This window comes from Staphylococcus sp. 11511212 (genome assembly GCF_011394755.1).
Taxonomy (GTDB): Bacteria; Bacillota; Bacilli; order Staphylococcales; family Staphylococcaceae; genus Staphylococcus; species Staphylococcus chromogenes.
Map to the genome: position 1 here is coordinate 634,383 of NZ_JAANBQ010000003.1, position 57,671 is coordinate 692,053.

The 57,671-nt window shown below is 35.8% G+C and carries 54 protein-coding genes, 1 tRNA gene and 1 pseudogene (2 of these 56 cut by a window edge); 12 read left to right on the forward strand and 44 right to left on the reverse strand.

The annotated features are described in order from the left end of the window. From G8Y84_RS04470 to bshC, 12 genes are all read right to left on the reverse strand, one after another. Nucleotides 1-197: the start of a YggS family pyridoxal phosphate-dependent enzyme gene (locus G8Y84_RS04470; RefSeq protein WP_105965231.1), read on the reverse strand. Its footprint begins 478 nt before the window's first position; only the first 197 of its 675 coding nucleotides appear in the window; it begins with the start codon at nt 195-197; its stop codon lies off the left edge, out of view. A 25-nt stretch (nt 198-222) separates the two neighbouring features. Further along, a complete protein-coding gene (gene pgeF / locus G8Y84_RS04475) occupies nt 223-1,014 on the reverse strand; it encodes a peptidoglycan editing factor PgeF (protein WP_037573175.1) in 792 nt (263 codons plus the stop codon). A gap of 160 nt (nt 1,015-1,174) precedes the next feature. Continuing rightward, entirely contained in the window at nt 1,175-2,350 is a 1,176-nt protein-coding gene (gene ftsZ / locus G8Y84_RS04480; RefSeq protein WP_037573172.1) for a cell division protein FtsZ, read from the reverse strand. Between the two features lie 29 nt (nt 2,351-2,379). Beyond that, complete coding sequence (gene ftsA, locus G8Y84_RS04485) at nt 2,380-3,819, reverse strand: cell division protein FtsA (protein WP_165806141.1); 1,440 nt, start codon at nt 3,817-3,819, stop codon at nt 2,380-2,382. A 106-nt stretch (nt 3,820-3,925) separates the two neighbouring features. Beyond that, nucleotides 3,926-4,813, reverse strand: a complete 888-nt coding sequence (locus G8Y84_RS04490; protein ID WP_037573166.1) for a cell division protein FtsQ/DivIB — start codon at nt 4,811-4,813, stop codon at nt 3,926-3,928. Between the two features lie 14 nt (nt 4,814-4,827). Further along, complete coding sequence (murD, locus tag G8Y84_RS04495; protein WP_037573164.1) at nt 4,828-6,177, reverse strand: UDP-N-acetylmuramoyl-L-alanine--D-glutamate ligase; 1,350 nt, start codon at nt 6,175-6,177, stop codon at nt 4,828-4,830. Further along, nucleotides 6,178-7,143 carry a phospho-N-acetylmuramoyl-pentapeptide-transferase gene (gene mraY / locus G8Y84_RS04500; protein ID WP_105962741.1) on the reverse strand — a complete coding sequence of 322 codons (966 nt, stop codon included), beginning with the start codon at nt 7,141-7,143 and terminating at the stop codon, nt 6,178-6,180. It lies immediately after the preceding gene. 168 nt (nt 7,144-7,311) lie between these two features. Then, a complete protein-coding gene (locus G8Y84_RS04505) occupies nt 7,312-9,453 on the reverse strand; it encodes a penicillin-binding protein (protein WP_105965229.1) in 2,142 nt (713 codons plus the stop codon). Further along, complete coding sequence (ftsL, locus tag G8Y84_RS04510) at nt 9,434-9,853, reverse strand: cell division protein FtsL (protein WP_105962739.1); 420 nt, start codon at nt 9,851-9,853, stop codon at nt 9,434-9,436. The genes G8Y84_RS04505 and ftsL overlap by 20 nt, the downstream gene beginning before the upstream one ends. 17 nt (nt 9,854-9,870) lie before the next feature. Further along, the gene (rsmH, locus tag G8Y84_RS04515) at nt 9,871-10,806 is read right to left on the reverse strand and encodes a 16S rRNA (cytosine(1402)-N(4))-methyltransferase RsmH (RefSeq protein ID WP_105965342.1); all 936 of its coding nucleotides are present in this window, start codon (nt 10,804-10,806) and stop codon (nt 9,871-9,873) included. A gap of 31 nt (nt 10,807-10,837) precedes the next feature. Continuing rightward, nucleotides 10,838-11,269 (reverse strand): division/cell wall cluster transcriptional repressor MraZ, encoded by a 432-nt coding sequence (mraZ, locus tag G8Y84_RS04520; RefSeq protein ID WP_037573151.1) that lies wholly within the window; start codon nt 11,267-11,269, stop codon nt 10,838-10,840. A gap of 144 nt (nt 11,270-11,413) precedes the next feature. Further along, on the reverse strand, nt 11,414-13,027 hold the full coding sequence (gene bshC, locus G8Y84_RS04525) for a bacillithiol biosynthesis cysteine-adding enzyme BshC (RefSeq protein WP_105962738.1): 1,614 nt from the start codon (nt 13,025-13,027) through the stop codon (nt 11,414-11,416). A gap of 423 nt (nt 13,028-13,450) precedes the next feature. On the opposite strand from bshC, the gene G8Y84_RS04530 reads away from it, so the two are divergent. Next, nucleotides 13,451-13,906, forward strand: coding sequence for an N-acetyltransferase (locus tag G8Y84_RS04530; RefSeq protein ID WP_165806142.1), 456 nt, complete (start codon nt 13,451-13,453; stop codon nt 13,904-13,906). Nucleotides 13,907-14,150: 244 nt separating this feature from the next. Here the strand turns inward: G8Y84_RS04530 and G8Y84_RS04535 are convergent, their stop codons facing one another. The 3 genes from G8Y84_RS04535 to G8Y84_RS04545 all read right to left on the reverse strand — a co-directional run bounded on the left by G8Y84_RS04535 (nt 14,151) and on the right by G8Y84_RS04545 (nt 14,674). Continuing rightward, a complete protein-coding gene (locus tag G8Y84_RS04535; protein ID WP_069191677.1) occupies nt 14,151-14,282 on the reverse strand; it encodes a beta-class phenol-soluble modulin in 132 nt (43 codons plus the stop codon). 64 nt (nt 14,283-14,346) lie between these two features. Beyond that, the gene (locus G8Y84_RS04540) at nt 14,347-14,478 is read right to left on the reverse strand and encodes a beta-class phenol-soluble modulin (RefSeq protein WP_107363446.1); all 132 of its coding nucleotides are present in this window, start codon (nt 14,476-14,478) and stop codon (nt 14,347-14,349) included. A gap of 64 nt (nt 14,479-14,542) precedes the next feature. Continuing rightward, complete coding sequence (locus G8Y84_RS04545) at nt 14,543-14,674, reverse strand: beta-class phenol-soluble modulin (protein WP_069191677.1); 132 nt, start codon at nt 14,672-14,674, stop codon at nt 14,543-14,545. 464 nt (nt 14,675-15,138) lie between these two features. Between G8Y84_RS04545 and G8Y84_RS11560 the strand changes: the two genes are divergently transcribed. Next, entirely contained in the window at nt 15,139-15,213 is a 75-nt protein-coding gene (locus G8Y84_RS11560; RefSeq protein WP_107359458.1) for an alpha-1/alpha-2 family phenol-soluble modulin, read from the forward strand. Between the two features lie 203 nt (nt 15,214-15,416). Next, complete coding sequence (locus G8Y84_RS04555) at nt 15,417-16,721, forward strand: TrkH family potassium uptake protein (protein ID WP_037573144.1); 1,305 nt, start codon at nt 15,417-15,419, stop codon at nt 16,719-16,721. Nucleotides 16,722-16,769: 48 nt separating this feature from the next. Here the strand turns inward: G8Y84_RS04555 and G8Y84_RS04560 are convergent, their stop codons facing one another. Then, nucleotides 16,770-17,216 (reverse strand): VOC family protein, encoded by a 447-nt coding sequence (locus tag G8Y84_RS04560; protein WP_165806143.1) that lies wholly within the window; start codon nt 17,214-17,216, stop codon nt 16,770-16,772. 186 nt (nt 17,217-17,402) lie between these two features. On the opposite strand from G8Y84_RS04560, the gene G8Y84_RS04565 reads away from it, so the two are divergent. Beyond that, entirely contained in the window at nt 17,403-17,849 is a 447-nt protein-coding gene (locus G8Y84_RS04565) for a hypothetical protein (RefSeq protein ID WP_103159263.1), read from the forward strand. Between the two features lie 1,800 nt (nt 17,850-19,649). On the opposite strand, the gene G8Y84_RS04570 is transcribed toward G8Y84_RS04565, so the two are convergent. Further along, a tRNA-Arg gene (locus G8Y84_RS04570) sits at nt 19,650-19,723 on the reverse strand. A 361-nt stretch (nt 19,724-20,084) separates the two neighbouring features. On the opposite strand from G8Y84_RS04570, the pseudogene G8Y84_RS04575 reads away from it, so the two are divergent. Next, nucleotides 20,085-21,321, forward strand: a pseudogene (locus tag G8Y84_RS04575) (peptidoglycan bridge formation glycyltransferase FemA/FemB family protein). Between the two features lie 153 nt (nt 21,322-21,474). Here G8Y84_RS04575 and G8Y84_RS11455 read toward each other — a convergent pair. Then, complete coding sequence (locus G8Y84_RS11455; protein WP_103159602.1) at nt 21,475-22,332, reverse strand: M23 family metallopeptidase; 858 nt, start codon at nt 22,330-22,332, stop codon at nt 21,475-21,477. A 298-nt stretch (nt 22,333-22,630) separates the two neighbouring features. Between G8Y84_RS11455 and G8Y84_RS04585 the strand changes: the two genes are divergently transcribed. Beyond that, nucleotides 22,631-22,993 (forward strand): complement inhibitor SCIN family protein, encoded by a 363-nt coding sequence (locus G8Y84_RS04585; RefSeq protein WP_051604953.1) that lies wholly within the window; start codon nt 22,631-22,633, stop codon nt 22,991-22,993. A 304-nt stretch (nt 22,994-23,297) separates the two neighbouring features. Further along, nucleotides 23,298-23,603: a hypothetical protein gene (locus G8Y84_RS04590; RefSeq protein WP_037571624.1), complete on the forward strand. Its 306-nt coding sequence runs from the start codon at nt 23,298-23,300 to the stop codon at nt 23,601-23,603. A gap of 237 nt (nt 23,604-23,840) precedes the next feature. Here G8Y84_RS04590 and G8Y84_RS04595 read toward each other — a convergent pair whose 3' ends face one another. The 12 genes from G8Y84_RS04595 to zapA form a co-directional block, all read right to left on the reverse strand. Further along, entirely contained in the window at nt 23,841-24,344 is a 504-nt protein-coding gene (locus G8Y84_RS04595) for a YfcE family phosphodiesterase (protein ID WP_037571627.1), read from the reverse strand. Then, nucleotides 24,341-24,925, reverse strand: a complete 585-nt coding sequence (locus G8Y84_RS04600) for an XTP/dITP diphosphatase (RefSeq protein WP_165806144.1) — start codon at nt 24,923-24,925, stop codon at nt 24,341-24,343. The genes G8Y84_RS04595 and G8Y84_RS04600 overlap by 4 nt, the downstream gene beginning before the upstream one ends. Nucleotides 24,926-24,928: 3 nt before the next feature. Continuing rightward, nucleotides 24,929-25,738 carry a glutamate racemase gene (racE, locus tag G8Y84_RS04605; protein WP_037571631.1) on the reverse strand — a complete coding sequence of 270 codons (810 nt, stop codon included), beginning with the start codon at nt 25,736-25,738 and terminating at the stop codon, nt 24,929-24,931. A 226-nt stretch (nt 25,739-25,964) separates the two neighbouring features. Next, nucleotides 25,965-26,804, reverse strand: coding sequence for a succinate dehydrogenase iron-sulfur subunit (sdhB, locus tag G8Y84_RS04610; RefSeq protein WP_037571633.1), 840 nt, complete (start codon nt 26,802-26,804; stop codon nt 25,965-25,967). Beyond that, complete coding sequence (gene sdhA / locus G8Y84_RS04615; protein ID WP_037571637.1) at nt 26,804-28,570, reverse strand: succinate dehydrogenase flavoprotein subunit; 1,767 nt, start codon at nt 28,568-28,570, stop codon at nt 26,804-26,806. The genes sdhB and sdhA overlap by 1 nt, the downstream gene beginning before the upstream one ends. Nucleotides 28,571-28,688: 118 nt before the next feature. After that, entirely contained in the window at nt 28,689-29,300 is a 612-nt protein-coding gene (locus G8Y84_RS04620; RefSeq protein WP_037571652.1) for a succinate dehydrogenase cytochrome b558 subunit, read from the reverse strand. A gap of 158 nt (nt 29,301-29,458) precedes the next feature. After that, nucleotides 29,459-31,249: an excinuclease ABC subunit UvrC gene (gene uvrC / locus G8Y84_RS04625; protein ID WP_037571654.1), complete on the reverse strand. Its 1,791-nt coding sequence runs from the start codon at nt 31,247-31,249 to the stop codon at nt 29,459-29,461. A gap of 125 nt (nt 31,250-31,374) precedes the next feature. Continuing rightward, nucleotides 31,375-31,689, reverse strand: coding sequence for a thioredoxin (trxA, locus tag G8Y84_RS04630; protein WP_037571657.1), 315 nt, complete (start codon nt 31,687-31,689; stop codon nt 31,375-31,377). A 75-nt stretch (nt 31,690-31,764) separates the two neighbouring features. After that, nucleotides 31,765-34,113 carry an endonuclease MutS2 gene (locus tag G8Y84_RS04635; protein ID WP_165806145.1) on the reverse strand — a complete coding sequence of 783 codons (2,349 nt, stop codon included), beginning with the start codon at nt 34,111-34,113 and terminating at the stop codon, nt 31,765-31,767. 176 nt (nt 34,114-34,289) lie between these two features. Next, a complete protein-coding gene (polX, locus tag G8Y84_RS04640) occupies nt 34,290-35,993 on the reverse strand; it encodes a DNA polymerase/3'-5' exonuclease PolX (RefSeq protein WP_037571660.1) in 1,704 nt (567 codons plus the stop codon). 73 nt (nt 35,994-36,066) lie between these two features. Continuing rightward, complete coding sequence (locus G8Y84_RS04645; protein WP_165806146.1) at nt 36,067-36,588, reverse strand: CvpA family protein; 522 nt, start codon at nt 36,586-36,588, stop codon at nt 36,067-36,069. A 1-nt stretch (nt 36,589) separates the two neighbouring features. Further along, nucleotides 36,590-36,856, reverse strand: coding sequence for a cell division protein ZapA (gene zapA / locus G8Y84_RS04650; protein WP_165806147.1), 267 nt, complete (start codon nt 36,854-36,856; stop codon nt 36,590-36,592). Nucleotides 36,857-37,054: 198 nt separating this feature from the next. Here zapA and rnhC point away from each other — a divergent pair, with 198 nt between their 5' ends. Then, nucleotides 37,055-37,990 (forward strand): ribonuclease HIII, encoded by a 936-nt coding sequence (gene rnhC / locus G8Y84_RS04655; protein WP_037571670.1) that lies wholly within the window; start codon nt 37,055-37,057, stop codon nt 37,988-37,990. Between the two features lie 223 nt (nt 37,991-38,213). On the opposite strand, the gene pheT is transcribed toward rnhC, so the two are convergent. The 5 genes from pheT to G8Y84_RS04680 all read right to left on the reverse strand — a co-directional run bounded on the left by pheT (nt 38,214) and on the right by G8Y84_RS04680 (nt 44,174). Continuing rightward, nucleotides 38,214-40,619 (reverse strand): phenylalanine--tRNA ligase subunit beta, encoded by a 2,406-nt coding sequence (pheT, locus tag G8Y84_RS04660; RefSeq protein WP_037571673.1) that lies wholly within the window; start codon nt 40,617-40,619, stop codon nt 38,214-38,216. Next, nucleotides 40,613-41,677: a phenylalanine--tRNA ligase subunit alpha gene (gene pheS / locus G8Y84_RS04665; RefSeq protein WP_037571675.1), complete on the reverse strand. Its 1,065-nt coding sequence runs from the start codon at nt 41,675-41,677 to the stop codon at nt 40,613-40,615. The genes pheT and pheS overlap by 7 nt, the downstream gene beginning before the upstream one ends. 300 nt (nt 41,678-41,977) lie before the next feature. Beyond that, nucleotides 41,978-42,724 carry a TrmH family RNA methyltransferase gene (locus G8Y84_RS04670; RefSeq protein ID WP_165806148.1) on the reverse strand — a complete coding sequence of 249 codons (747 nt, stop codon included), beginning with the start codon at nt 42,722-42,724 and terminating at the stop codon, nt 41,978-41,980. 691 nt (nt 42,725-43,415) lie between these two features. After that, complete coding sequence (gene rpmF, locus G8Y84_RS04675) at nt 43,416-43,589, reverse strand: 50S ribosomal protein L32 (protein WP_037571680.1); 174 nt, start codon at nt 43,587-43,589, stop codon at nt 43,416-43,418. Between the two features lie 42 nt (nt 43,590-43,631). Next, nucleotides 43,632-44,174: a YceD family protein gene (locus G8Y84_RS04680; protein WP_037571683.1), complete on the reverse strand. Its 543-nt coding sequence runs from the start codon at nt 44,172-44,174 to the stop codon at nt 43,632-43,634. A 126-nt stretch (nt 44,175-44,300) separates the two neighbouring features. Here G8Y84_RS04680 and G8Y84_RS04685 point away from each other — a divergent pair, with 126 nt between their 5' ends. After that, nucleotides 44,301-45,446, forward strand: coding sequence for a nucleotidyltransferase (locus tag G8Y84_RS04685; RefSeq protein ID WP_105965932.1), 1,146 nt, complete (start codon nt 44,301-44,303; stop codon nt 45,444-45,446). Nucleotides 45,447-45,891: 445 nt separating this feature from the next. Here G8Y84_RS04685 and coaD read toward each other — a convergent pair whose 3' ends face one another. Both coaD and rsmD read right to left on the reverse strand, forming a co-directional pair. Then, a complete protein-coding gene (gene coaD, locus G8Y84_RS04690; RefSeq protein WP_037571689.1) occupies nt 45,892-46,386 on the reverse strand; it encodes a pantetheine-phosphate adenylyltransferase in 495 nt (164 codons plus the stop codon). Next, nucleotides 46,379-46,930 (reverse strand): 16S rRNA (guanine(966)-N(2))-methyltransferase RsmD, encoded by a 552-nt coding sequence (gene rsmD, locus G8Y84_RS04695; protein ID WP_037571691.1) that lies wholly within the window; start codon nt 46,928-46,930, stop codon nt 46,379-46,381. Before rsmD ends, coaD begins: the two co-directional genes overlap by 8 nt. A gap of 59 nt (nt 46,931-46,989) precedes the next feature. Between rsmD and G8Y84_RS04700 the strand changes: the two genes are divergently transcribed. Then, a complete protein-coding gene (locus tag G8Y84_RS04700) occupies nt 46,990-47,379 on the forward strand; it encodes a DUF7147 family protein (protein ID WP_037571694.1) in 390 nt (129 codons plus the stop codon). On the opposite strand, the gene G8Y84_RS04705 is transcribed toward G8Y84_RS04700, so the two are convergent. Beyond that, nucleotides 47,380-47,628, reverse strand: coding sequence for a DUF2129 domain-containing protein (locus G8Y84_RS04705; protein WP_037571696.1), 249 nt, complete (start codon nt 47,626-47,628; stop codon nt 47,380-47,382). Nucleotides 47,629-47,716: 88 nt separating this feature from the next. Between G8Y84_RS04705 and G8Y84_RS04710 the strand changes: the two genes are divergently transcribed. After that, the gene (locus G8Y84_RS04710; RefSeq protein ID WP_165806149.1) at nt 47,717-48,625 is read left to right on the forward strand and encodes a glycerophosphodiester phosphodiesterase family protein; all 909 of its coding nucleotides are present in this window, start codon (nt 47,717-47,719) and stop codon (nt 48,623-48,625) included. 181 nt (nt 48,626-48,806) lie between these two features. On the opposite strand, the gene G8Y84_RS04715 is transcribed toward G8Y84_RS04710, so the two are convergent. From G8Y84_RS04715 to cyoE, 4 genes are all read right to left on the reverse strand, one after another. Continuing rightward, entirely contained in the window at nt 48,807-49,244 is a 438-nt protein-coding gene (locus G8Y84_RS04715; protein ID WP_037571699.1) for a YlbF/YmcA family competence regulator, read from the reverse strand. Next, a complete protein-coding gene (locus G8Y84_RS04720) occupies nt 49,237-50,310 on the reverse strand; it encodes a CAP-associated domain-containing protein (RefSeq protein ID WP_165806150.1) in 1,074 nt (357 codons plus the stop codon). The genes G8Y84_RS04715 and G8Y84_RS04720 overlap by 8 nt, the downstream gene beginning before the upstream one ends. Before the next feature lie 125 nt (nt 50,311-50,435). Beyond that, the gene (locus G8Y84_RS04725; RefSeq protein WP_037571713.1) at nt 50,436-50,897 is read right to left on the reverse strand and encodes a DUF420 domain-containing protein; all 462 of its coding nucleotides are present in this window, start codon (nt 50,895-50,897) and stop codon (nt 50,436-50,438) included. Nucleotides 50,898-50,921: 24 nt separating this feature from the next. Beyond that, on the reverse strand, nt 50,922-51,833 hold the full coding sequence (cyoE, locus tag G8Y84_RS04730; protein ID WP_037571715.1) for a heme o synthase: 912 nt from the start codon (nt 51,831-51,833) through the stop codon (nt 50,922-50,924). 213 nt (nt 51,834-52,046) lie between these two features. On the opposite strand from cyoE, the gene G8Y84_RS04735 reads away from it, so the two are divergent. After that, on the forward strand, nt 52,047-52,955 hold the full coding sequence (locus tag G8Y84_RS04735; RefSeq protein WP_037571718.1) for a COX15/CtaA family protein: 909 nt from the start codon (nt 52,047-52,049) through the stop codon (nt 52,953-52,955). Between the two features lie 54 nt (nt 52,956-53,009). Here G8Y84_RS04735 and G8Y84_RS04740 read toward each other — a convergent pair whose 3' ends face one another. After that, on the reverse strand, nt 53,010-56,459 hold the full coding sequence (locus G8Y84_RS04740; protein WP_165806151.1) for a pyruvate carboxylase: 3,450 nt from the start codon (nt 56,457-56,459) through the stop codon (nt 53,010-53,012). Between the two features lie 264 nt (nt 56,460-56,723). After that, on the reverse strand, nt 56,724-57,671 hold the 3' portion of the coding sequence (gene ftsW, locus G8Y84_RS04745; protein ID WP_037571723.1) for a cell division peptidoglycan polymerase FtsW. 273 nt of this gene lie beyond the right edge of the window; only the last 948 of its 1,221 coding nucleotides appear in the window; its start codon lies beyond the right edge, outside the window — the gene reads right to left on this strand; its stop codon occupies nt 56,724-56,726.

The window sequence follows — 57,671 nt, forward strand, 5'->3', positions numbered from 1 at the left end:
GCCTCTTTTTTAGCTAAGAACCCTTCAATGCGATTCTCACCAAAATCCCGAATGCCCGCATCGTATGCTTCTTTAGCTCGCTCTATTGTAACATATTTCGTGACCGCAATCACGCGAGGTAATATGTCTAAACCTGCCTTGGAGGCATGGGTTTTTATTTCATTTTGAATGTGTTGATAGTTATCTTGAACTGACATACATATTGTCCTTTCTTAATCCTGATTAATGTTGTCCAATAAAAGCCAACATTCTACCTGTATTACCTTTCTCTACCCGATATGAGAAAAACAACTCCAAGTTTTCGGAAGTCGCATATGTGGTACGGTAAATATTTTCATGAGGAACACCTAAATATTCACATAACAATTGATTGGCAAGTTTCAAATCAATACCATGACGATTAGAACCTCTTGTCTCAATATACTTTGATTCATCAATCGGTAGCATTTTAAATTGAGATAAAATATCATCATTAATTTCATAGGAATTTGATGTTGAAGGTCCGATAACCACGTATAAATCGTTTAAATCAAACGGATATTGTTTAATTAAAGCTTCTACAATACGCTTTACAGTCCCTCTCCAACCCGCATGGACTAAACCAATGAAATGATGTTTTGGGCTATAAAAATAAATGGGAACACAATCGGCATAACACATCGTTAATAATACATCCCGATCAAACGTATATAAACCATCAACGCCAAACAATTCCGTTTCGGATAATGTGTTAATATTTGTTCCTCTATCCTTTTGATGAACTTCCACGACTTTAGCTTCATGAGTTTGAATTGGAAAGACCCAATGTTTTGTTGGAAAACCAATTTCCTGCGCTAATATTTTTTGATGTTCGGTAATATGATTGGGATCATCATCAATGTATCGCGCCATATTAAAAGCCTGTTTAGGAAATGGACTTAAACCGCCTTGACGTGTTGACATTCCAATCAATACCTGATGATTTTGGCTCGGTACATAACTCAAATAATGTCCTACGGGTGAAAAAGCGTGCATTTCATTGCCTCCTAATTTGTAACTTTCAACTTACAACGAATTATAAACAAAAAGCTAGGACAATGAAATATTCACCTTTGTCCTAGCAATACCTATCTACTATTGGAGTACACGCATTAATTTGCTAATTGAAATCCATGAGCATATGTTTGCACATGTATTAGCGACGTGTTCTTCTTGAACGACGTTCTTCTCTGTTACGAATAAAACTTGGAATATCGTCATCATTTGTACTATGCGCACGTTGTGGTTCTACATCTCTATCATCTTGTAAAGATGAAGAAGGTTGTCCACCGTTAAAACCAGGTTCTCTCGTAGGTGTGCTATGTGCACTGCTTCCAAAACTTGATGTACTTTGTTGTTTACGTGCTTGAGAAGATGGTTTATCTTCAAAGCCTGTAGCAATAACAGTCACAACAATTTCATCTTGTAATTCTGGATTGATAACGGTACCGAAAATCATATTAACATCTTCATCAGCTGCATCTTGTACGATGTCGGCTGCTTCCTGTGCTTCGAATAAAGAAAGTGACTCTCCACCAGTAATATTCATTAAGACACCTTGAGCCCCTACAATCGATGTTTCTAATAATGGAGAAGAAATTGCTTTTTTCGCTGCTTCTACAGCTCTATTTTCACCTGAAGAAACACCAATACCCATTAATGCTGAACCTTGGTTAGACATGATTGTTTTTACGTCAGCAAAGTCTAAGTTTACTTCACCTGAAACGGCGATAAGGTCTGAGATACCTTGAACACCTTGGCGTAATACGTTATCTGCTTCTTTGAAAGCTTCCATCATTGGCGTAGATTTATCAACGATATCTAATAAACGATCGTTAGGAATAACAATTAATGTATCTACAGCTGCTTTCATAGATTCAACACCCGCAGCAGCTTGAGTTTGGCGTTTGCGCCCTTCAAAACTAAATGGACGTGTAACTACACCTACAGTAAGCGCACCCATTTCTTTAGCAATTTTGGCTACAACTGGTGCTGCACCTGTACCTGTACCGCCGCCCATACCAGCAGTTACAAAGACCATGTCTGCACCTTGAATTGCATCTTCAATTTGTTCGCGTGATTCTTCCGCGGCTTTTTTACCGATTTCAGGGTTCGCACCTGCACCTAAACCACGTGTTAATTTTTCACCAATTTGAATTTTAGACTCTGCTTTAGATAAGTTTAAAGCTTGTCCATCTGTGTTAATTGCGATAAATTCAACATTATTCATTCCATGATCAATCATTCGATTGACAGCGTTATTACCGCCACCACCGACACCGATGACTTTTAGCGTCGCCAAATGATTAAATCCTTGTTCAAATTCTAACATTTACAATTCCTCCTAATCTTCGTAGCCAATTACTCAAATAATGATTTCATAATTTTTTTGAACTTACTTTCTTCTTGGTGATGCGGTTCACCGTTTATTTGTCTTTGATTTCGTTCAGCCTCTACTTCATAATCATCATATTTTTCGTATGTTTCATTTTCATGATAACTTGCATCATGATTTGGTATTTCAGTATCCATTCTTTCGTCTGGGTGTTTTTTAGTTTTCTTTTTAAAGAAACCGTCAAATCCACCCATTCGAGATTCATGACGTGGAGCCTCATCGACAATCACTTCTTCTTCAATCTCCTCGTCATCATGATTATTAATTGTAACATAATCCAATAACTCATCAAAAGCAATACTACTAGAAATTGTAGAAATTGCAGATGAAAATTCAGGTTTACGAATTCCCATTTGTGACGGAGTATGGATACGCACTTTTTCGCTTACCATGTCTGTCAATAATTCTTTAATCCCTAAAAGATTTGCTGAACCGCCAGTAACAACAAAACCACCATTCACTTTTGTCAGTTGTAATTCTTGTAATACATCAAATACTTCAAAGAAAATATCTTCTACTCGCGCTTCAATAGCCTCACTTAATTCTTTTTGAGTGAACTGGGCTGGTTCTTCACTATCAAGTTGTTCAACAGTAAATACATCTTGATCTGATGCTGAATCATAAAATGCATGTCCATATTGTTGTTTAATTTTTTCAGCAGTTTCATATGTAGTATTTAAAAATTGCTGTATGTCTTCTGTAATATCTCGTCCCGCCATCGTAACAACATCAGCGTCTACGAGTTCTCCTCTTTCATAAAAAGCAATTTGCGTTAAATCTTCACCAATATCAATGACGCAAGCACCTAACTCACGTTCAGTCGGTGTTAAAATTGAACGGTAGTTATATGCATCTGAATAGACATCTAAAACATCTACGCCACTAGCTTCGACACATTTAATCATATTAATGAGTAATGTTTGTGGTACCGCAATAACGCCTGCATCCACTTCTAGAGAGTGACGGGCAACAAGTTCTTTAGGATCTGTAACTTCATTGTTACCATCAACCACAAATTTAAGTGGAAAAGTATTAATCACTTCTGTGTTAGGTTCTACATTTTTTTCACGGATACCTTCTAATACGCGTTCAATATGCGTTCCTTTAATTTCTGTATCTTCATGGAATTCAAGTGCATTTGATTCATCAAACACTTCTGTTCCCACGATAGGTAACTTAAGGAAGACCTCTTTAATATCGACACCTGATGCAATAGATGCTTTTTTTATCGTATCTTTAATTGCTTGTTTTGCAATATCGAAATCATCAATTAATCCATTCTTAATGCCACTTGTGTAGGTTTGCCCTGTACCTATCACATTTATACCATTATGAAATTTTTCACCAACGATTACTTTAACGCTTGATGAGCCTATATCTACGCTCACATAATAATGCTCTTCCATAGATAGGCACCTCCTGACATAATTCTTATTCACACTATAAACAGTTTACAATAACACACTTTCAATGTGAACTATAAACACGTTTATTTTGGAACTTTTTTGACTTTTATTCTTTTTCGTTCTCTTTAATTTTATTTAAAGCTTTTTGTAAGTCATCTTTCGCTTTATCTTCATTTGCCGTACCTGATTGAAGCTCTTGTGAACTTGCCGAACCGTTGTCCCCCTGTTTCTCATTTTCATAGGGGATAAACGTCGCGCCAACAGACAAATCGATATATCCTGATTTTTTTAACTTACCTGTGTCATCCTTTTCAAGTGCTTGTGACATACTAGGATAATAAGATAGTTTTTTAGCTATTGTCGTCGTTTTACCTAAAACTTCAATACCATCCCTCATATATAATCGAATAAGGTGAGGTTGATCTTTTTCAGGTGCGGCATTAATTTCAGAAATTTGTCCTCTAGTGGTAGCGTCCATTTTTTCAAGGGCTTCAACAATTTTTCTTTTTTCTTCACCTTTGAAACCATTTAAATAAGGGACTTCATTAGGGACTGATCCTTTAAAATCTTTTAACACTTTCCCTGTTTCAATGACAGGGACATTTTCATCTTTTTCTTGTGTTATTCCAACTACATCATGCTCTTTTACATCAACAATAAGTTGATTCGGAAAAGCTTTATGAATATCAACAGATTTGATTAAAGAATTTTTTTCGATGCGTTCAATAGCCCCATTGGCATCATAAGAGTAAACTCTTGGGCGTTGGTCAATCTGAAGTTGTTTTTTTATTTCAGCTGTAGAAACAAAATGGTTGCCATTAATTTGCGCGTCGTTCACCTTGCTTATTGGCGTAAACATAAACAAAGCGATACATATCACAATGACGATGAGACCTAAAACTAAATTGCGTTGAAAACGACGCCGTTTCTGTAACTGTTGCCGTCTCTTCTCTTTTATATAGGCATTATCTATTTTTTGAATCGGTTCACTCATTTAAGTCACATCCTTTAATGTGATGGCAGATGCTTACGGAAGGCAGTGATGAAAGCTTCTCCACGTTGCTCAAACGTTTCATATTGATCCCAACTTGCGCATGCTGGAGAAAGTAATACAACATCATTCGGTTCAATCACATCTTGTAATAAATCAACAGCTTCAGACACATCTTTCGCTTTAATTACATATTTTCCTTGGCTTTCTCCTAATTGTACAAATTTCTTCTGCGTTTCACCAAACGTGACCATCACTCGCACATTTTTCATATAAGGAATAAGCTCGTCAAATTGGTTACCGCGGTCTAAACCACCACATAACCAAATGATAGGCTGTTTAAAAGAATTTAATGCAAACTGTGTTGCTAATGTGTTTGTTGCTTTTGAATCGTTATAGTACTTGTTTGTTTTATTATTCCCAATGTACTGTAAACGATGTTCAATACCTGAGAAAGTCGTTAGAGATTGTACAATGGCAGATATCGAAACACCTGCTAATATTGCAGCCATGACTGCTGCCAAAATATTCTCTAAATTGTGTTCACCCGGCAACACAATATCATCGAGGTGAATTAAATGGATACCTTTATAAACAATATAATCATTTTCGACGTAAATTCCGTCCACAGGTTGTTGTGTTGAAAAATAGATAATTTTTGATTTTACATTTGTTGTATCAATTAAATGTCTTTGATGATAATTGAAAATTAAATAATCGCTTTCGGTTTGATTTTCAAAAATCCGTCTTTTAGCGTTTTGATAATTTTCTAATGTTTCGTGGTAATCTAAATGTGCGGAGTAAATATTTGTGATAATCGCTATATGTGGTCGGTATTTTTCTATTCCTAAAAGCTGAAATGAAGAAAGTTCTGTAATTAAGTACTCATCTGCACGTACATCTTGTGCAACTTTGGAGGCGACATATCCTATGTTTCCAGATAATCGCCCTGATTCTCTACTTTTATTAAACATATCACCAATCAGTGAGGTTACTGTCGTTTTTCCGTTAGTTCCGGTGATTCCTATAATTGGTGCCTCGGAAATTAAATAACTTAATTCCACTTCGGTCAAAATTTTTAAGCCTCTTTTTTGTGCTTCTTCTAAAATCGAAATCGTGTAAGGAATACCTGGATTTTTGAAGATGATGGGTGATTCATCCAATAATGCAATAGGGTGCGCACCACTCACGACTTGAATCCCCATCGCTTCTAAGTCATGAGCATGTGCATCTTGTGATAAATCTTTACCGTCATTGACTGTCACATCAGCCCCTAATTGATGAAGTAATTTCGCGCACTCATATCCACTTTTGGCTAAACCAATGACTAATACTTTTTTTCCTTTTAACCCTGTATAATTTAACAATTAGCTCACTCCTATCCATAAACCAATGAGTCCAGAAATTAATCCCACTGTCCAAAATACACCTACCACTTTCCATTCACTCCAACCTTCTAGTTCAAAGTGGTGATGGAGTGGACTCATTTTGAATATACGTTTTCCAGTTAATTTAAATGAAGTCACTTGAATCATCACTGATAAAGTTTCTAACACAAATACAAGTCCAATGAACAATAATGAAATTTCTTGATTTAACATAATTGAGATTGTTGCAAAAATACCACCTAATGCCAAGCTTCCTGTATCGCCCATAAATACTTTTGCAGGATTAATGTTATATGGAAGAAAACCGGCAAGCGCTGCAATCATAATAATACAAAATAATCCGATAGAAGGCTGATCCAAAATAAAGCTCATGATGGCATACATTGTAAATCCAATGATAGATAACCCTGTGGCTAAACCATCAAGACCGTCCGTTAAGTTGACTGCATTTGAAAAGCCGACCTGCCAGAAAACGATAAAGACAACATAGGCGATAGAGAGTGGAATACTCACATCTGTAAACGGCAAATTAATATTTGTAGAAAAATCAAACGCATTCATACCTTTTGCGACAATAAAAAAGATGACCGCAATTACAATTTGCGCAAGAAACTTTTGCTTACTCGTTAACCCTTGATTGTTCTTCTTCACGACGATAATGTAATCATCAATAAATCCAATCAATCCAAAACCTAAAGTCACAAATACCAATAATAATAAGGGACTTGCTTGGTCTACAAAAACACTTGCAATTAGCGTCGTTACAATCGCACTAATTAAAAATGTAAGTCCCCCCATTGTCGGCGTCCCTGTTTTTTTCATGTGACTTTCAGGACCTTCTTCGCGAATACTCTGGCCAAATTTCATTCTTTTTAATGTAGGTATTAGTACTGGTACTAACACCGCAGTGATAACAAATGCAATTATCGCAATAATAAAGCTCATCTTAGTTCTCCTTTTTATTCATTAGATTATTAGTCATTTTTAATATATATATAATTAGGAGTGAAACCGAAATCAAACCTTCATTTGAACTCAATGTTTCACCCCCAAGCGTCAATCCTATCATCGCTTATTCATTCTTTTGCACATTTTTGTCTTCATTCATAGATGTTATTGTGCTTTCAACTCTACTTCAACCGTTTGCTTTTTATCAATAGTTGCTTGTGGTGAAATGGATTGCGACTTCACAAAACCACTGCCTTTCACCTTCACTTTAATGCCTGTCAGTGATTGGAAGGCAATGACATCGTCACGTGTCCATCCTGTCATATCCGGCATCGTTAAATCTCCATCTGTCATAATGAGCACGTTACTGTTTGGCAGAAGTTTTGCTTTACTGTCTGGACTCTGATTAACAACTTTTTCACCTTTACCAATGACTACAGGATTAAACGATTTTCCTTTCAACGCATCTTCAGCTTTTTGAACTGATTGATTCGTCACATCAGGAACTTCATTAATTTTACCACTATTTTGCACTTCTTCATTCCCTACATTTAAATATTGAAGTGAGTTTTGCATAATTGGAATAAACGCACGGCTCACGCCCATTTCATACGCTTCTTGGTCTCTTTTTTGTGCCAAACTCATTCCGGCATAAACAACAATACGCGGATCTTTACTTGGTGCATGCCCCATGAAACTTACAAAATATGGATTAGGTCCTTGTACATAACCGCCATTTTTTTCATCTGCGACTTGTGCAGTCCCAGTTTTACCGCCAATACGATATCCGTCGACACGATAATTTTTTGCATGGCTGTCTTCGCTGTTTACAACTTCATCGAGTTGCTTTTTCACTTTTTCTGCGGTGTCATTCGTAATCGGTTTGCCAACTTCTTTTCGACTACCTTTATAAAATGTTTTATCGTCAGTTGGATTCATAATGGATTGAATGAAATATGGACGAATCATATTTCCTTTATTAAAAAATGCAGATTGTGCTTGCAACATTTGTGCCGGTGTGACAGTGGTAGATTGACCAAAAGCCGATGTTTTTTGCATTAATTCGTTATCCCAAGCAATATGACCTGTCGCTTCACCATCAAATAAACTGCCTGTCGATTTACCGAAGCCAAATTTTTCGTACCAAGCTTGCATTTTATCGGCACCGACTAAATCTTGTAATTTCATCATCAAAGTATTGGAAGAATATGTGAAACCTAGTCCCATATTAATTTCTCCCCAACCTTTTTTGTTCCAGTCATAAATTCTAGACCCTTGAATATCGCGGTATCCAGATTCATATTTTTTCTTAGGATCAAATTTTCCTTCTTGAATAGCTGCTGCAAGTCCGAAACTTTTAAAGGTAGAACCTGGTTCATACGTATTTTGGAATAAATCGTTAGCCCATTTTTTTCCAAACCCTTCTCCAGTTTCAGGGTTAAATGTTGGACGTTGACTAAAGGCAAGGATTTCACCCGTTTTGGCATCCATAACTACCGCAAAAACATCTTTAGGATCATAACGTTGCACCATATCATCTAAGGCTTCTTCTACAAAGACTTGAATATTAGAGTCAATCGTTAAATGAACATCGTCTCCACGTTCAGGTGAGACTTCATTTTTTGAGTTTGGCGTAATAAATCCCCAAATATCAGTAGTAAAGGAAGAATGACCTTTTTTACCAGATAAATAGCTGTCAAAGATTTTTTCAACACCTAATGCACCTTTAAGTTCACCAGTGTCTGGATTTTTTTGTGCTAAACCTATTAAATGAGAGGCAAAATTGCCATTCGGATAAAAACGCTCAACTTCGGGATAAAGGGTAATCCCTGGCAAGTTCATTTTCTCAATTTTTTCTTTATCTTGATAAGTTAATCCTTGCCCCGCTTTTCCAAATTCAACTTGAAAAGCTTTTTTTGCTTCTAATCTTTTCTCAATTTCTTTTTCGGGCATATCAATGACTTTTGCTAATTTTTTGGCTGTATCTTTTTTATCTTTTACATGGCGTGGCTTTTTAGAATCTTTACTCGCTTTAGGGTCAACAACCGCAGCCAATCTGAAGCGATCGACGTCTTCGGCTAGAATTTTACCATTACGATCATATATCTTTCCTCGCTCCGCTTGTTCTTCTAATTTAGCTAAATATTTATGATTCGCTTTAGCAATCAAATCTTCACCAGAAGAATGGCCAGTGAGCATTACAAAACTGTATCTTAAAACCAATAGAAAAAAGAGCAGTCCAAAAAAGCATATAAGGAGGACTGCTCCTAGTTTATTTTTTTTTATCTTAATTTTGCGTTTCGGCATTTTTACGCACTACCTTTACATTGTCATTCTTAAGACTCATACCTTGCTTATGAGCTTTTTCATAGATGCGTTGATATGATGCGTTTTGCTTTGTTTCAGCTTCTAATGCGCTATTTTGGCTCGTTTGTCTTTCAATTTTTTGGTCTAAATTTGCTATCTTGCCATTCGTATCATAAGCATCCATTTTCAAAGATAGCATATAGATGCTGATAACGGCAATGATAGTTATCAACGATATGTATAACATCTTCTCAAATCGAGTCAGGCCGACAACAACAGTCTTTTTTACTTGTTGTTTGCGGGTTTTAGGTTGCGTTGAAGGTCTAGGTTGTGGATTAGGTCTAACCTGTGGTTGCGGTATATCATGTTGATATGGTTCATATATTCTCTCTACTGCCATTTTACTAGTTCGCCCCTTTATTTCAGTATTTCAGCCACTCTTAATTTTGCGCTTCTTGCGCGATTGTTCATTTCCAAATCCGTATCACTTGCGACGATAGGTTTACGATTCACACGCTTTAACTTAGGTGTATATTCCTCTGGAACTACCGGAAGTCCTCGTGGAAGTTCCGGTCCTTTTTCATACTCTTGAAACATTTGTTTACATAAACGATCTTCTAATGAGTGGAATGTGATAACTGAAATACGACCATTCACTTTCACATGATCGATGGCTTGTTCTAAAGAATCTTCGAACGCTGACAATTCATCATTAACAGCTATACGTATGGCTTGAAATATACGTTTTGCCGGATGACCACCTTTACGTCTTGCTTTAGCTGGAATGCCCTCTTTAATAAGTTCCACAAGTTCTAAAGTTGTCTCAATGGGTTGTATCTCACGTCGTGACTCAATTTTGCGAGCGATTTGCTTAGAAAACTTCTCCTCTCCATAGCGGAAAAATATTTTAACCAAATCCTCATAAGGCCATTCGTTAACGACTTCATAAGCTGAAAGCGACTGTGTTTGGTCCATTCTCATATCAAGCTTAGCATCATGATGATAACTAAACCCTCTCTCAGGAACATCGAGTTGTGGACTCGAAACTCCGAGATCATACAAAATGCCATCCACTTTATGAATGCCTAGCTCATTTAAAACTTCAGCTAAATTCCGAAAATTATTATGTACAAATGTCACTTTGTGACGTTCTTCTTTTAGTTTTTCCTTTGCATTGTTAATTGCTGTCATGTCTTGATCGATAGCGATTAATTGCCCTTCATCAGATAATTGATTGAGCAAATAGGCCGAGTGTCCTGCGCCACCTAGCGTGCAGTCAACGTAGACACCGTTTTCTTTAATATTTAATTGGTCTACCGTTTCTTTCAATAACACACTAATGTGATGAAACACAACGAACCCTCCATTTTCACTTTTAGCTACTTTAAAAATCAAAATCAATTAAATCTTCTGCAATCTCTTCAAAACTGTCTTCAGATTCATCATAAAAATCATTCCAAGTTTGACGATTCCAAATTTCTATGCGATTGGAAACACCAATCACCGTACAGTCCTTTTCGAGATGTGCATATTCCCTTAATTTTGCAGGAATGTTAATTCTACCTTGTTTATCAATCTCTACTTCGATAGCTCCAGAGAAGAACATACGCATGAATTTTCGTGCGTCTTTTTTAGTCATAGGTAAGGCTTTCATTTTTTCTTCAATGGTTTGCCATTCATCGAGAGTATATCCAAACAAACATTTATCAAGGCCTCTAGTGATAATAAAACGTTCATTAAGGACAGAACGAAATTTAGATGGTACAATCATCCGTCCTTTAGCATCGAGCTTATTTTCAAATTCACCCATGAACATCTTATTTCACCTCACCTTATTTATAATTTACCACATCTCCCCACTACCCTCCACTAATTCTGTAAAAATGTCCAAATTTTATCAAAATAGACACAAAAAAAGAGGCTCGCATTTTTACGAACCTCTTTCAATCTCTTGATAATACTATATTTCTATAACTAATTGTTCATAAGTGTAAGTCAGTGGAGGGAATGTGGAGGATTGATACATATCCCACCCAAAAACATTCAAAAATTGGAACGGATTGAGCACGCGTTCCTGTAATCCGCCCATTGGATGGAGAACTGATGTAAGTTGATTAAAATGTCGCATACTAATCTCATTTTCTTTTTCAATATTTGTCAAATATCGTTGTTGTAAATAACGGTATTGATGCAATTGAATTTTGTGGTTTTTCGATAACAATTTGCGATTATCTTCAGTTTTAGACATTTCTTGTTCCATTCTTTCATAGAATGCTTCTTGTTGATGGATCATTTCTTCGATTTCTTCTAATACACGATCTGAGGCTTTTGCTCTAACAAAGCGCTCTTTAGCCCCCTCTGCCCCTTGAGCAATCACTTCTGAAATATTCAACTGATATTGTTGTAAAAGTTTATTTGCTTTCGGAGTAAGATAAGTTATTCTCATTCGTGGTAAGACGATAGGCATCTCGATTTCTAAATGATGAAAGACTTCATTCAATTCAGCCCAATATTTAATTTCGCTAGGACCACCTACAAACGCTACTGTATTAAACAGCCATTCCTGCATCAAAGGTCTAGTGACCACATTATTAGAGCATTTTTCAGGGGTTTGCTCAATAAACTGCATAACTTCATCAAAAGTCATACTTTCATTTGATTTACTTAAAAAATATGCACCTTCTTCATATTTGAGTAATTGTCGTTGTCCGTCAACTTCTACAAACAAATGCACATTCGAATCCGTCTCAATCATTTTGAGCAACCCATTCTGAAGTGTCTTACTTTGCCCTTGTCTAAAGGCTTTATCCACCTTTAAATGCTGTTCAAACAATGATTTTAAAAACGGTCTTTCCATCTGACGTAGTTTTGGATAATTCGCATCTATAAGGAGGACGCCATGTTTTTGGAAACAACGATGTACAATTTGTTTAAATAAGTCTGTCCAATGATTGCTTTTTTCTATCATGTCCTCAAGATCATTAATTAAAGTCTTGGTGTGAAGCGTTTCTGGCAATTGAGAAAAAAAGTGATTTACCAATGTCTTTAATGATGCTTTATCCGGTTTATAATTTGAAACCGATGTTTCAGGTGGGGTTAAAGTATGATATTTTACTTTATCTAAAATTCCTTTTTCTTCATTATATGCATACGTATGGTTCACTTCATCAAAATCATGATCTTCACCTGCAATCCAAAATATTGGTACGACAGGTTGTTGATATTCCTGAGTTAATTGTGTCGATGCGACAATGATTGATAAGATTTTATGGAATGTATAGAGTGGCCCTGTAAGAACTCCTGCCTGTTGACCGCCTATCACCACTTTTTCACCATTTGCAAGATGATCTAAAGATTGACGTTGTGCCTCAGACAAAGTTAAATCAGACATGTACTGACGAATAATTTGTGCCAGTTGTTGCTCTCTCCCATTATTTTGCTGTGTCATACGCATCTTAAAACTTTCATCTTTATTTGGATCAAATTGGTAAAATTGAATCAGATTTTGCTCGTGATTCATATACTTTGAGATAAATTGATCCTTTTCATTGATTTTGACTTTATTACAATCCATGCTTTATCTCCCTTAAATCGTATTCTTTAACAGTATAATCTTTAAACAACCACATGACAATGATATGGCTTACAAGTTAAACAGATAGGCATCCTCAATGTAATATTTATTTAAACTCAATACATAAAAGAAGGATTCAGTGTCATCTTCGCAATAATCATCTAAAAAGTATATTTTGAAGTTATATTATAAATGGAGGTGATTCAAGATGGATTTAATTATTAAACTTATTAAACAAATCATCGCAATCTTTACTTCTGGTGGAAAACAACCCATCGACAAATAAGCCTTAAAAATCAATATCCATTCTCTTTCACGATATCAACAGGCTCGTACGCTCAGCGGCGAGCCTGTTGATTTTGCTTTTCAAGACGTAAATAAATACGATATAATTGAAATAATAAAGACAAGGGGGTCATTACGATGACAAAGGTCGTCCACCTAGATATTAACTATCGTACAGAGGAACTTTTCGAAGAATTCCGAAACTTCGGAAATAAAGATCTATATATGGTCGATGAACTTCATGGCGAGATGATAGATGCCAGTTCAGATTCACCATTTTATGGGATTTATGTCGGAGAAAAAATCGGTGCACGTATGGCACTCTACCAAAAAGGTGAAGTCGAAGAAACCTATTTCCCAAATTATGACGATTATTTCGTAGTGTGGAAATTGGAGGTGTTGAAAGCTTATCAAGGAAAAGGATATGGCACAGCATTATTGAATTATGCAAAATCTTTCAATGAACCCATAAAAGCCATTGCGCGATTTGAATCAAAATCTTTCTTTATTGATAATGGCTTCAAGGATCTCGAAGCCAAAAATGATGATGGCCATGATATTTTAATCTGGGATCCTCAAGAGCAAAACAATTAAAAGTACTAAAATTATTTAGCATTGTATTCATATCAAGAAAAATATATACAGTTAAGCATAAGTAATAACATACAATTTCTGTATATACCTATGCTTATACAAATGAAAGCCATCGAAATCTCCCTAAAGGTAAATTTCGATGGCTATTTCTGTTAAAATGACTCGTTGCCTCTTTTTCCTTTAATAAATATAAAAAAGTGGTGAACCTCTATTTTCAGAGAGGCTCACCACTTCTTATATTATATTAACCAAAGAAACCAGAGATAACATCGATACCTTTTGCTAAGATATCAGCGATACCTGTACCCATTGTTACCCAGTCATGGTCGATTCCTGCTTGAACTGTATCTTTAATAGCGTTAATTAAATCTGACATTGTTATGCACTCCATTTCATATTTAATAATTTATCAATCATCACTCATCATTAATAGCTAATTATTAACCGAAGAAACCAGAGATTACGTCGATACCTTTTGCTAAGATATCAGCGATACCTGTACCCATTGTTGCCCAATCGTGGTCAATACCTGCTTGAACCGTATCTTTAATAGCGTTAATTAAATCTGACATTGTTATGCACTCCATTTCATATTTAATAATTTATCAATCATCACTTGTCATTAATGGCTAATTACTAACCGAAGAAACCAGAGATTACGTCGATACCTTTTGCTAAAATATCAGCGATACCTGTACCCATTGTTACCCAATCGTGGTCAATACCTGCTTGAACTGTATCTTTAATTGCATTAATTAAATCTGACATGAAATGACACTCCTTAGTTTATAGATTTTCCAAAACAAAATCACATCTAATTAAATCGCGTTTCGTTTTGTTATCTACACTATAACCAACTTCATTGTTTAATTGTGTTCTAATTCGAAACTCGTTATTTTTTATACTTATCTGTCAAAAAAAGCACTTTCCAAAACGGTTAGGATGCCTAACTGTCTAAGCGAATTTACAAAGCCTTTACAATAGAAATACTAACGCATAGAGCGCCTTGGAACACAAAGCTTTCTAATACTTCTTCTTTACACTAAACGTCTAATTTTACTGTGATAATCAAAAAGATTACAGTTACGTCTTCATTTTTATGCCTAACTGTCTTTTTCGAATGCTTTTTTGAACAGTTACGCACAAAAATCACAAAAATAGGAACTGATGCGCTATATTCATCTCCTTTTGATTATACTAAAGGTGTAAATTAATAAGAGGAGGTTATCAATATGATCTGGACTGATATCATTCTTGGAATTATTAAATTAATCAAAGGCTTAGTAGACACATTTGCTAAAAAATAATTTTACAGCGTGACTATAAACCAATGTATCTAAGGGTACATTGGTTTTTTTATTTGCTAATGAATGCTCTCTTTTAAAACATTTTTACACACTCCTACCTTTCACTTTAGCCTCTTGTATTTTCTTCTTTCATTAATTAAAATTTACTTGCTTATCATAGTAATCGTGGTATGATATTCCCAAAAAGAACTGAGGCGCTAAAGATGCATAGTAAGCAACAACCTATATTGATTTATTTGTCGTTATTCTTGTCGACGACTTTAATCGGTAGTATTTTGCTGTACCTTCCATGGACAGGCCAAAAACCGATTTCTTTTTTAGATGCTATGTATGTGGCTACAAGTGCTTTTACTGTTACAGGACTCTCCACCGTTGACATCACAAAACAATTTAACATTTATGGGGATATTATTATTATGCTTCTTATTCAAATTGGAGGTATGGGTATCGTCGCAGTTTCAATGCTTGCATTAAAACTAACTCAGAAATCTTTATCCGTGCGAGAAAATATCCTCTTCCAATTAGAACTCAATACTGAGGATGCTCGCAATTATACTTTTTTTATGAAATCTATCCTATTGTTTAACATTATTTTTGAAAGTATTGGCACATTTATACTATCATTTGTTTTTGTGCCCCAATATGGCTGGGATCGTGGCATATTCATCAGTCTCTTCACATCAATTTCTTCACTCAATAATGCGGGTTTCGCATTGTTCTCTGACAATTTAATTTCATACGCTACGAACCCAATTGTTAATATTACTGTTGCTTTATTAATTATATTTGGAGGTCTCGGTTATATCGTCCTTTTAGATTTAGTGACGTTAAAGAAAGGTCGACGCTTGCAATATCATTCAAAAATGACACTCATGGTTACACTTATATTAATTGTCGTAGGTACGGCTTGTTTTTGGCTACTCGAATACCATGGCGTTTTAAAATCAATGACCCTCCCCCAACAACTACAAGCCTCTTTCTTCCAATCAGTAACTACGAGAACAGCGGGCTTTAATACGGTGGATATGAGTCAACTCGCGCCTGGTACAATGCTACTCATGATTATTTTTATGTATATTGGTGCAGGGCCAATGAGTGCAGCTGGCGGTATTAAAGTGACAACGTTCGTTTTAGTCATAGTGTTTGTTATCACAATATTAAAAGGGCATCAACACGCTCAAGTTTTTAATCGAACAATAGTACGTAAACAAATGGAAAAAGCATTGGCCATTGCCATTTCAACAGGAGCTTTTGTCGTTTTGATGATATTGTTAATTTCAATTGCACAGCCTAATTTAAACTTTGAAGACTTAGCTTTTGAAGTGGTTTCTGCATTCGGAACGGTTGGTTTATCGACTGGCATTTCAACTGAATATGGGCCAATCGCTAAGATAATAATTATCATTACCATGATTGCTGGAAAAATAGGTGTACTCACCCTACTAAGTGTGATACAAAAACCAACAAGAGAAACCTTTTATTATGCAAAAGGTCAGTTGTATTTGTAAAAGAAAAACCGTTCCCTCACATACTTCATGAGGAAACGGTTTTTTGTATTATTGGCGTTTCGTTCCATCTTCACCATGCAACATCCAACGTACGCCATATTGATCTTTAAGAACACCCATTTTTCCACCCCAGAATTGGTCTTCAAAAGGCATTTCAACAGTCACACTTGGATGTTCTTTGACACGATCATATAACGCTTGGATTTCCTTTTCATCTTCTTTGTTATTGATATCGTAATTTAACATTAATGAAATCGCACCATTAAATTTATCGCTACCTCCAAAAGAATCAGAGGCATATAATTGAACATTTGCAATTGAGAACTCAGAATGCATTGTCGCGTTATCTGCTTGATTCGGATCCACGACAAATTGTTGCGCCTGTTCTTCACTTACAGGCAAACGTAAAATATCAGTAGCTCCAAAAACTTCTTCATAATAAGCTAAAGCCTCTTTCGTATTTTCAAAAGATAAATATGGATATAAAGCGGTCAAAATAATCTCCCCTTACTCAGATGAATTTAATGTTATTCAATATTCTCATTACTATACCTTTATTCGTTTAATCCAAAACCATTTTCTGAGTTGTTTAAATTGAAAACGATACTTATTTAATGGCACTTCCACTCATCTACAAGTATAATAGTTATACAAGTATTTTAATCCGGAGGCTTTCATATTATGGTTTTTATTTTAATTGTGATTATCATTGCGCTTTTCATTTATCAACTCTTTTTGATGAACAAAATCAATAAGACCCGGCGAGAAATGGGCGGATTGCCTATTGCTAGCCCTTTTCCTCAACACCAGCGTCTTCCATTATCTCAAAAACGCAACCCTATTGTAGTTGTGAGTACCACTTGTACCGTTTGCCAACGTTTGTTTAAAGAATATAATCACAAAACGCACGGCGATAAATTAACATTCGCTTTTGTAGACGATACCTCAACTGTCACTCAATTTTTGAAACAACATCCACATATGTCTTCCGCATCTGTTGTTTCTTTTTATGATCGTGACCAATTATTTGTAAAAAACACACCGTTAGCCTATATATTAAATTCAGATGGCTACGTTGTAGATAAACAGTCCATCGTGAGTTTAAAAGAGTTACCTATAAACAGTTAAAAAACAAGTAAGGTTTGATGCTATGTATATATTTTTATTTTTACTTTTCACAATCATCGGTACACTTAGCATTTTATTATTCATCACCCTTGCCCTCAATCAGCAAGGTGGCTTTAAATTTTTTTGGGACGTTGAGCACATTGAAAATCTTCAAAGATATGTAATTTACCTTTTCATTATCGGCATACTGTCACTCGTCTTTGCCATTTACCTTTTATTGAAGATTTTATCCGATATCAGTTCATAAAGGACAAATCCAAATTGTAAGTAAAAGCATTCTCACATTTCTCGCAGTTTAAATTGTATATATGAAAAAATCTCAATATTTGACAAAATTACGGTTAGAACCATTATTTTGTGGTATAGATGATTAGCTCAAATAATCACTTTATTAGAGTCAATAAAAATACTGTAACCGCTAAGGTTACGGTGTTTTTTATTTTAATATAACAAATTTATTTAATAAACAGTTGTTCTGTCTTTGTTCTTATTTCAGTCATGCAATTGTTATGAAAAGCACTATTGAAAATTTCTAACAATGTACTATCTCTATTTTGTAAGTAAATCGTCTTATAAAAATGTGTAAATCAAATCATTTCTCTTCTATTTGTCTCTTTTATCTAAGCTTCCAATAGGGTTTTATTTTCTATCATTTTAAACAATGATCGTTGTATCCTATATGTTTTTATAAAGTAATAAATATTTCATGTTAGGTGATGACGAAAGGTATCCAACTCTTTTTTGATATAACATCCAACCCACGAGTAAAATGAGGCCTAATCTTTTCAACCAATGACGAATTCTTTTTTAGTCGCTTTTCTAATTTTTATTTGTACTTTCATAATTTCACTGTGAGATTAATACGTTAACTTTAATAAGATATGCACTGAAAATGCCATTTATTTAATCTCATATACCCCTCCTCAGCCCCTTGCTATATTACAATACAAAATAACTTCATATAAATGTTTTTAATAATTATATATAGATACTTCCAGTATAGACCTATTTACTAAATTTAAATGCTTTAAAGCGTAGTTCTGACCAACGATAATATAATTGTTTTAATCCAGAATTTTGAAAATGTTGAAGTGGCATTAATAGTAAATGAAAATTCAGTACAAATTAAACAAGTAGGTTTTTCGAATGATGTCACCGTGAATAGTCAAAACAAAGAAATCACTATAAACATAGTTGATGTTTTTGATGAAGATTAGCAAAAAGGGACTGGAACATAAAGATTACCAATAATTAGAAAGCCATCAAAATTTATCTAAGAATAAATTTTGATGGCTATTTTGATACAAATTAGTTCATAAAAATTGAATTGATAATGCAATTTTATAACTTTAGAGCGGTGAATAATTAAAGTAAATTTGATTGATTCCTAAGCCGAGACTTCTGAGGCATCTAGCCGAAACCGAAAATCCATTTTAAGATTGAGATAGTCTCAATCTTAAATTATGGATCACCTATTCACGTATGTTCATAGGTGTACTGAAAACGTAACTCATTTCATTCGTAACGTTTTCATGCAGAGGTGAGGCGCCTAGAAAAGCGAGGCTTTTTGGAACAATCAAATACATGAAATCAATTATATCCCAGCTTCTTCATCGCTAATCTTAGTATGTTTTTGATGAAGCTCATCAGTTGAGATAAAGCTCAAATAAAAATCGTCATAACAAATGTTTTAAAAATCACTAAAATAAAAAGAGCAAGGCCAATGTGTCAGAGAATGATTTTCTTGACACGTATTTGACACTTACTCTTTCAAAACCTCGTTACACCGAGGTTAAGTAGCGTCCTGGGAGGGATTCGAACCCCCGACCGATGGCTTAGAAGGCCATTGCTCTATCCAGCTGAGCTACCAGGACATTTTTAACACAAGATTAATTATATCTAATCCATCGCCATAAATCAATATGCGCATTAAAAATTTTATTGTGTTTTAACACAATTCACAAATTTTTACATATTTTGTTACTTCAGGATATGATTGTACCTTTCCACTTTGAAAATTTGTTGTTTTTTATTTAGTCTAATTAGTTAGTCCATGACTTTTATGCCCCCGCTTATGTCACCCTCTTTGATATTAAAAGACTAAAAGGCTCCTCAGAGTATCATAATCATTCTATTTATGATATGGTATAAACTATATTATATGCAATTTTAAACTTCTCTATAATAGATTGATATATAGTTATATTATCCGTCCTGTTGAAAGGGAGTGCTCACTTGGAATTTTTAGAACTTTCCCCCGAAGAATATCAAAAATTTATCGAATCTCACTTTAAACAATATCCCCAATCATTAGAACAGTTTTATGCAAGAAAACAACATGGAAGTCAGGTCCACTTATTAGGTGTAAAAAATAACGAGGGTGCAGTTATAGCTGCAGGTTTGTTTACAGCAGCCCCCATTTTTAAATATTTTAACTATGTCTATAGTCATCGGGGACCTATGATGGACTATAAACATCTTGAACTAGTCCAATTCTATTTTAAACACCTTAAAGCATTTTACAAAAAAAGACGTACTATTTTTATGTTAATTGACCCTTATGTTCCTTTGAATGATAGAAATTTCAAAGGTGAACTTTTATCAATCCAAATGGATGAACGTTCTTAATCAGTTAGGTTATCAACATCAAGGTTTTACCTCGGGCTATTCTGAGATGAGTCAAGCACGTTGGCTCAGCATTCTTAACCTAAAAGATAAAGATGAACATATGTTACTTAAGCAAATGGAATATAATACCTCACACAGTATAAAAAAAGCTCTTGAGATGGGAGTAGAAGTTCGCGACCTTTCTATTAATGAAATTGATACATTTTATCAACTCTATCATAAAGCAGAAATTAAACATGGCTTTTCATTGTTTTCTAAACCTTATTTCGAACAATTTCTACGGAATTATCCTAAAATTGCCTCAGTGAAATTAGCCTATATTCAATTGGATGATCATATTCATTTATTAAAACAGAAATCACAAGAAGTCCAACAAAAAATTGAAGGAATGCTTCCTAAAGCAGGAGCTACCCTTTCACGAAAAAAACAAAACAAACTTCAGGAACAACAAATTATTTATGATAAATTGCAAGAAAATATTTCAGAAGCTTATCAACTGCGCTCTGATTATGGAGATACCTTAAATTTAGCTTCAGCCATATTTGCTCAAACAAAAGATGAACTCGTATATTTATTTAGTGGTTCTGATCCAAAGTTCAATAAATTTATGGGTAATTACGTCTTACAATGGAAAATGATTCAACATGCTAAACGTGCTCAAATTGACAGATATAACTTTTATGGGATTACAGGAGATTTTACTCCAGATGCTAAAGATTACGGAGTTCTCCAGTTTAAAAAAGGATTTGGCGGTTACGTAGAAGAACTCGTTGGCGACTTTATATGCCCAACACGCCCACTCCTTTATCGCTTATATCAACTAAAACAATCAATAAAAAAATAGATATTCAGTAATGTGAAAAAAGGCGTCTATTCACTTTATTTAATAGCCATCAAAATATATCTTTAGGTCTATTTTGATGGCTATTGTCATGCATTTTTCAAAACTATATCATTTATATCTAAACAGTCGCATATGTAGTTGTAAAGATGCTCTTCATTTCATCTGTTCTAATCCTGAAATACAATCACCTTTTTCATAGTTTTTACCATCAAAAAAGTCGATTTTTAATGCTTTTGCATGTAGGATATCCTCGTGGTTCATAACTTGAAAATGAAGGTGAGGTTCCGTTGAATTTCCTGTATTTCCACATTGGGCAATCATTTGACCTTTGTGAACGAAGTCTCCTGGTTGAACTAAAATAGACTCATTTTTAAGATGCGCCAACAAACTAAATTCACAATGGTTATGTTGAATAATAGCGTGATTTCCTAAGAAATGCTTCTCATCTAACTCACCTACGGGTTGATCTTCTAGATTGTTTACTACTGTAATCACCTTCCCTTGTAATGGGGCAACGATTGTACTTCCAAAACAATAAAAATCCTCAAGCGTTTGTGGAGGTAAGCGATGTGTTTCTCCATTTTTAAAAATCGTTAAATCATAGGCATAACGCTGATTTTCATAGGGGAAATGATAATTTAATAAAGTATTATCCCCACCCCAATAGACTTCAAATTTATACTTTACTGGCATGATGTACTTATTTTTTGTTTTAAACTCATTATGATTAATAGCGTCAATCGGTAAAATGTAGATCCCTATCACTTTTGATTGATGTATTGTCATCGTAATGCCAAATGTACGTTCTAAGTTATACCAAATCACTTCTCCTGAGCCTTTTTTACGATAATCTAAATAGATTTCTGATTGTGCCGATGCCTGGGCGTATGTTTTAAAAATATGCTTAAATTGCCGATAACTCACGTGCAGCTTCAATTCTTTTGAAAATAAACGATAGATTTGCCTCGGTCGATTTGAATTAATATATTGTGTGATGTCTGCGATAAACAAAAATTTGACCCCTTTATCCTGTTTTTTTATAATTTATCAAAAATTAATATTAAAGTTAAGTCATATTTGGTTTGTTTATTTTAAAACGTAAACTTTGGTAAGCCTCTGTGTTGTCCTCAAAACAACAAATTTCTTTTTTCAATACGTAGCGATCTTTAAAATGTATTCAAGTGAAAATCATACTATTCATTTATTAAAGATGAATTAAAGTGGAATTAATGTTTTTATAGAAATTCTCCTTTTATAATGTACAAGTAAAGAAAATTTTATCACCAAGACAAAAGGAGTCTATACATCCATGAATATGAAATCACTTATTATTACAGGATTTGCAGCCACAATGTTAGCTACAACTTTTTCAACTACAGGCGCCACAGAAGCACAAGCAAGTACGACAGCACAAAATCAAAGCTTCACAGATAACACGTATGAAAATAAGAAAATGGAACAAGAATTACAGTCATTATATAAAGATGTGAATTCTAAAATTTTACTTTCTGTAAGCCAATCTCCATATTTCAAGAGAGAACTTACTGCAGCAAAAGCTAAAGCGAATATTGCATTAAAGAAAAAAAACTATGCAAAAATGGCACAAGCGAAAGCTGAACTAGAACGCCTTTATGATGAACTAGATAGATCACTCTACCCTGATAACTACTAAACCGTACTTCTGAATATCGGAAACTATAAAAGCCAAACCTTTGTGTATCTTTACAAGGTTTGGCTTTTATATAGTTTAAGTGACAAGTAGATAAATTTATGAGTACTAAAATTAAATTACGCTTTGAAAATAAAATAGATATCTTTATGACTATGATTTAGGAATCCGAACTATGTTAATGTATTTAACTGTTCTTAACTATGAGCGTTCAATAATATTTATATAAAAAGGAAATAAAGAATTTTTTAATAACTCGTCGAGAAATATGATAATATTATTTCAAAAGATAATAGAAGGTGGCACAATGAATGAAACAAAAAATCAACCCTTCACTATATTAGCTTCAATGCTCATAATCAATTCAAATTATGTCCCCGGCAAACTTTTTATAAAAAACGATGGTGTTTATTTTAAAGGAAATGGGCAATTAGAAAACAATGAAATACGTTCACAATTCCTATTTGACGATATCAAACATATTAAATTTGGTTTTTCTTTTAAGCCTTATAGAATCGTTATTCAAACTTATAGCGATTCTCAATACCTTTTTGATTTTGTTCCTAAACAAGAAGGTAAAGTATTTGTTCAAACTGTAAAGCAAAATCTATAATTTAAAATAACGTATATTGCACTAATATTCTATTCTAAATATGAACTAAGTATAACCATCTTAATATTTTACTTTTAAGTCCTATCAAAATGAACCCGAATGATAGATGCCCAATGACATCACACATTTTTCTTCTCTTTAAAGTTAACGAGACTTTCAACCATAGTTAAAGGGCTAAGCATTGTTTAAATGCTCAACCCTTCCCTTTAAAAATAAAAATCCAATTTACCGGTTATATTAATATTTAAATGGTACAGTGCTTAAAATATCATGTTGACGATTGCGAAAATTAAGTGTGCCTTCGCCTTCTTCTAATTTGATTTCTGCATAAGTTTCTTCTTCAGTACTCCGTGACTGTGAAATACTTCCCGGATTTATCACGTGTACGCCGTTAATATATTCATAACGCGCCACATGAGTATGACCATAAAAAGCAAATATCGCATCGTTTTCTCTTGCCTGTTGTGCTAAAAGTACGCGCCCTTGATTGACATTCATGCGATGGCCATGGGTATAAAAAATACGTATATCTTGAAGCGTCAATATGTCATTTTCAGGAAATTCAGGATAAAAATCCATATTACCTTTCACGCGATAAAATAAACTTAACTCCGTATCATTATAAGTGAACTCTGAGTCGCCGAGATGAAAATAAGCATCTGCGTCATCATGTTTTTCGTAAATATTGTGCAATATTCCAGCTTCTGAATGGTTATCACTCACTAAGATGAGTTTCATTATGATTTCTCCCCTTTAATAAATGCTTGGAGTTGATCGATTGCTTTACGACGATGTGAAATTTCGGATTTTTCTTCTGCTGTTAGTTGAGCCATTGTTTTATTTTTGTCTGGAACATAAAAAATGGGATCATATCCAAATCCATTTTCTCCAATACGTGCGAGTGTAATTTCTCCATTAACAGTGCCTCTAAAAGTCTCTGTTTTTCCATCCACTGTTGTCATACTTATGACACATACAAAGCGGGCGGAACGATCTTTTTTATCTTCTAATTCTTGTAAGAGTTTTTCAATGTTGGCTTGATCATCTTTAGCTTCGCCTGCATAACGCGCTGAATAAACTCCAGGTGCCCCCTCTAGTGCGTCTACTTCTAATCCACTATCATCGGCAATGACTGTTTTATTTAATGCTTTTGCGGCTGCTTCAGATTTTAAACGCGCATTTTCTTCAAATGTTACGCCCGTTTCTTCTACATCAAAATCTTCAATAAGTTCATTAATTCCTATAACATTGTATTCTGAAAAGATCACTTTAAAATCATTAATTTTTCCTTTATTAGATGATGCAATAACGATATCTGACACTTGCTATTCCTCCTGCCCTAAATAGATACGTTCTACATGAACGTCGGGGTGTTTCAACCACTCTTTAATGATAAATTCCACATGCGTTACGTCCCCATTGGCAAAGAAGCGATGCTCTGGATGAGGGTTGTAATGCGCATGTTCATGACTAAAAGTAAGTAATGCGCTGACTTCACGCGCTGTTTCTAATCCCGATGAAATCACTGTCTTTGTTCGGTCAAAATAGTCATTAATCGGTTGATAGAGTAAGGGGTAATGGGTACAACCTAATATCACTGTATCAGCTTTAATATGACGCCAACTTTTTAAAGTTTGATGTATAATGATGTTTGTAATTGTAGGATCTTTATACTTCAATTCTTCAACAAGTGGAACAAAACCAGGGCATGCCACCCCATGCACTTCCACGTTTGGATTAATACGTTTTATATGTTGGCGATACGCTTCAGATTTAATCGTCCCTTCAGTCCCTAACACCAATACACTTTGGTTTTCAGTAGTCATAATTGCTGTCCGCGCACCAGGTTCTATAACACCAATTACTGGAATCTTTAATTGCTTTTGCAATGGTTCTAAAGCGACAGCTGTTGCCGTATTACAAGCAATCACTAGCATTTTTATATCATATTGTGTTAAATAGTCCGCCATTTCAATCGTAAACTGACGCACTTCTTCTTGAGATCTTGGTCCATAGGGACAACGGCTCACATCACCAAGATAATAGATTGTTTCATTTGGCAATTGTCGCATAATCTCTTTTGCAACTGTGAGACCCCCTACTCCGGAATCAATAACACCAATAGGTCTCTCCATGTTCTTCATCCTATTCTTTGTTTACTTGTTTTCCATTTTACCATACACCGTGAATACTGATAAGTCACATCGTATGTGTGTGCCGGCATTTATTAAAATGTTGCGTTTCCTTAAAATTAACGTATCAAAAAATGGCTAGGACCTAAACGTGTCCTAGCCTACAACTGTTTTATATTATTTATACCTCTGTAAAGCTTTTAGAGGTTGTTCATCAAGCACTATTACTTTAGTTTACTTTGTGATCAGAACCAAAGAATGATTTGAACATATGGAATGATGACTCACGGTTCATTGCTGCAATAGAAGTTGTCAATGGAATGCCTTTTGGACAAGCTTGAACACAGTTTTGAGAGTTACCACAAGCTTGTAAACCACCTTGGTCCATTAAAGCATCTAAACGTTCATCTTTTGTCATTGCACCTGTAGGATGTAAGTTAAATAAACGCACTTGTGAAATGGCTTGTGCACCAACGAAATCATTTTTAGAAGTAACGTTTGGACAAACTTCTAAACATACGCCACATGTCATACATTTAGACAATTCGTAAGCTGTTTGACGTTTTTTCTCAGGCATTCTTGGACCTGGGCCCAAATCATACGTACCATCAATTGGAATCCAAGCTTTCATACGTTTTAAATTGTCAAACATACGAGAACGATCCACTTGAAGGTCACGAATAACAGGGAAAGTATTCATCGGTTCTAGACGAATAGGTTGTTCTAATTGATCCACAATCGCAGAACATGATTGACGTGCACGACCATTGATGACCATTGAACATGCCCCACATACTTCTTCAAGACAGTTCATATCCCAAGTGACAGGTGTCGTCTTTTCTCCTTTGTCATTGATAGGATTACGACGGATTTCCATTAAACATGCAATCACGTTTAAATTTTCTCTGTACGGAATTTCAAATGATTCTTCGTAAGGTTGAGAGTTCGCATCTTTTTGACGCTTGATAATTAATTTGATGGTTTTATTGCTTTTGTTATCATTTGATTGTTGTACATTTTCGTTTGATGTTTGGACTTCCTTTTGTTGAAGTTCTTTAGTTTCAGCCATTATTTTTTACCCCCTTTTGACTTACTAGTATAGTCACGTTTACGAGGTTCAATTAAGCTCACATCTACTGGTTTGTACGTAAATGTAGGTGCTTCCGTCGGACCGTTATATGATGCAAGGGTATGTTTTAACCATTCTTCATCATTACGGTTCGGGAATTCTGGTTTATAGTGTGCACCACGAGATTCATTTCGGTTATAAGCACCAATGGTAATCACACGTGCTAAAACGAGCATGTTCCATAATTGACGTGTAAAGAACACCGCTTGGTTACTCCAGCTTGATGTATCTTCCATATCGATGTTTTCATAACGTTTCATTAACTCAACGATTTTCTTATCTGTTTCGAGTAAGCGATCATTATGACGAACCACTGTCACGTTAGCAGTCATAATTTCACCCAATTCACGGTGTAATTTATAGGCGTTTTCAGACCCTTTCATATTTAAAAGTTTGTCAAAACGCGCTTGTTCTTCATCGATACGTTTTTGATAAATACTATCGTCTAAATCGACATAAGAAGTCTCAACATTTTCTACATATTTTACTGCGTTTGGACCCGCAACTGTTCCACCGTAAATGGCAGATAATAATGAGTTGGCACCAAGACGGTTACCACCGTGTTGAGAAAAGTCACATTCGCCCGCTGCAAAGAGACCTTCTATATTTGTCATTTGATCATAGTCCACATATAATCCACCCATTGAATAGTGAACGGCTGGGAAGATTTTCATCGGAACTTTACGTGGGTCATCACCTGTAAATTTCTCATAAATTTCGATGATTCCGCCAAGTTTAACATCTAACTCATGTGGATCTTTATGCGAAAGGTCTAAATACACCATGTTTTCGCCGTTAATTCCTAATTTTTGATTAACACATACATCAAAGATTTCACGTGTTGCAATATCACGTGGAACAAGGTTTCCGTAGTCTGGATATTTTTCTTCTAAGAAGTACCATGGTTTACCATCTTTATAAGTCCAAATACGACCCCCTTCACCACGTGCTGATTCACTCATTAAGCGAAGTTTGTCATCCCCTGGAATTGCAGTAGGATGAATTTGAATAAATTCACCATTGGCATAATGTACACCTTGTTGATACGCAATAGATGCTGCAGAACCCGTGTTAATCATAGAGTTCGTTGTTTTACCGAAGATAATACCTGGACCACCTGTAGCCATAATGACTGCATCAGATCCGAATGACTTGATTTCTGAAGTGGTAATATTTTGAGCGATAATCCCTCTTGCTTTATTTTCATCATCTTTGACGATACCTAAAAATTCCCAACCTTCATATTTCGTAACAAGCCCATCTACTTCGAAGCTACGCACTTGTTCATCTAATGCATATAATAATTGTTGTCCAGTCGTTGCCCCAGCAAAAGCCGTTCTATGGAAGAGTGTTCCACCGAAACGACGGAAGTCTAAAAGACCTTCTTTCGTACGACTGAACATTACACCCATACGGTCTAATAAGTGAATAATTTTCGGCGCCGCTTCTGTCATCGCTTTAACTGGTGGTTGGTCAGCTAAAAAGTCACCGCCGTATACTGTATCATCAAAATGAAGATATGGTGAGTCACCCTCACCTTTCGTATTTACCGCACCGTTAATCCCACCTTGTGCACATACAGAGTGAGAACGTTTAACGGGAACGATAGAGAACAAGTCAACGTGCGCACCTTGTTCCGCTGCTTTAATTGTTGACATAAGCCCCGCAAGGCCTCCACCGACAACAATAATTTTCTTTTCTGCCATAGAATTGTCACTCCCCTGAAATGATTAAAACGTTAAGACTAAAAACGCTTGTGTCAATTCTAAATCAAGTGTTTTATGTTTGTCTTATTGATCTCTTTTGTCTCGAGTTAACTTGCACTTATGCAAAAGCTAAAATCGCACTTACACCGATGTAAGCTAAAATAATAAACACAATTAATGATACCCATGTAAATACTTTTTGTGATTTTGGTGATTGTAAAATACCCCAAGTTACTAGGAATGACCAAAGACCATTCGCAAAGTGGAATACAACTGCAATGATACATACAATATAGAAAATCATCCAAATAGGATTTGATACAATTTGGTGTACCATGTCAAAATTTACTTCGTGTCCAAAAAACTTTTGAATACGTGTTTGCCACATATGTATCATTACGAACAAGAATGTTAATACACCTGATAAACGTTGGAACAAGAATAACCAGTTACGTGTGTATGAATAATGCCCGATATTCTGACTGGCTGTAAATGCGATGTAAAAACCATAAATAGCATGGAATAAAATCGGAATGTAAATCATAATAATTTCTAATGCGTATAGAAATGGTAATGATTCCATAAATCCTGCTGCTTTGTTAAATGCTTCTACCCCTTGTGTCGCTTGATGGTTCACTGTTAAGTGTACAATTAAAAATGCACCTAATGGAATAACGCCAAGCAACGAATGTAATCGTCTTAGGTAGAATTGATTCTTCGTTTGTGCCAAAAGGAAGCCCCCCTGCGTTACTAGATTTTTTGACCTCTTTTTTGTACGTTGACTCAAAGAAAACGTTTGCATATCTTAATAAAAAAAGAAATCAACTCCCTTTTATTGTAACACTAAATGTGACAAATTTGGGTATGAGAATGATTCTCAACCCAAATTTATCCATTTTCTTCATGAAGTGCTTGGTAAAGCGATTCAGCCGTCTTTTGAGGCAATCCTACCGATTGTAATTCTTCTATTGAGGCTACTTTCATTTTTTTAATAGAGCCAAAATGACGTAACAGTTTTGTTTTTCGTTTCGGTCCTACACCTTCAACTTGGTCTAAGACAGATTGCATTCCAGTTTTACGACGGGTTTGTCTGTGGAACGTAATCGCAAATCGATGCACTTCATCTTGAATACGTTGTAATAAGTAAAAGGCTTGTCCATTCTTTTTCAATGGAATGACTTGGGCTTGCTCACCATACAATAGTTCAGAAGTTTGGTGTTTATCATTTTTTTGTAAGCCAGCCACGGGGATATCGAGGCCAAGTTCATTCGTCAACACATCTATCACACTGGACATATGTCCCTTACCTCCATCAACAATAATAAGATCAGGTAAAGGAAGGCCTTCATTCAACACTCTCTTATAACGTCTTCGAACCGCTTCTTGCATAGATTTATAATCATCTGGTCCTTCAACAGTCTTAATTTTATATTTTCGGTATCCCTTTTTATCCGGTTTACCATCCACAAAGGAGACCATAGCTGATACCGGGTCAACTCCTTGTATATTGGAGTTATCAAACGCTTCAATACGAATAGGCGTCTGAATCCCCATTGCCTCCCCTAGTTGTTCAATCGCTTTAATGGTTCTCGATTCATCTCTTGCAATCAATTCAAACTTGTTTTCTAATGCAACTTTCGCATTTTTATTCGCAAGGTCCACCAGTTGTTTCTTTTGTCCACGTTGAGGATTCAATACTTTCGTCTCCACAACTGAGGTAATCATTTCACGATCCAGTTGCTTTGGAACGTGAATCTCTTTAGGGATAAAATGTTGATTCAATTGATAAAATTGACCAATGAACGTATAAAATTCTTCTTCAGGTGTTTGTTGTAACGGAAACATTGTGGCTTCTCGCTCTATTAAATTTCCTTGGCGTACAAAAAACACTTGAATACACATCCATCCTTTTTCAACATAATAACCAAAGACATCTCTGATGGTTTGGTCAGAGGACATAATCTTTTGTTTTTTCGTTAAATTATGAATGTGATCGATTAAATCTCGGTATTCTTTAGCTTGTTCAAATTCAAGATTTTCACTCGCTTGAAGCATCCGTGTCTCTAATTGTTTAAGAATGGTTTTATCTTCTCCATTTAAAAAGTCACTAATTTCACGCGTCATTCTATCATATTCTGATTGTTTTACAGGGTAAACACAGGGCCCTAAACATTGGCCAATATGATAATACAAACATAAACGGTCTGGCATTTTATCACATTTTCGAAACGGATAAATACGATCTAGTAGCTTTTTTGTTTCATGCGCTGAATAGGCATTCGGATAAGGTCCAAAATATTTTCCGCTCCCTTTACGCACCGTCCGAGTAACAACAAGCTTTGGATGCCGTTCTTTTGTAATTTTGATGAAAGGATAGCTTTTATCATCTTTTAATAATACATTATATCTCGGTTGATATTTTTTAATTAAATTGAGTTCTAATAATAACGACTCGGTTTCACTGGAAGTCACGATATATTCAAAATCGACGATTTCTCGAACAAGTCGTGTTGTTTTTAAATCATGTGCACCTGTAAAATAAGAGCGCACCCGATTGCGCAAACGCTTTGCTTTACCCACATAGATAACCTGGTCTTGTCGGTCTTTCATTAAGTAACATCCAGGTTCCATGGGCAAAACGGAAAGTTTTTGCTTAATTTTTTCCTTTACCTCATTCATAACGTGTTCACCTACCTCATGTGCGTTATACATGAAAAGGCTGGGTTGAAATCTTTGTCAGATTCCTAGCCCAGCCTATAAAAGAGCGTCATCATCATTTCAATGTGAACCGCATCTTTAATTGATTATAAGTGTTTATCTAAAACTTGTGCTAAGTTTTCTTTTGGTTGGAAACCAACAACTTTGTCTACAGCTTCTCCGTCTTTAAATACAATTAAAGTAGGAATGCTCATCACTTCATATTTTGCTGCCGTTGCTTGGTTTTGGTCAACATCTAATTTTAAAACGTCAGCTTTTCCATCATAATCCGCTGCTAAGTCTTCTAAAACAGGTGCAATCATTTTACAAGGTCCACACCAAGTTGCCCAAAAGTCTACTAATTTTACACCTTTATTAATTTGTTCCTCAAAATTTGAATCGTTTACTTCGATTAATGCCATAGGATGTTGCCTCCTTGAATTTCTTGATAGTCAAAGTATATCAAAATCATGTTTTGATTTCATTACTATTGCTCATTATTTTAAAGTTGCTACTGTGACCCCAAAGCCACCCTCACTTGGCATGCCTGTTCGGAAACTGGACACACTTCGATGTTGTTTCAGATGTTGTTGTACGCCTTTTTGAAGGGCGCCTGTCCCTTTACCATGAATAATATAAACATCTTCATAGTTGCTTAAAACTGCTTGATCTAAATATTGATCGAGTGCACTTAAAGCTTCTTCATATCGATAACCTCGTAAATCTAACTCCATTTTAACAGTAGAACGATTAGAACGTGTGACCATTTTAGACGGCTTTTCTTTTGCTTTTTCTTTTTTCTCTAAGTCTTTAATCGGCAACTTCATTTTAATAATGCCCATTTGGACGACCGCTTCATCATCACTGAGAAGTTCAAGCACTTCTCCTTTTTGGCCATAAGAAAGCACTTTGACTTCGTCGCCTTGTTGGATGGCATCATGACGTTGCTTTTTCACGTCTTGCTTAATGGATTTGGCTTCATACTGATCATCTAATTGTTTCTTTTTATCAATGAGCTCATGTTCTTTAACTTCTGCACCCTTTTTATCTCTCATTTCACGTAAATCTTTTAATATTTCATCAGCTTCTTTAGTCGCAGCATGCACACGTTGATTCGCTTTTTCTTTCGCCTCTTCCATTAGGCGTGATTCATAGTTTTGATATTGTTCGTATTTTTGAGAGAGTTGTTCATGCAATGCTTCTGCTTCACGTACAAGGCGTTCAAGTTCAATACGTTGATCATCAACTCGTTTGGCATTGGTCTCTAATGAAGCAATCATTTCATTGATTTCTTGTTCATCTTGGCCAACCATCGATTTTGCATGATTAATAATTTTTAAACTTAATCCTAAACGTTTAGAAATATCAAAGGCGTTTGAGCGACCCGGCACACCCATTAACAATTTATACGTTGGACTGAGTGTGTTCACATCAAATTCAACACTCGCATTCATCACACCTTCCCGATTATAGCTATAAGCTTTGAGTTCGGGATAATGCGTTGTCGCCATTACATGAGCCCCTAGGTTGTGCACATGATCTAAAATACTCATGGCAAGTGCTGCCCCTTCACTTGGGTCAGTTCCTGCGCCTAGCTCGTCAAATAAAATTAAACTATTGGCGTTCGCTTCATCTAAAATAGAAATGATGGTCTTCATATGTGATGAGAATGTCGATAAGGACTGTTCGATGGATTGTTCATCTCCAATATCACAAAAAACATGTTCAAACACACTTAACTGACTGCCATCTAAAGTAGGAATAAGCAAGCCAGATTGTGCCATTACAATGATAAGACCTAATGTTTTCAGTGTGACTGTTTTCCCCCCAGTATTAGGGCCAGTAATAATAACTGTTTGAATCTCTTCCTCAAACGCTATCGTATTTGCGACAACCGTATTTAAATCGAGCAAGGGATGAAAAGCCTTAGGTAAATAGATTTTTTTAGTTTCAGAAAAGGTAGGTTTTGTCGCTTTTATTTTTGCGCCATATCTTGCTTTTGCGATAATAAAATCTAAGTGTCCCATAATCGATTCAGATAACATACATTGTTCCCCTTCATCCGCAACTTCTGCAGTTAATTGCGATAAGATGCGTTCCATTTCCACTTTTTCATCATTTCTTAACCGACTCACTTGATTGTTGAGTTCAACAACCGAAGAAGGTTCAATATAGAGTGTTTGGCCTGAAGCAGATTGATCATGCATAATACCTGAAAAGTCTTGACGGTATTCTGCTTTTACAGGAATAACATGACGTTCATTTCTCACTGTGACAATGGCATCAGATAATTTTTTTTGATTTCCTGTTGATTTTACAATACGATCCAACTGCGCTTTAATACGTTGATTTGTTTTCGAGATGTGACTTCTTATAGATTGTAACTCATAACTAGCAGAATCGTATAAATCAGTCGCATCACATTTTTCTTTAATAGATTGATATAAGTGCGTTAACACAGGTAAACGTTGCATATTGCCATCTAAAATAGGATAGTTAACTTTTTCATCTTCTTCGAGCAGCTGATGATAAAACGTTTTAAATTGATTTTGAACTTGGATTAATTGTTTAATGGCATTCAACTCTTGAACGTTTAAAGTTCCCCCGATTTGAGCACGCTTAACATAAGCCGCAACTCGCGTGAGACCACTTAAACTTGGCAATCGATGTTGGTTGTATATTTGGGAAAGCTCGTCCGTTTCCTCCATTTGGTGAACGACCGTATCAAATTCAGTAGCTGGCGTTAAGTCTCGCACTTTTTCAGCACCTAAATCACTAATCACTTCATTTAAAAGTGCTGATTTCACTTTATCAAATTCTAATATTTCCAAAGTTTTTTGTTTCATAGTATCCCTCAATTTCTATAAAGCCGCTGTTACTTCCGCACTATTGATTTACAATGCACCTATATTTTAGAAAACGATGTGCGATGCGTACTCCTTTTGTCTAATGTCTTTGTTCTTACGCATGTCGTTTTAATAGGTCCACTCCTAAAATGATGACGCTTTTATCTCAAATAAACTTACATTTTTTTCTGATTAACAAAATCTTTAAATGTACTTCGTGACATTGCATTGATTACTTGCGTCTTTTTCACAAAGCCTTTTTGAGCGGTAGCCACACCATATTTCATGAATTCCAAATGGTTCGTATGATGCGCATCTGTATTAATGGTTACTTTAAGGTTAGGATTGGCACGTAAAGTTGCTGCATTTAAATCTAGGCGCTTAGGATTGGCATTAATTTCCAATACTGTATTTGTATCTGAACACATTTTTATCAACTTTTCCATATCGACTGGATAGCCGTCTCGACGACCAATAATTCTGCCTGTCGGATGGGCAATATGTCGAACATATGGATTGTAACAAGCGGTTTCTAATCGTTTCATAATTTCTGATTCTGATTGATTAAAGCTTTGGTGAATAGCTGCAATGACATAATCTAATTGTGAAAGCACCTCATCCTCATAGTCCAAAGATCCGTCCGGTAAGATATCCATTTCTGTTCCTGAATAAATATCAATCTCTTCATACTCTTTGTTGAGTGCTTTAATTTCTTCATTTTGCTTGAGTAAACGTTCGATACTAAGCCCATTTGCAACTTTAAGACTTTTGGAATGGTCTGTAATACACATGAAATCATACCCTTTTCGTATGTTCGCTTCAACCATTTCACGTAAAGACATTGCACCATCACTCGCCGTCGTATGCATATGAATATCTCCTCGAATATCTTCGAGTGTAATGATGTCAGATAAATCTTTATCAAATTCAGAACCATCTTCTCTCATGCTTGGCGCAATCCAATTAACGTTAAAATGTTCATATATTTTTGCTTCACTATCAAATTGCAGTAATTGACCATCTGCTTGCTCTATTCCATATTCACTAACCTTTTCCTCTCGCGCCTTTGCCAGTTGACGGATGCGGATGTTATGTTCTTTTGACCCTGTGAAATGTTGTAGTGTGTGGAAAAACGAACGAGGTTCAATCATTCTAAAATCGACACCTATTGTTTCATCGTCATACTCGAGTTCTAATGAAACTTTTGTTTTCCCAACAGCTACTTCTTTTAGTTTATTAGGAATTTCAAGCAAAGCTTTTTGTACTTTTAAGGGGGCCTCTGTGCTAATAATATAGTCTAAATCTTTGCTCATTTCTTTCATACGTCTAAAGCTCCCCGCAACTTCGAACGCCTCTATCTCTGGAATCGTCTCCAAATGAGCTTGGACCACACGATTTAACCCGCGCATAGTATCAATAGGATAGTGGTCTTTTTTCGCACCCATCGCTTTCACAGCTTCTAATATGTTTTGTTCAGTCTTTTTAGCAAATCCTTTCAATTCACTAACTTTGCCTGCTTCACATGCAACTTGTAATGAGGATTTGTCAGTAATATGGAGAGTCTCATAAAGTTTTGCAATTTTTTTACTGCCTAAACCTTGAATTTTAAGCAAAGGAATAAGCCCTTCCGGAACTTCTTTTTGCAATGTTTCTAGTGTTGGAGAGGTGCCTGTTTTGCGATAGGTATCTATGACTTCACCTACACCCTTCCCGATATTCTTAAGTGCTGTGACGTCATCAATTTCATCTAATGTGCGCTCGTCTGTCTCAAGACTTTGTGCGGCTTTTCGGTATGCAGAAACTTTAAATGCATTTTCGCCTTTCAATTCCATATAGGTTGCTATTTTTTCAAGTAAACGTATCACATCTTTTTTCGTCATTGAAATCACCTCATAAAAAAGAGGATGAAACGATGATTCAATCTACTATGTCGTTCCAACCTCAAAAGTTAGTTTAAATTAAGTTCATTGTATATTGTGAAAGGATAGGGAGCTTGGTAATAAGCCATTGTGCGAATGGCGTATGTTGAAGTGCTAACTGTATATTTGCGTCTGGATACAAGGCCATTAAAATAAAAATAAAATGAAGAACAATCCCTGCCGAAATCACGCTCACACCTACGCCCACCACACGCAATACCAAAGAATTCCGATGGCGATAAATCAATTTGGCAAACGTATCCAATACAACATTTGCAATCACTTTGACGATAAATACAATCAGTAATAAACTGACCAGAGCATTAAAATGAGATTCAGGCTGGTCAAACTGAATCGCGTATGTCGTATCAAAAGCATCCGTCTTAGGGAATGGAATAAATAATCTCAAATAATCATTGAGTGGTTTATAAAATTGAAGTCCTACCCACAAAGCAAATACGGTACTCATCAGATGCAGCACACTGGCCGTCATCCCTCGATAAAAACCGATAGCGGCATAAATGAGAATGAAAATCCCGCTAATTAGGAGAAACATTTCATTCGCCTCTATGTTTTAATCTTTGAATTTCTTCTCTTAATCTCGCGTTTTCTTCCTCAAGAAGCACTAATTCATGTGTCAGATTGACAGCTGTTAAAACCGCTTTTCGTACTGAATCTAATCCAGCATTGCGTTGTCCTAATGACTTTATTTTATCATCAACTAAATCAGCAACATAACGAATGTGCTCAGGGTCATCTTCTCCAACGATCGTATAGTGCTGGTCATTTATTGTTACGTTTATTCTGTTTTTAAACTCACCCATATCCGTTCACCTAGCCCTATAATTTAATTTTATTCATCAACGTACATTATACACGAGACGGAAGAGTTTGTGTATCATGGATTCATATGAATTCATTCTTTTCATATGACTTTTTTGTAGCAATGGCATACCCACTCCCTTCACGTTAAAAATTTATGATAGGATAAGCAATAGAAATATGAATAAAAGAGGTTACTTATGGCAAATTTAGTTCAAACATTATCTCAAAATGAGATTGAAAAGTTAATTCAAAAAATTAATGCCGATACTTCTAATTTAGCGCCCGGAATGATTGCAAAAGCAAAGTATCAAGGGGTAACGATTAGTATATATAAATCGCGCAAGGTCATGTTTCAAGGACAAAACGTCGAAGCTGTCGCACAAAAGCTCCTTGGTCCAAAGAGTGTATCTATAGCAGCAACCAAACCAGTCACTCCTCAAAAACATTCCGTGAACTACAATCAAATGAGCTGTATCGGCAGTGACGAAGCGGGAAGTGGCGATTATTTCGGTCCTTTAACGGTTTGTGCATGCTATGTGAGTAAAGAAAATATCGCCGTTCTCAAAACTTTAGGGGTGGACGACTCTAAAAAATTGAATGATCGTAAAATTGTGGAACTTGCAGAACAATTGGTGACTTTTCTTCCCCACTCCCTCATCGTTCTAGATAATCCAAATTATAATGAACGCCAAGCGATGGGATGGTCACAAGTGAAAATGAAAGCTGTTTTACATAATGCTTGCATTCAAAACGTCTTAAAAAAAGTAGAACAAAGTGATATCGATGCCATTGTCATTGATCAGTTTGCGCAGCCCGGCGTTTATAAACGCTATGCGTTAGGAGACATCCCTCTTGAAAAACGGACGCATTTTGAAACAAAAGGTGAATCCAAATCGTTAGCTATCGCTGCAGCAAGTATTATTTCAAGATATGCTTTTGTTAAACATATGGATTTACTTTCTAAAAAAATGCACCAAACGATTTTGAAAGGGGCAAGTGGCAAAGTCGACCTTTTGGCAGCGCAAATTATTGAGAAACAAGGACTCCCTCAACTTGACGCCATCACAAAAAAACATTTTGGTAATCGAGAGAAAGCACTTAAATTAGTACAAAAAAAGCGCAAGGATATATAATGAACAATTATTACATCATAGACATATGATTGAAACATAACCTACTTTTAAAGAGCGTAAGAGTTGAAATATCTAGATCATCAATCATTTGAACGCCATCAAAATTTATCTAAGAATAAATTCTGATGGCTATTTTAATACCTTATAAAGAAAATAATACATAGATGTAAAAAACTGTTCACAAAGCGCATGACTTTGCGAACAGTTTAAATTATGATAATTTTTATCCTCTTAGTGTGGCCCCTTGGTTTTCAAGCTCAGATAAAATTGTCTCATGGACTTCGGCCACTTGTGCTTCTGTTAATGTATTTTCAGTGTCTAAATATTCAAGTCTGATCGCGACAGATTTTTTACCTGCCTCCATATGTTCACCGTCATAGACATCAAACACTGATGCCTCTTTTAATAAACGTCCACCCGCTTGACGAATCGTTTGAATCAAACTAGAGACACGGACCTCAGTATTGACTACGAGTGCAATATCACGAGTGACCCCTGGGAACTTAGGAATTTGATGATAATTAATGTAGCCGACTTGGAATTTCATTAATTTTTCATAGTTTAGTTCAAATACATACGTCCGACCTAAATCGTATTGTTTGGCAACAGTTGGATGAAGTTCACCTATGAAACCTATTGTTTCACCTTGACACAACACGTTTGCTGTACGTCCAGGATGTAAACCATCCACCTGTGCTGTTTCATACTCAAAACGCAATGCCAGTTTATCTGCAATACGATCGACAACGCCTTTTGTTAGATAAAAATCTACAACTTCTTTTTTACCTTGCCAAGGATTTGCCACGTACTCGCCTGTCATAATACCACTTAAATATTCGACTTCATCCGGCATTACGCCCTCACCATTACTAAAAAAGACATTTCCGATTTCATATAGCGACACATTTTGATTTTTACGTGCGACATTATATTGAACCGCATCAATTAAATGTGGAAGCAAACTTTGACGTAATGTTGAATGGGCTTCACTCATTGGCATCAATAATTTAATGACATCGCGCTTTTCTGTAGTAAACGCTGTTGCACGCTTTTCGTCTACAAGTGAATACGTAATCGCTTGTGATAAGCCCACACCTTCTAACGCTCCTCGAACAACACGTGTTTTGCGTTGTCGATCTGTTAGAGCACCACTTGTCACTGATTCAAATACAGGGAGTGACGATGGTAGATTATCATAGCCATAAATACGTGCGATTTCTTCGATAATATCTGCTTCAATGGTAATATCAGGTCGTCTTGATGGCACAGTGACTTCTAACACTTGATTTTTTACCGTTGTTTTAAACCCTAATTGTTCTAAAGCTTCAATCATTTCATCTTCAGACACGTTAAAACCAATGGTACGGTTCACTTTGTCAACGGTAATTTCTATTGTTCTTGTCAATGCACCCAACTCTCCTGCAAATACACGTTCTGCCATGACTTCACCTTGAGCTAGGGTTTCTAAAAGCACACAAGCACGATCTACTGCTTCATTCACAAATTCTGTGGCTAATCCTTTTTCAAAACGACTTGAAGACTCACTTCTTAAGTTCAAGCGACGTGACGTATGGCGAATCGAAACAGGATTAAAAAGTGCCCCTTCTACTACAACATTTTTTGTATTTGTCGTTACTTCTGAAAAATCTCCACCCATCACGCCACCAAGCGCAATAGGTTCCTTTCCATTCGTAATGACAATATCGTTCATTTTAAGTTGACGTTCTTGATTATCTAATGTGGTCATTGTTTCACCATCATGCGCTTGACGGACTACAATTTCATTAGAACCCATTTGATTTTGGTCAAACATATGCAGAGGTTGACCATATTCAAGTAACACATAATTAGAGATATCAACTACATTATTAATCGGACGAATGCCCGCTTTCATTAAACGAGATTGCATCCATTCCGGAGAAGGTGCAATTTTCACATTTTTAACGATACGCGCACTGTAATAAGGTACCTTGTCCTCATTTTCAATTTTTACTGTTAATTCATCATGTGCATCACCTGTCTCAGAAGCCACTTTCGTTTCAGGTTTACGCACAGTTTGATGATAGAGTGCACCTACTTCATATGCCGTGCCTATCATACTTAAAGCATCCGAGCGGTTAGGTGTTAAATCAAATTCCATCAATTGATCGTCTAAATACAATGCTTTCAACGCATCTGTTCCCGGTTCAATCTGAGAACTAAAATTATAAATTCCTTCTTCAAATGCCTTAGGTACTACATTACTTGCTAACCCAATTTCTTGTAATGAACAAATCATTCCTTCTGAAACTTGACCACGCAATTTAGCACGTTTAATTTTAATGCCTCCTGGTAGACGGCCGCCTACTTTAGCAACAATTACGGTCTGACCCGCATCTACATTGGGTGCACCACAGACAATTTGAGTAGGTTCACTCTCACCAATATTCACTTGGCAAATGTTTAATTTATCTGCGTCTGGATGTTTTTCAATTGATTCCACATAACCGACAACTAAGTTTTTAATATCCGCAGTGAAATCTACAATATCATCAACTTCTATGCCTGTGCGTGTGATGCGTTCAGCTAAAGCTTCAATTGACACATCGATATCTACATAAGATTCTAACCATTCTTTTGAAATTAACATGTTGTTTCACCTCTATCTTCCACTGCTTTAAATTGTTCTAAGAAACGGACGTCATTCGTATAAAAATGACGAATATCTTCAATACCGTATTTCAACATCGCGATACGATCAGGACCCATACCAAATGCAAATCCTGAGTATCGTTGAGCGTCAAATCCAGCCATTTCCAATACATTTGGATGAACCATACCTGCACCTAAAATTTCAATCCATCCTGTATGTTTACAAACGTTACAACCTTTTCCTTTACATTTAAAACAAGAAACATCTACCTCTACAGAAGGTTCTGTAAACGGAAAATAACTTGGGCGTAAACGGATTTCGCGATCAGCACCAAATAGTGATTTTGCTAATAACTCTAAAGTCCCTTTCAAGTCACTCATTTTAATATTTTCATCGACAACCAGTCCTTCAATCTGTGTAAACTGATGACTGTGTGTAGCGTCATCTGAATCACGACGATACACTTTACCTGGACAAATAATTTTCACAGGTCCTTCACCGTTACGTTTTTCCATTGTACGCGCTTGGACAGGTGATGTGTGAGTACGCATTAATATTTCTTCTGTAATGTAGAAACTATCTTGCATGTCTCTTGCCGGATGAGATTTAGGAAGATTTAATGCCTCAAAATTGTAGTAATCCTGTTCAACTTCATAACCTGTCACAATTTCATAACCTAACCCTAAAAATAAATCTTCTATCTCTTCAATTGTTCGTGTGAGCGGATGTTTTGCACCATTCGCAATTTTACGACTTGGCAATGTGACATCAATAGATTCTTCCGCTAATTGTTGATTTAAACTTTCTTCTTCTAATGCAACTTGTTTTTCTTCAATCGCCATCGTAATCGCTTGACGAACTTCATTCACTTTTTGACCATAAGCTGGTTTTTCTTCTTTAGGTAAGTCTTTCATATTTTTCATGAGGCCGGTCACTTGACCTTTTTTACCTAAATATTTTACTTTCACATCTTGTAATGCTTTTTCACTATCTACCTGTTGAATGGCTTCAAGTGCTTCAGTTTTAATTTGCACCATTTCATCTGTATGTGACATGTTTATCCTCCTTAAAAATAAAAAAACTCCGCCCTTGACTTGGGACGAAGCTTTTCCGTGGTACCACCCAGTTTTATGTAGAATTCACTACATACACTCTGAATTTATGTTGATAACGAGTCATAAACCCGACTTAAATCTCTTTAAGTAGCTAAAAAGGTGAAAAAAACGCTACACAATAGAGGTGACTCTCAGTTATTGTCTACCTTCCCTTGACTATTGTATCGTATCGTTTCTGTCTTTTTATTGGCATTCTTATTTATCTTAATACGTTAATTATATACATGAGTAAAATGAGGGTCAACCCTTTAAATGAAACATTAAAATGCCTGCTGCAATGGCGACATTTAAACTTTCCGCTTTTCCATATATGGGGATAGTAATATTTTGAGTTGTCGTTTGTAAAATTTCAGCTGAAATTCCTTCCCCTTCATTACCTAACACTAAAGCAAATGAAGACTGCCTTTTTTCAACCTCATGATAGTTTACGGCTTGATTTAAAGCAGTTCCATAAACAGGGCCTTCAAATTGTTGAATGAAATGAATGATATTTTCTTCTACAATGATAGGTATATGGAAAACACTTCCCTGACTTGCACGTAAAACTTTATCAGAAAAAGCATCCGCTGTCCCTTTGGTCATCACGACAGCATCAAGCCCAGCCGCATCGGCCGTGCGAATTAACGTACCGACATTTCCCGGATCTTGAACGCGATCTAAAATCAACACTTGCTTCAAAGAGGATGATTCAATCTGAGGTTTTTGAATAATTGCAAAAATACCTTGGGGGGTTACGGTTCCTGCTAAAGATTCAGCGAGTTTCATATTAATTTCATAAACTTGTTCAGCAGCGGCTAATAACTTAGCATCGACGCGTTGCACATCAAATACAAATAATTGTTCTATTTTTAATCCACTTTGATACGCTTCTTCAATAAGATGAAACCCTTCTAAAACAGCTTTATTTTGTTTGTCACGTTCTCGTTTCTTTTTTAATTTTAAAAATTGTTTTACTTTTGCATTTTGACTGGACGTAATCTGTTCCATATTTAAACCTCAACTCTTTTTTTCAATTTAAAATTATTTTAACACAGTCCCTTCAGTTCTTCATGAGAACATACGTCTCTTATATCAATCGCAACTTCCCAATAAGGAGTAAGACAATAATAAATTGCTCAACTCCTTTTTTGTTGTGAGAGTATAAATTCTTGAACGTTGTTGGTTATTTTAATACTACTTAAATCACTAAAATTGAGTCGTAAAATAGATTTTATAACGCTTGTGAATATAATAGCGTATTTGATTAGTTCCTAAGCCGAGACTTCTGAGGCGTCTAGCCGAAACTGAAAATCCATTTTAAGATTTTTCAATTACTGCAATAAAATTAGTGGCAGTAGCTGACTGGATTGCGTATGCGCCAAGCTTCACGCAACTTAAAATAAAGACCACCTATTCACGCATGTTCATAGGTGTACTGAAGACGTAACTCATTACATTCCTAACGTCTTCATGCACCGGCAGGCATTACTACGAAATCAAATAGATTTCTGTAATGCTCCCAGAAAAGCGAGGCTTTATGGAACAATCAAATACATGAAATTATTTATACATCAGTCCGATTTATTATAGAACCCAAAATTAACGGCTAGTGAACAACTCACTAACCGTTAAAAGTATAGATTCCAAACTAAAAAATCGCTTTGACTTCAAAAGCCAAAGCGAAACAAATGCGAATCAATTATTTTGAAACGACTTCTTCACCTTTGTATGAACCACAGCTTGGGCATACGCGGTGTGATAATTTTAATTCACCACAGTTAGGGCATTCTTGCATACCTGGTACTGCTAATTTAAAATGTGTACGGCGTTTGTTTTTTCTCGTTTTAGAAGTTCTTCTTTTTGGTACTGCCATGATTAATCCTCCCTTTTATTCATTACATATGACGCATTGATTCTAGCGTGCGCGATCACTATCATCATAGAACTGTTGTAATTTTTGAAGCCTTGGATCGACTTTCTTATGCGACTCATCTTGTGAAGGGTCGTTATCCAAAATTTGTGTTTCGTCAACAACTTCCCAACCTTGACCCCCTGTTAGCATTTCATCGCTATCCTCAGCAATGACACGCATAGGTTTTTCTAACATCACAATTTCTTCTGCGATTGCACGAAGATTGATGATGCCATCCGTCGCAAGATGATAATGTTCATCGTCCTCATCTTCGTATAAACCATCTAAATCAAACACTTCCACCGATGTCGTATCTAAAGGAACCTCAACGGGCTTTAAAGTACGAGCACAAGCCATCGTATATGTTCCTGTTAAATGTACGTTTGCAACGACTTCATTTGATTTTACGTTTAGTTCACCCTCAATGTGAATCGGAGACAAATCTAAAAGATCTAATGCTCCAACTAAATCGTTAAATTCAACAGTTTGATTAAATTTAAAAGGTTGTCCTTGGTATTTTCTTAATTGTGTTATTGACCATTTCATATGGCTTCACCTCTAACAAGCACAAAATTTATTTTAACTTTTGACGTGAAAGTTGTCAAGATTTTTTCTTAACATCTTTACTTCTGTTACAATACTCATAATGAGACACGAAAGGAAAGAACGCAAATGAAAAGTGTTGCGCTTATTACAGAGTATAATCCCTTTCATAATGGGCATTTATATCACGTTCAACAATCTAAGTATAACACAGATGCTGATGTTGTGATTGCGATTATGAGTGGACAATTTATGATGCGCGGAATGCCCGCAATGTATTCCAAATTCATACGTACACAAATGGCTTTGACCGGCGTAGATTTGGTCGTAGAGTTACCGTTATTAGGCTGTTTATCTTCGAGCGACCGTTTTGCTGAAATGGGAGTTAAAGTCGCAAATTATTTAGAAGCAGATACGTTATCCTTTGGCAGTGAATCAGGCAACCTCCATGAACTCCAAAAAGTCTGTTCACAATTAATCGCGCTCGAACAAGATAGTCATTTTCAGACGCAATTAAAAGAAGGTAAACATTATGCAAGAATCATAGGTGAAAAGATGCGTCACCCGCTTCTAAATTCGCCCAACAACATTTTAGCCCTATCTTATTTAAAACAATTGCATTTACAACGTAGTCCCATTCAACCCATTACAATTCCAAGAATCGAGACGCAACATCATCAACATGAACTTACACATGAGACTTTAGGTAGTGGTTCCGCGATACGTAAAGATATTCTATCCAACGGTGCACAGTGGCAACATTGTGTTCCATCTGACAATATAAATTTATTTCACAATCCATTCAACGACTATACAACATTATTTCAAATGATTAAATTATCTATTCTACAACAAGATGTTCAATCGCTCGCCTCTATTTATACGATGAGCGAAGGCTTTGAACATCGTTTAAAACGCACGATACACCAAGCTAATGACTATGATACATTGCTTAAATTATTAAAAACGAAGCGCTACACTCATACACACATCCAAAGGGTTTTAATGAACGTTCTTCTTCATTTTACTTACAATGACGTCAATACAGATGTCAAAGCAGTTAGAATCTTAGGAATGAATGTAAAAGGACAAGCTTATTTAAAACAAGTGAAACAGCGTCATCCCGATAAAAAATTTATTACAAACGTCAATAAAGTGACAGCAGACTATTTTAAAAACGAAATTAAAGCAACGCATATTTATAATCTATTGACAGGAGAACAAAAAACAGACTTCAACACACCTGTCATTATCCACAACAATTCAGTTGTTTAGAAAAGTTGCTTCTTTGATTAAAATACAGCCTTTGAATTCTCGAATATACACAAAAAGGGGAGTTGGAAATAAAGATTACCAATAATTAGAAAGCCATCAAAATTTATCTGAGAATAAATTTTGATGGCTATTTTGATACAACTTAATTCAATAAAATTGAGTTGATAAAGTTTATAACTTTAGGGTTGGGAATAATTATAGCAAATTTGATTGTTTCCTAAGTTGAGACTTCTGAGGCATCTAGCCGAAACCGAAAATCCATTTTAAGATTGAGATAGTCTCAATCTTAAACTATGGATCACCTATTCACCCATGTTCATAGGTGTACTGAATACGTAACTCATTTCATTCGTAACGTATTCATGCAGTGGTGAGGCGCCTAGAAAAGCGAGGCTTTTTGGAACAATCAAATGCATGAAATCAATTATGTCCCAGCCCCATTTCTCTATTCATTCTCAATTTTAAATTTCTTCAATAGTGCTTCTTCAACGGGTTTGGGCACAAATTCTGAAATATCCGCATCATATTGTGCAACCTCTTTCACAACACTTGAACTGATAAACGAATAGTCTGTGGATGTCATCATATACAACGTTTCAACATTCGGATTCAGTTTCCGATTCATCGAAGTCAGGCGAAGCTCATATTCAAAATCACTCACCGCACGCAACCCACGTATAATAGTTGTTGCGCCAATTTTTTCACAAAAGTCCACTAATAATCCCCCATAAGAATGTACGTAGACATTGTCTAGATGCGCAACTGATGCTTCAATAAGGGCAATACGTTCAGACGTTGTAAATGTCCCTTTTTTGCTACTATTGCGCAATACACAAATATGCAATTCTTCAAATCTTTCAGCACTTCGCTCAATGATATCAATATGTCCATATGTAATAGGATCAAAACTCCCTGGTATGACCGCTTTTGTATTAGCCATGACTTTCTCCTTTTTCTAATAAACATGTATCAGTTAAACCATAATGATAACGTTTAATTTCTTTAAACCCTTGTAAATTGATTGATTCACGATGACTAAACTCACACACGATAATACCATTATTTTTTAATAAATCAAATTCGTGTATACGTGCTAATGCTTGATCAATTAACCCTTTATTGTAAGGAGGGTCTAAAAATATGATGTCAAACTGAATGTCTCTTTTACTCAACGCTTTTAGTGCGCGATCCGCATTGTTTTTATAAACTTCCACTTGATTTTCTAAGCCTAGCTTCTTAATATTTTGGCGAATGACTTTAACCGCTCCAATATTTTGATCGACAAAAATCACTTTTTCCATTCCACGCGAGAGCGCCTCAATCCCTAAGCCGCCACTTCCAGCAAACAAATCCAGTCCAATACCTTGTACTTCATGTAAACTATTAAAAATACCCTCTTTCACTTTATCCATCGTCGGTCTTGTGTTACGCCCCTCGAGCGTTTCTAATAGTTTACTTTTATGTTTCCCTGCAATGACGCGCATATACTTACACTTCCAATCTTATTTCATTTTTAATATAATCTGCATGAAGGAGGAACACTATGAAACAATCATTTATTGTGCTCGGCCACGGTCTTACAGATTTGTATGAATTTAAAACACTTATCGAATATAATCATCAAAGAATTGAACGATTAGTTTTTTTCCACACCCCAAAGTCTCAAGAAAAACGCTCGTCAGTGGCCTTAATCATGAAACCCACTGAAGGAAGGTACTTCCAAGGCATTTATATTATGTTAGATGCTCTACGTTATCCTTACCCAGAGTCCAATCGCAAATATGAACTTATCCAGTCTTTTGCAGAACCTTACCAAATAGAAATGGTCGGCGTAGATGTCCACGCCCCTGATGAATATCCAGAGTTAGAACTCTATTTTAATTATTTAAAGAGCGTGTTAAGACTGCAACACTGGCTTCCCCCACTAGAATAGTTAAAACTCATATTTTTCTTTTTCATAAACTTTTTTGATAGTTTTGTATGGGGAGCCGACGATATTCGTCACATATTTAAGTTTCATTAGTTTTTGGACTGTTTGATCTACTTGTTCTTGATCAACATACATGGCCACATATTTGTGTGATTTACTCACGGCTACAATATGACCGTATTTACGAATATGACGTTCATGCTTCATATTTTTTAAGTAAATAATTAATTTTTCTCGTTGTACGATTTCCATTTTTTCACCTCGCACTTTCACGTTTATATCGTACCATGTAAAACTTTAAAACGAAAAGGTAAAATTTTTCATGAAGTAGGTGTATACTATGTCAAACTTTATAACAAAATTTGGAAGCGCGTCACAAAAACGATTTAATTGTAAATTATTCCACATTAAAACACAAACGAGAGACCAACATCCTTATTTTCAAAAGCCCTCTCCATATATACTCAGTCATCGTGGCGGCGCGTTTGAACGCCCTGAACATACAATCCTCGCCTTTGACCATAGTGCAAAACTTGGTTTGACAGGTTTTGAAATTGATATCCGTTTGTCAAAAGACCGACATATTATTGTATTTCACGATGCCGATGTTGATCGCACCACAAATGGTTCTGGGCGTGTGGCACAACACACTTTAGAAGAGTTAAAGCGATTAGATGCTGGTTTTCACTTTAAAGACATTAATGGTAAATTTCCTTACCGCGGACATTCAAAAGCTAAAATTGTCACGTTAGACGAATTACTCACACGTTATCCTAACCAATTGATTAATATCGATATTAAAGATCATCCCCATACACCTGAAAGTGAGATTGCCGCAGAAAGGTTATATCAAACGATTATTAAGCATCAAGCCCAACAACGCGTGCTCGTAACGAGCTTTCATAAAGCACAAATCGCGCGCTTCAACCAACTTCAAACAAATGAAATCGCGACGGGCGCTAGTCAATCTGAAGTGACAGAAGGACTTTTAAAGTTTTACATCGGACTGCCTCATTTATATGAAGGTCAAGCGTTGACGTTTCAAATGCCTTTATCGCATAAGGGCATCTCACTCACATCTTCACGTTTAATTCGCTGGTTGAATTCCCGTCATATTGTTCCAGGCTATTACGGGGTCAATAGTATTGATTTAATGGTTGATCTCGTTGAAAAAGGCGTGCATACCATCGTGACAGACCGCCCGACATTAGCCCAACAATTTTTATCCAGAAAATTATCTAAAAATTAGATTTAGACTAAGGGCGATGCTAACGTGTTGCGCTTTATGATTATTTTATACTTTTCCACACAAGACCCTACGATGCGTATGACTTAATTGAAATAATGCTAAAATAAGTCATTTATCTCTATAAAATTTGACTTTAAAATAAACATTCCATAGAAAAAATGAAACCCCGCTAAGTCTTTACTTAGTGGGGTTTACATTGACATGCATCTCCAGTAGCACAACCGTGCGCCAATTTATCGAACAATGGCGTTCCTGCTTCAACTTTTACATGTTCGGAGATACTCGTAGCAATCACAGTCACCACTTCATCTATAAGGCGTTGAAGTTCAGTTTCTGCTTGCTTAAACGCAACAACACTCGGATGCATTTCATAATTTCTTTTAGCACGTCTTGTAGCGAGCATCACTTGCTGATAATCTGGATGATAACGACCAAATCTTTGGACTTCATTATATTTTATACGTTCTTTTAAAAAGGCTTGATACAGCTGTTGGGCTTTTATATCACTCTGAAGCGTCTGTTTTGTTTTCTTATAGTTCTCACTTTCTTCTGACGCTCGTATCATATCTCCTAAATGATCTGTTTGATCTAAAATATTCATAAGGGATTCATTAAACACTTTGATCTTCCTCCTCTAGAAAGATGAGAATGAAATATTGACGATCAATTTCTCCTCCCATTTTCGAATACTTCTCATTAAGCATACGCGAACGGTGAGCATCTGAGTTCATCCAACTATGCGTTAATGTCAGGACATCATTAAAATTATAGGCGACGTTTTGAGAAACACTTTGATAACTTAAATCCGTTTGATCGAGGACATCTATTAAACTGGATTCTGTAAACGTATGGTTGCCGCTTGCAAGTGTATTAAATAAATTAACGTTCGCCACACTTTCTAGTTTCCCTTCAACTTGTAATGGGCGACGATGATAGAGCTTTCTCATTTCATTCGTTAACTCATATAAAGTTAAACGTTGATTAACGTCTTGATCAGGATTTTTATGTGCTTCTTTTTGGTCAACCTCATCTTCACTAAGAAGCTCAGGCTGATTTTGAGTATAAGGATTTATAACGACTAACGCTTCTTTATCTAAAAATCTCAATCCAATGACACGGTTCGATTGTTGATCAATGAACACTTGTGCATAAATATCCCCAAAAGGTATTAAGGCTTGCGTTTTAATATCTTCATCAGACAATTCATAATGGTAGTGTTTTCCATTAAATTTAAATTGAGGCTCAGTATTAATTGAAAAGGAATTATAAATCTTATCAGCTCTAGAATTAATCTCTATAGGGCCTGTTTTCCCTTTTGCCCCTTCTCCTGTCACATAGACAGATTTCACTTTTTGACCTTTTACAGTGACAATTAAATACATGTTATCACGATGATAAATATAGTTTTCAAAATCTTTTTCATAACTATATCTTCGGTCTGCTTGACCATATTTTCGAGTCACCGTTTCGATAGATTGACCCACTAAGGTGCCTACACCTTTAGTTAATTTTTGGTTCCCCCCTTCATTGGGGTTTGTTTTCGGAGGTGACGTGCGGTTCACACGCTCATTCGAATGATTTGGATTCTCTAAAACATCGAATTCAAGTTTGGGGGAGTAGAACAAATAAATTAATAACCCAACTAATAAAATAATCCCCACCACTTTAATAATGATACTTTTCATAGGCACCTCCTTAAATAAGACATTTTACAATATTTTCGCACTTTTTGTGTGAAAATTAAAGAAATTAAAATAAAAAAAGAGTTGTAACAGGGTCTCTTATCAAAGAATGTTACAACTCAACACTATTATAATCCAAAAGTTGCTTTAATTAATGATGTTGTTTCGCCACCAGGATATAACACGTACAATAAAATATAAACCGCTACGCCTGTAATCGCTGTAAAAAACCATACCACAGAAGCTGGAGGTCCTACTTTACGGTGAACATGATATTTGTCTTTCAAACCAGTAATGATTTGGATTAAACCAAGCACAGCCCCCACTGTTGCTAAAGTAATGTGACAGAATAGAAAAATTGTATAATAAATTTTAATGGAGTCTGGTCCACCAAACGCAGTATTTCCAATGAAGATGGTACGACTCGCATAAATCGTAAAGAATATTACGGCGAAAATAGCCGCTAATAACATTACTTTTTTATGTTTTTCTATTTCTTTTTTCCAAATCAATCTCCATCCAATGGCAACAAATATTGCGCTGATGACAATACACATTGTACTAATCGTTGGTAAAATTGGTAAGCTCATTTTTAAACCCTCACTCGTATTTGTTTAAATCATATTGATTAAAGTTATAATAACCACAAGTGCGAAAAAGACAACAAGATAATTCAATGAATAAATAAACATTTTAGTTGCCCATTTCGACTCATTTGATGTTGATTTGAAACTTGTAAACCATAAATATAACCATCCAAGATTTAAAAGCGTCGCTAAAACGATAAAAATATTTCCTAAAGCATGCATTAAAAATGGTAAAGGTAACAATGCAATTAACCATAACAACATACCGACTCTCGTACGTTTAAAACCACTCACAGAAGGTAACATTGGAATATTTGCCATTGCATATTCATCTTTACGTTTAATCGCTAGCGCATAAAAATGAATAGGTTGCCAACAAAATACAACAAAAAATAATGCCCAAGCTAATAGAGACAAATGGCCATCAATGGCTGCCCAACCAATTAAAGGTGGTACTGCTCCAGGAAAACTTCCGACGACCGTGTTCCAAGTTGTATGACGTTTAGACCAAATAGAATAGAAAGAAACGTAGCCAATTACTCCTGCTAAACCAATCACACCTGCAGGTATATTTAGGATGAATAAAAGTATTTCACCAATGATAATCATACCTAAACTTAATATTAAAAGATGACGATTTGAAATCCGATCATTAACTGTAGGACGGTTTTGTTTGCTCGGCATCACACGGTCAATATCTTGGTCGTAATAATTATTAAGTGCACACGCACCTCCCATAACCAAAGTGGATCCTAACATCATCGTAAAAATTTGTGGTATCGATCCTAAAAACGAATGATGCGTAAACACGATGGCTAGCCATGCACCAGCAAAGGCAGGTATCAGGTTACCTTGAACAAGGCCTAACTTGACAATCTGCTTTAATTCTTGAAAAGTAACACGTCCATGAGTTCGAACGGCTAACTCGGATTTAGACATCATGCCCCCCCCTTAAAAATTTCATATAATACAATGATATATTAAAGTGAAATACTTTACTAGGTAAATTCTAAAAAAAATGTGACACTTTAACGACATTCATTGAAAGTCACCATTAAGTCACATACATATGTTCTTTTTTTGCTATAATATAGCTAAATGTAAAATTACGATACTTTTACAACATTATTTTGAATAACGGGGTGTTGAACAGTGTTTAAAAAGCGAAACCTAAAGTGGTTATCGGTACTTGCCACTTTAATTATGGTATGGGTTCAGCTTGGTGGTGCACTCGTTACAAAAACCGGTTCTGCTGATGGTTGCGGGACGGATTGGCCATTATGTCACGGTGCCTTATTACCTAAAAACCTCCCGATTGAAACGATTATTGAGTTGAGTCATCGTGCAGTTTCTGGACTCTCTTTACTCGTTGTACTTTGGCTTGTGATTACATCTTGGAAGCATATCGGGCATATAAAAGAAGTCAAGCCACTATGTAGTATTAGCGTTGGATTCTTATTACTACAAGCATTGATCGGGGCAGCCGCAGTTATGTGGCAACAAAATGACTATATACTCGCATTACATTTTGGGATTTCATTAATCAGTTTCTCATCTGTATTTGTACTCACATTGATTATTTTTGATTTAGACCAAAAATATGAAGCAAATATTGTACATATTCGAAAGCCACTTCAACTTCTAACTTGGATAATGGCTGGTATTATTTATGTCGCAATCTATACAGGTGCCCTTGTACGTCATACAGAGTCAAGTTTAGCTTATGGTGCATGGCCGTTACCGTTTAATGATTTAATGCCACATGATATGCACGATTGGGTACAACTTTCACATCGTATTTTAGCTTTTATTGCATTTATCACAGTCATGATTGTTTATATTCATGCCATTAAAAACTATCCAAACATTCGTACGATACGATACGGTTATACGGCAAGTTTTATACTCATCATTCTACAAGTCGTCACAGGTGCTTTATCAGTGATTACAAATGTAAACTTAATCATTGCCTTGCTTCATGCATTATTTATTACGCTTCTATTTGGCATGATTAGTTATTTCTTACTTCTTATTTTACGATCGAATCGTGGAGAGCAGTAATCTATATCTCATACGCAATAAGGGCGGGGACCTGAGTCCTCGCCCTTATTTTAGTTATTCAACTTGTTCAATTTCGATTAATAAGTCCCCTGTTTCAATTCCCTCATTAGGTGAAACATGTACTTTCTTAACGGTTCCTTTAAAAGGCGCTTGTATTGTCGTTTCCATTTTCATTGCTTCAGTAATAATGAGTGACTGGTTAGCTTCTACTGCATCACCTTCACTGACATTCACTTGCAAAACGGTACCTGGCATTTGCGCACCAATATGTGTTGGGTTAGACTTATCTGCTTTTGGTTTTGCTAAATGTGAAGCTTGTACGTTCTCGTCTTTAATTTGAACACGTCGCGCTTGACCATTCATATCAAAGAAGATGGTACACATGCCATTTTCATCAGGTTTCGTTATCGTTTTAAGTGTAATGATTAAAATTTTACCTTTATCGATTTCGATTTCAACCGTTTCATTATCACGCATACCAAAGAAAAATGTTGGCGTATCTAAAATTGAAACATCTCCAAACTTTTCATAAGTTTGAACATATTGTTCATATACTTTTGGATATAACGCATAGCTAATTAAATCTTCATCAGTGACTTTATCTTGTTGTTTTTGTTGCAATTCTTCTCTTAGTGCCTCAAAGTCGACAGGTTCAAGATATTCACCAGGACGTTTCGTGAGTGATTTTTGACCTTTTAATACCGCTTGTTGTAACTCTTTATTGAAACCGTTGACCGGTTGTCCGATTTCACCTTTAAAGAAAGAAACAACGGATTCTGGAAAATCAAGTTTATGTCCATCACGAATGACTGCTTGTTCATCCAAATCGTTTTGCACCATATATAATGCCATATCTCCTACAACTTTTGAGGATGGTGTTACTTTTACAATATCACCAAATAAGAAGTTCACGCGACGATACATTTTCTTAACTTCACCAAAACGCTCACCTAGTCCTAAACTTTTCGCTTGTTGACGCAAGTTTGAATATTGTCCACCCGGCATTTCGTGTTGGTATATTTCTGTATGCGGTGATTTCATATCACTTTCAAAATCACTATAGTAAGCACGTGTCGCATCCCAATATTGTGAAAGTGTTTCATGACCATCAATATCCATACGCAAATCTCTTTCGAATCCATCTAAAGTGTAATAAAGAGAGTTACTACTTGGTTGACTTGTCAAACCAGACATCGCCGCCACAGCAGTATCTACAATATCCACGCCTGCATCTATCGCTTGTTTATAAATAATGATGCCGTTACCACTCGTATCATGCGTGTGTAGGTGGATCGGTAAATCAACAGCTGCTTTTAGCTCACCTATTAACTCATAGGCTGCGCGAGGTTTCAATAATCCCGCCATATCTTTAATAGCTAACATATGGAATCCTTCTCGTTCCAGTGTCTTCGCTAATTTTACGTAGTAATCAAGCGTATAAATGTTAGAGCGTTCCGGATTTAAGATATCACCCGTGTAACAAATCGTACCTTCTGAAATCTTTCCGGCTTCTTGAACCGCTTCATTGGCGACTTTCATTTGCTCTACCCAGTTTAACGAATCAAAAATACGGAAAACATCTACGCCTGCTTCAGCACTTTGTTTCACAAATTTTTGAATGACATTGTCCGGATAGTTTTTATATCCGACTGCGTTAGACGCTCTTAGCAACATTTGAAAGAGAACGTTCGGAATCGCTTCACGTAAATCATGTAATCTTTGCCAAGGATTTTCCTTTAAAAAGTTAAAAGCAACATCAAATGTCGCGCCTCCCCATAATTCTAATGAGAAGTTATCTTGCATGACTTTCGCAGTTGCAGGTGCAATTTTAAGTAAGTCATGCGATCTTACGCGTGTGGCTAATAGGGACTGATGGGCATCACGGAATGTCGTATCTGTAATCAATACATCTTTCTGTTCTTTTACCCAGTTTGCGACAGCTTGTGGACCTTTTTCATCTAGTAATTGCTTGGTGCCTCTAAGGTCTGCTACCTCTTTTGCACTCACTTTTGCGATTTCTGCAGGTTCGAATGTCGGCTTTGGTCTTTTTTTGACATTAGGGAATCCATTGATCGTAACATTTCCAATGTATTCTAAAGTTTTAGTTCCTCTATCTCGCGATGGTTTAATCTTAAATAGTTCAGGAGCATTTTCAAGAAATTTAGTTGTATAATCTCCAGAAGCAAATTTTTGGTGATTAATGACATTGCGTAAAAATGGAATATTTGTTTTTACACCTCTAATACGCATTTCTTGTAATGAACGTTCCATTTTTTCTCGAGCTTCTTTATAGCTGATCGCATGAGTAGAGACTTTTACAAGTAGCGAGTCATAATAAGGTGAAATTTCAGCACCTTGGAAAGCATCTCCCGCATCTAAACGAACCCCAAATCCACCACTTGAACGATAAGCGACAATTCGCCCTGTATCTGGCATAAAGTCTTGTGTTGGATCTTCAGTTGTAATTCGGCATTGAATCGCATAACCGAGTGTCTTAATTTCATTTTGCGCTGGCATACTGATGGCTTCTTCATGGAGTGATTCGCCTTCAGCAATGAGAATTTGAGTTTTAACAATATCTACACCTGTAATCATCTCAGTAATCGTATGTTCAACTTGGACACGAGGATTAACTTCAATGAAGTAAAACGCATCGCCTGAAACTAAAAATTCAACTGTCCCTGCATTGACATAGTTGATTTTTTTCATTAAATCTACTGCTGCTGCACAAATGCGCTCTCTAAGTTCATCAGATAAGGATACTGAAGGGGCCACTTCTACTACTTTTTGATGACGTCTTTGAACGGAACAATCTCTTTCATAAAGATGGATAATGTTCCCTTCTTCATCTCCAATAATTTGAACTTCTATATGTTTAGGGTTATCTATGAATTTTTCAATGTAAACTTCGCTATTGCCAAATGATTTTTCAGCTTCAGATTTTGCGCGAGTAAAGGCCTCTTCCAGTTCTGAAGCTTCGCGAACGATACGCATTCCTTTACCGCCACCCCCGCTCGTGGCTTTAATCATTAATGGATATCCTGCTTCCTCCGCAAAAGCTTGTGCAGCTTCAAATCCTTCAACAGGACCATCCGTACCTGGAATGACTGGTAAATCTGCTTTAATCGCAGTCGCACGTGCTTTAACTTTATCTCCAAACATATCGAGATGTTCTAAATGAGGCCCTATAAAGATAATCCCTTCTTCAGCACAACGTTTCGCAAATTGCATATTTTCACTTAAAAAACCATAACCTGGATGAATCGCATCAACATCTGCCTCTTTAGCAACTTTAATGATACGTTCAATATTTAAATAACTTTCAGCTGGTCCTAATTCTTCACCTACGAGATAAGATTCATCTGCTTTATATCTATGTAATGAGCCCATGTCTTCTTTAGAATAAATCGCAACCGTTTGAATGTTTAATTCTGTTGCTGCTCTAAAGATACGTATGGCAATTTCTCCGCGGTTTGAGACTAATAACTTACGAATGCGTTTCATATAGCCAACCTCCTAAAAAGTTCGAAAATTCTAAAAATATACGTCCAATTATATCAAATGACAATTGCAAAATAAAATATTAGCTTCTTTTTTATCATTCAATTACAAAATGACGCATTCAATTATTTATAAGTTTTAGTTATCATTATCAATAGAAAATAGTTATTACAATGATTATTTTAATCATTTAGATTTTAAATGTCAAAATAAAAACGAGAACATTGAATCCTATTACTCATTTAGATTCAAAGCTCTCGTGAAAGTCTACATAGATTGCTTTTTTCTCAAATAACGTTGTCGGGCTTGTTCGTATCTAATTTGTTTAGAAACAATCAATAAAAGGCCCATCGCGACACTCAGACTAAGCATGGAAGATCCACCAAAACTAATAAAAGGTAATGGCACCCCCGTTAATGGAATTAATCCAGAAATACCACCTAAATTGACAAAGGTTTGGAAACCGATGTAGCTCGCGATGCCTACACACACCAATTTGTAAAAATAAGATGATGTACGTGAGGCAAGTTCAAATGCACGATAGACAATAAAAAATAATAAACCGAGCACGATGAGCACACCCAATAATCCCAATTCTTCAGCTATAATCGCAAATATAAAGTCGGTATGGGGTTCAGGTAAATAGCCGAGTTTCATAATACTATTCCCTAATCCTCTACCAAAAAGCCCTCCATTCCCAATTGCTAAAAGGGAATTGGCTAAATGATAGCCGATACCATCTTCAAAATTAAATGGATTTTCTAACGCACTAAATCGTGCTGTTAGATATGTAGGCAAAATATTAATTCTAAACACAACAATAATGATAATGACAACGAAGAGACCTAACAAACTAAAAAAGCCAATTCTCAAAAAATTCTTAACCCCAATTCCAGAATAAAGAATGATTGAAAAGAAAATCGCTGAAATTAAAAGCGTTTGCCCGACGTCTTTTTGAAGCAGTACAAGACCAATCATAAAACCGACGAATAAAATGGGCCATAAAATTGTTGTAGGATCTCTTTGAATTTGCGGTCTTTTGCGCTCAATGATATACGGCACATATAAAATAATCGCTATTTTTAAAAGCTCTGAAACTTGGAGGTTCATAAATCCTAATCTAATCCAACTTCGGGAACCGTTAATTTCAGAACCTATGACTAACGTTGCTAAAAGAAGTAACAAAATGATGCCCATCATTCCAACTTGAAACTT

Excerpts from the sequence above, each read along its gene's own strand:
- pgeF (WP_037573175.1), bottom strand. The coding sequence starts at position 1,014 with ATGCACGCTTTTTCACCCGTAGGACATTATTTGAGTTATGTACCGAGC.
- ftsZ (WP_037573172.1), bottom strand. The coding sequence starts at position 2,350 with ATGTTAGAATTTGAACAAGGATTTAATCATTTGGCGACGCTAAAAGTC.
- ftsA (WP_165806141.1), bottom strand. The coding sequence starts at position 3,819 with ATGGAAGAGCATTATTATGTGAGCGTAGATATAGGCTCATCAAGCGTT.
- G8Y84_RS04490 (WP_037573166.1), bottom strand. The coding sequence starts at position 4,813 with ATGAGTGAACCGATTCAAAAAATAGATAATGCCTATATAAAAGAGAAG.
- mraY (WP_105962741.1), bottom strand. The coding sequence starts at position 7,143 with ATGAGCTTTATTATTGCGATAATTGCATTTGTTATCACTGCGGTGTTA.
- G8Y84_RS04505 (WP_105965229.1), bottom strand. The coding sequence starts at position 9,453 with ATGCCGAAACGCAAAATTAAGATAAAAAAAAATAAACTAGGAGCAGTC.
- ftsL (WP_105962739.1), bottom strand. The coding sequence starts at position 9,853 with ATGGCAGTAGAGAGAATATATGAACCATATCAACATGATATACCGCAA.
- mraZ (WP_037573151.1), bottom strand. The coding sequence starts at position 11,269 with ATGTTCATGGGTGAATTTGAAAATAAGCTCGATGCTAAAGGACGGATG.
- bshC (WP_105962738.1), bottom strand. The coding sequence starts at position 13,027 with ATGGATTGTAATAAAGTCAAAATCAATGAAAAGGATCAATTTATCTCA.
- G8Y84_RS04530 (WP_165806142.1), top strand. The coding sequence starts at position 13,451 with ATGACAAAGGTCGTCCACCTAGATATTAACTATCGTACAGAGGAACTT.
- G8Y84_RS04535 (WP_069191677.1), bottom strand. The coding sequence starts at position 14,282 with ATGTCAGATTTAATTAACGCTATTAAAGATACAGTTCAAGCAGGAATC.
- G8Y84_RS04540 (WP_107363446.1), bottom strand. The coding sequence starts at position 14,478 with ATGTCAGATTTAATTAACGCTATTAAAGATACGGTTCAAGCAGGTATT.
- G8Y84_RS04545 (WP_069191677.1), bottom strand. The coding sequence starts at position 14,674 with ATGTCAGATTTAATTAATGCAATTAAAGATACAGTTCAAGCAGGTATT.
- G8Y84_RS04555 (WP_037573144.1), top strand. The coding sequence starts at position 15,417 with ATGCATAGTAAGCAACAACCTATATTGATTTATTTGTCGTTATTCTTG.
- G8Y84_RS04565 (WP_103159263.1), top strand. The coding sequence starts at position 17,403 with ATGGTTTTTATTTTAATTGTGATTATCATTGCGCTTTTCATTTATCAA.
- G8Y84_RS04585 (WP_051604953.1), top strand. The coding sequence starts at position 22,631 with ATGAATATGAAATCACTTATTATTACAGGATTTGCAGCCACAATGTTA.
- G8Y84_RS04590 (WP_037571624.1), top strand. The coding sequence starts at position 23,298 with ATGAATGAAACAAAAAATCAACCCTTCACTATATTAGCTTCAATGCTC.
- racE (WP_037571631.1), bottom strand. The coding sequence starts at position 25,738 with ATGGAGAGACCTATTGGTGTTATTGATTCCGGAGTAGGGGGTCTCACA.
- sdhB (WP_037571633.1), bottom strand. The coding sequence starts at position 26,804 with ATGGCTGAAACTAAAGAACTTCAACAAAAGGAAGTCCAAACATCAAAC.
- sdhA (WP_037571637.1), bottom strand. The coding sequence starts at position 28,570 with ATGGCAGAAAAGAAAATTATTGTTGTCGGTGGAGGCCTTGCGGGGCTT.
- uvrC (WP_037571654.1), bottom strand. The coding sequence starts at position 31,249 with ATGAATGAGGTAAAGGAAAAAATTAAGCAAAAACTTTCCGTTTTGCCC.
- trxA (WP_037571657.1), bottom strand. The coding sequence starts at position 31,689 with ATGGCATTAATCGAAGTAAACGATTCAAATTTTGAGGAACAAATTAAT.
- G8Y84_RS04635 (WP_165806145.1), bottom strand. The coding sequence starts at position 34,113 with ATGAAACAAAAAACTTTGGAAATATTAGAATTTGATAAAGTGAAATCA.
- polX (WP_037571660.1), bottom strand. The coding sequence starts at position 35,993 with ATGACGAAAAAAGATGTGATACGTTTACTTGAAAAAATAGCAACCTAT.
- G8Y84_RS04645 (WP_165806146.1), bottom strand. The coding sequence starts at position 36,588 with ATGTTTCTCCTAATTAGCGGGATTTTCATTCTCATTTATGCCGCTATC.
- zapA (WP_165806147.1), bottom strand. The coding sequence starts at position 36,856 with ATGGGTGAGTTTAAAAACAGAATAAACGTAACAATAAATGACCAGCAC.
- rnhC (WP_037571670.1), top strand. The coding sequence starts at position 37,055 with ATGGCAAATTTAGTTCAAACATTATCTCAAAATGAGATTGAAAAGTTA.
- pheT (WP_037571673.1), bottom strand. The coding sequence starts at position 40,619 with ATGTTAATTTCAAAAGAATGGTTAGAATCTTATGTAGATATCGATGTG.
- pheS (WP_037571675.1), bottom strand. The coding sequence starts at position 41,677 with ATGTCACATACAGATGAAATGGTGCAAATTAAAACTGAAGCACTTGAA.
- G8Y84_RS04670 (WP_165806148.1), bottom strand. The coding sequence starts at position 42,724 with ATGGAACAGATTACGTCCAGTCAAAATGCAAAAGTAAAACAATTTTTA.
- rpmF (WP_037571680.1), bottom strand. The coding sequence starts at position 43,589 with ATGGCAGTACCAAAAAGAAGAACTTCTAAAACGAGAAAAAACAAACGC.
- G8Y84_RS04680 (WP_037571683.1), bottom strand. The coding sequence starts at position 44,174 with ATGAAATGGTCAATAACACAATTAAGAAAATACCAAGGACAACCTTTT.
- G8Y84_RS04685 (WP_105965932.1), top strand. The coding sequence starts at position 44,301 with ATGAAAAGTGTTGCGCTTATTACAGAGTATAATCCCTTTCATAATGGG.
- coaD (WP_037571689.1), bottom strand. The coding sequence starts at position 46,386 with ATGGCTAATACAAAAGCGGTCATACCAGGGAGTTTTGATCCTATTACA.
- rsmD (WP_037571691.1), bottom strand. The coding sequence starts at position 46,930 with ATGCGCGTCATTGCAGGGAAACATAAAAGTAAACTATTAGAAACGCTC.
- G8Y84_RS04700 (WP_037571694.1), top strand. The coding sequence starts at position 46,990 with ATGAAACAATCATTTATTGTGCTCGGCCACGGTCTTACAGATTTGTAT.
- G8Y84_RS04705 (WP_037571696.1), bottom strand. The coding sequence starts at position 47,628 with ATGGAAATCGTACAACGAGAAAAATTAATTATTTACTTAAAAAATATG.
- G8Y84_RS04710 (WP_165806149.1), top strand. The coding sequence starts at position 47,717 with ATGTCAAACTTTATAACAAAATTTGGAAGCGCGTCACAAAAACGATTT.
- G8Y84_RS04720 (WP_165806150.1), bottom strand. The coding sequence starts at position 50,310 with ATGAAAAGTATCATTATTAAAGTGGTGGGGATTATTTTATTAGTTGGG.
- G8Y84_RS04725 (WP_037571713.1), bottom strand. The coding sequence starts at position 50,897 with ATGAGCTTACCAATTTTACCAACGATTAGTACAATGTGTATTGTCATC.
- cyoE (WP_037571715.1), bottom strand. The coding sequence starts at position 51,833 with ATGTCTAAATCCGAGTTAGCCGTTCGAACTCATGGACGTGTTACTTTT.
- G8Y84_RS04740 (WP_165806151.1), bottom strand. The coding sequence starts at position 56,459 with ATGAAACGCATTCGTAAGTTATTAGTCTCAAACCGCGGAGAAATTGCC.